Below are 51,370 nucleotides of genomic sequence, written 5' to 3'. Positions count from 1 at the left end.
CTTCCAAGGCTGTGGGCTCTTGTCCATCGCGATGTTGATCTCCAGCAGCTTTGGCGGCAGCCGCCAAAGCTTGCAGGGCCCGTTCTGGTATGCCCTTGAGTTGGTCAGCGTCATGCACCAAAAGGGTCCAGCCTTGGGTGGCATCGAGAACGTGATTGCTGAATCGGGTGGACAGGGATGCGAGTTGTTCGCTGGCTTCATTGAAGGACTTTTGGGCAGCTCCGTTCAAACCCACTCCTCGATGGCGCATCGACAGCAGCTCGGCATCAAGGATCCGGGTTTGGGTGGAGTCCAACGGATGACTGGGGTTCTGTTGAAGCCTTTCCAGTGCTTGGTGGATGACTTGGCTCTGCCCAGCGCGGTTGCTGAAACGCACGACATCGGGTTGCTGCGCCGCATGGGCTTCGCGCAGCTCAGGACTGTTGCAGACGCCGTTGAGATGGCTCACCACCCCCCAGCTCCAGCGCAAGCGTTCCCCAAGCAGGTGAAGGGGTGTCATCACCTCATCCCAGCTCAGCGGTGTGTTGTCAGACAAGCGTTGCTGAAGAGTGGATTCCAGCATGCTCAGCTGATCTTCCAATTCCTGGATCAGGGCTGGGATATGCGCTTTTACCTGGGATGCATCGATGGCCTCGAAGCGCGGTAAGCCATGTCCGCGCAAGAGTTCTGGTTTGGTCATCGCTGTCAGCCCGCCGGCAGCAGGGTCGTGAGTGCAATCAGGCTATGAGTGCCGAGATCACTGGCGAGAGCATCGGTGGCTGCTTCGTAGAAATCCATGGCGATACGGGGCCAAACGCCAATCACCAATGTGGGAACCATCAGGGTGAGCCCGATTACCAGTTCTCTAGGCCGCATGTCATCGATGAAGGCCAAAGCTGGGATTCGTGGCCCGAAGAACACGCGCCTGCACATGGAGAGCAGATACATCGGGGTGAGCACCAGACCAATCGCTGCAATGGCCACGGTGGTGACGCGGAACAAGGTGGTGAAATTTTCCTGATTGGTGACGCCCAAGAAGATGGTGATTTCACTGATGAATCCGCTCATGCCTGGAAGGGCAAGGGATGCCAGGGAGCTGGCGAGAAAAAAGGCAAAGGTGATTGGCAGCACCTTGGCAAGTCCGCCCATGTTGGGGATAGACAGGGTTTTGGTGCGTTCGTAAAAACAGCCGGTCACGAAGAACATGGCCGCTGCAATCAGTCCGTGACTGATCATTTGGAGCATGGCACCACTCAGACCGAGGGCATCCACGGCACCGATTCCAAGCAGCACAAAGCCCATATGGCTAACGGAGCTGCAGGCGATGCGCCGTTTGACATTGTCTTGAGCGAAGGCGTTCAACGCTCCATAAATGATGTTGACGATGCCGAGAACGATGAGTGCTGGCGCAAGAACAAGATGCGCTTCCGGAAGCATTTGAACGTTGAAGCGCAACAGGGCATATCCGCCCATTTTCAACAACACACCAGCGAGCAGCATCGATACAGGAGCATTGGCTTCTCCGTGGGCGTCAGGGAGCCAGGTGTGAAGAGGAAACATCGGTAACTTCACCCCGAAGCCAATCAAGAATCCGAGGTAACAGAGCAGTCCGAATGTTCCACCAGGGGAACGCGCAGCAAGTTCAGACAGGTTGAGCGTGAACGTGTCTCCGGAGAGGGCCAGGGCAAGACCGCTTATCAGGATCAGCAGGGACGCGACAGCGGTGTAGAGGATGAATTTTGTGGCTGCATATTGACGATTGCTTCCTCCCCAGATCGCAATCAGGAGATACACAGGGACGAGTTCCAGCTCCCAAGCGAGGAAGAACAGCAGGAAATCCTGCGAGAGGAAGACCAGTCCTTGGGCTGAGGCTTGGACGAGCAAAAGACCGAAGTACAACTTGGTCTTGTGTTGAACGTTCCAGCTGGCGGCTACGGATAAAAGCGTGACAAGTCCGCTGAGCACCACAAGTGGCGCTGAAAGTCCATCGGCTCCGAGGGACCATTCCAAACCGATCGATGGAACCCAGCTCACGCGTTCCACGAGTTGGAGACTGCTATCGCTGGGGTCGAAATGGCGGCTAAAGACCACCAGCATTAGGACGAGATCGACGAGGAGGACGCCGATGGCCAGATTTCGCGGCAAAGGAGATTGCTGCGAGTCGTCTCCTGGAAGCAATGGCATCAAGAGAGCCATCGCTGCAGGAAGCAAAACGATGAGTGAGAGCCAGGGGAACGCTGCCTGGGACGCAGCCGTCAGCGGCAAATTGGCGTCCATGGCATTCGCAAGATTGTGATTGAACTTATCAGCCCCAGGGGCTGTGCTGAGTAATTTTACCCAGCCTCTTTGGGCTGCCAGTGGCTCCCAGCCGTTTGAAGGTTAAGCAGTGGAGCGCGACTAGCGACGCCCGCCGCTTCCCAAGCCTTCACCATGGCATGACTCACGGCTGGTCCTCTCTCTTCTGCGCACAGCGCCAAGATGCTTGGCCCTGCGCCGCTGATGGCACATCCCCAGGCTCCAGCTGCTATGGCAGCTTCTTTGACTTCCTGCCCGCCTTTGATGAGCCTCCAGCGATAGGGCTCATGCAACCGATCATGCATTCCGTCTGAGATCAAATCGCCGTTTCCGGTCCTTAGACCTTGCAGCAGCAGGGTGAGGGCACCAAGGTTGACCACTGCATCTCCGATGGGGACCGATTTGGGCATGGCCCGTCTCGCTTCGCTGGTGCTGAGACGAATGGCGGGGATCGCAACGACTGCCTTGATGCTGTGCATCCATTCGCAACGCACCACGCGCCAGCGTTGAGACGCAGCCTTGGCTGTCATGCACAGTCCTCCCAGAAGCGAAGGCACAACGTTGTCTGGGTGTCCTTCGATATCAATGGCGAGCTCCAGCAGTTTTTCTCGACTGAGAGGTTCTCCAACCAAGGCATTGGCACCCACAAGTCCCGCCACGATGGCTGTGGCGCTGCTGCCTAGCCCCCTGGCTGGAGGAACGGCTAAACGCACGCGAGCCTCAATGGCGATGGGCTCCTGGCCGGCTGCTTTCCAGACCCGCTGAGCGGCTCGATACACGAGGTTGTCTGGTCCTCCCCGTAGATGAGACCCCTCCTGTCCCTCGATAATCAGTTCAAATCGCTCTCCATCGCCATCAATGCGGCGCATGGTGAAACGGTTGTTGAGATCCAGAGCAGCGCCTAGACAGTCGAATCCTGGGCCAATGTTGGCGGTGGTAGCGGGAACGTCCACCACCACTGTTTGGCCGATACGCGGCTGCGCCATCCCTGCGTTTCCACTCAAGTCAGTGTCCCACTCGACTCAGCCAGTTCTCGTGCTCTGCAGGCAGCACTAAACAGACCAGCGCCAGGATCAATGACAGCACGCACTGTCAAACCTTCCAAAAACGGCTTAAACCGCCCTTTCTGGCGCAGGGAATTTAAGAAATGAATGGACTTCAAACCAGCTTGGTTTTTTTCGGCTGTGCCCCCACCGATCCAGAGCCCACCCGTGCACAATTCTTGGAGCGCCAGGTCCCCGGCCGCTGCTCCGTAGGCACTGAGCCATAGCGTCATCGCCGCGTTCGCGATGCTGTCGCCGGCTTGGGCGTATTGGCATGTGGAAGCGGGGAGATCGTGATAGCCGGGTTGGTCTGGTGTGTTGTATCTCCACGCCTTGGCTTTCTCTTGAAGCGGGTGCGTTGCGTTCTCAGCCTGCTGGAGCATCCAGTTCATGACATGGCCCAAACCGGTTCCGCTGACAACTCTCTCCACGGAGATTCGCTCGAGGGAGAGATCGCGCTTGAGCCATTGCACAAGGGCCCATTCATCGTTGCAACGGGGAGCGAACTCTCTGTGTCCCCCCTCGCTGGGTAACGCAATCAAGCCTGTCTTGCTCGGAAGTCCCCGAGCCATCCCCAAGCCTGTTCCCGCTCCAAGAATGGCGACGGGACCTCGCTCGGCTTGGCTGCCTTCTGAATCCAATCCTGATCCGGCTTGAAGCGTGATCTGCTGACTGTCGCTGAAATGCGGCAGGCCGTAGATCAGAACGGCGAAATCGTTGACGAGCTCAACTCGCTCCAAACCCGCCGATTGTTGCAACGACTCCTGGCTGATGCTCCACCCCAAATTGGTGAGTTCAGCAGCGCGGTTTTTAACCGGACCTGCGACGGCAAAGCAACTGGTTTGAGGCGTGCCGTTGGTGTCTGGGCTCGTTTGCAGGAAGTGCTTGAGCATCGATTCGAGAGACGTCCATTCTGCCGACACGTAACGCTGGACATGCTCTTGTTTCAGCTTGCCGTTTTGATCGCTGTAGATCGCTAAGAGCGTTTTGGTGCCACCGAGATCCCCGGCCAGGTAGGTGGTTGCCTGCATTGGATCTGTCGGCGCATCTCAGCCCAAGGCTGATGGCTGTGCTCGAAATCGACAAGTCTTGATGCGTGTCTGGAACGCTCAGTCTCGAAAAAGGTCCAGAGGCAGCGGCCCCCAGGTCGGCCCTGACTGTGAGCCAACTTGTGCCAACTCGCTTTGATGTCCGCTGATCAAGACGCCTTCGCCCAGTCCCGCCTCCTCTCGGATGCGAATGAAACCGGTGGATTGGTTGGCTTTGAGAAAAACGCCGCTGTCAATGTCCGTTTCGTCTTCGAGTCGCATGGCAGGCCATCCCATCGCCAGTTCAAGGTCGCGAAGACAGCGCATGGCTTCCGTGGACGAGGAGGCCATGACGCCAACCGTGAACCAGGCGAAAGGCTGCATCGCAGCGATGAGTTCGCTTTTGAGATCCTTGCGCTCGCGCGCACTAAGCGCTGGGGCCGTGCGCAATCGATTGAGGTCGGCCAGAGCCGTGATGGCTGGATCGCTCATTCCCCGATGCTCCCACTGCCGGCAAAAGAGAGCGATGCCTGCCGATCTTGGTTTGCCGATTGTGCTGTTGAGATCAAACGCTCCTTGGTGATCACACCCAGGTCTCCATCGCGGCGGCTGCGCAGGCTGGCAGCGCCCTGTTCAGCTTCTTTGGCTCCAATCACAGCGAGCACTGGGATTTTCATCTGCTCACCCGTACGGATCAGCTTCCCGAGGCGGTCTCCACTGCGGTCAATGCTGGCGCGAATTCCAGCTGCTTTGAGCTGGGTTTGCAGTTCTTCCGCGTAACCCAGAACTTCATCAGTGACGGGAAGCAGCCGGATCTGTTCTGGAGCGAGCCAAAACGGGAAATCTCCCGCATAGTTTTCGGTCATGATTCCGAAAAACCGTTCCAGTGACCCGAAGATGGCCCGGTGAATCATGATCGGGCGCTGTTTGCTGCCATCAGCAGCTATGTAGTCAAGGGCGAAACGCTCAGGCAGGTTGAAATCGAGCTGAATGGTGGAGCACTGCCACATCCGCCCAATCGCATCCTCAATTTTCAGGTCGATTTTGGGTCCGTAAAAGGCTCCGCCACCCTCATCAATTTTGTAGTCCCAGCCCTTGCGCTCAAGAGCTTCGATCAGGCCTTTGGTGGCGAGTTCCCAGACAGCGTCATCGCCAATGGCTTTGTCTGGTTTGGTGGAAAGGTTGATCTCGTAGTTGCTGAAATCGAATGTCGACAGAATTCTTTCTGTGAGATTGAGGATGCGCAAAATCTCATCACTGATCTGTTCTGGTAGGCAGAAAACGTGTGCATCGTCTTGCGTGAAGCCACGCACTCGCATGAGCCCATGCATCACCCCAGGTCGCTCATAGCGGTAAACAGTTCCGAGTTCCGCCCATCGGATCGGGAGTTCTCGGTAGCTGCGCAGTTTGCTGGCGTAGGTCAAAACGTGGAACGGACAGTTCATCGGTTTGAGCTGGTACTGCCTCTCATCAACCTCCATGGGGCCAAACATGCTTTCCGCATAGAAGTCGAGGTGACCTGAGGTCTTCCAGAGACTGATGTCCGCGACGTGGGGCGTGTACAGCAGTTCGTAATCCCCTTCGAAATGCGCTTGCTTCCAGAAGTCTTCAATCAGCAGACGCATGCGTGCGCCCCGGGGATGCCAGAACACAAGTCCGGCTCCCGCTTCGTCTTCGATGGAGAACAGATCGAGATCTTTGCCGAGGCGGCGGTGATCCCGACGGAGTGCTTCTTCTTTGCGGCGTCTGTGCTCAGACAGTTGCTCGGCGGTTTCCCATGCAGTGCCGTAAATACGTTGGAGCTGAGCCTTGGTTTCGTCACCACGCCAGTAAGCACCCGCCACACTTTCGAGCTCAAAGGCTTTTGGATTCAGTTCGCTCGTGTTGGCCACATGCGGGCCAGCACAGAGATCCCACCACTGTTCCCCCAGGGTGTAGAGCGTGATTGGCTCGACCAGGCGCTCGAGAATTTCCAGTTTGTAGGGTTCGTTTTGGGCCTTGATGCGACGTTCTGCCTCATCGCGACTGACTTCAATGCGCTCTAACGGAAGCTTGCGGCCGATGATTTTTCCCATCTCCTTCTTGATCGCCTTGAGATCGGCTTCCGTGAAGGGTTCTGGATTATCGAAGTCGTAATAAAAGCCTGTTTCAGTCCAGGGACCAATGGTCACTTGGGCTTGGGGAAACAGCTTCTGAACCGCCATGGCCATCACATGGCTCATCGAGTGGCGAATCTTCAGCAGGTTCTCGCTGTCGCTGGTCTTGGGCAGAACCACAGGCGCGGTAGGGGCTGGAGTGGTTGCTGCGACGCTGCTCACCGTTTCCTGTTCAAGGCCCGCCATCCTATGGGGGTGCGTTGAACAAGCAATGAATCAGGACGCGGATGCTCTGCTCGAATCCTTGTTGGACTCTTTGCTCAACGACTTCAACCACTGGTTCAAGCGTGGCCAGGAGCTTCTAGCGTCATGCCCGGATTCCGTGATGACTCCGGACGAACGCGAAGTGATGGGGGTGCGCATTGATGAAGGGCTTCGGGCCATTACGGCCACTAGAGCCCTTGTGAATGCCACTCCGGCGGCGATGGCCATCTCGATGGAGTCGATGACTCCTTGGCATCAGCTCGTGATCGAGGTTTGGGCTCTCGCAGCCCGGGTTTCGGAGGCGAAGGCGAAGAACTCGCTCTAGGCGCCTTGACGAAGCTTCTGCAGATTTTTTGAATAGAAACTTGCTAGCTCAGCGTGAGTTTTGACGGGCTGACCGTAGGCACTGCGTCCCGAATGGGTGGGAAAGGAAGCCCATTCAGGAGCGAGGCTATTCATGGCTTCAGCTGTTAAGCCTTTCTGGTCCACCTCGTTGAGGGCTCCGCGTCTCTTGACCAGATGAAGAGCCGCTTGGTCTTGGTGTTCTGGAGAAAAACTAGGCAATTTCAAACGACCTGAAACCTCTTGCCAGGTGGTTGGCAAAAACTGATAGGCCCCTGCTGCGGCGCTGACATAACGCTTCACGACCACCTTCTCTGGATGTTTGGAGAGATCCTCAAACTGGCCGCCTCCATAGAGGGTGCGATAGCCAAGGTCTTTGCCGTCCTTCCAGGTCCCTTCCGCGTAGCGAATGGTGTTGAGCAGGGCACGTCGTTCCGGAGTGATCGAATAAGGAGTGGCTTTGTGATCCGTCTTGACGTCCTGTTGAAGTGCTGATGCCACTTCTTCTGCTTGTTCAACCCTTTCGCTGGAGCGTTCGGCATGAAGGCTGTGTCCGAGACCCAATAGCAACCCCACGCTGAGAACACCAACACCGCTGGCTTGGCGGACAGCAGGTAAGACGGCAAGAGGCAGCTTGTTGAAGGAGCTCAGCAAAAGGTGATGTTCCGTAATGGAACCGCCACCTTCGTCAGGATGGGAAGCCTTTGGCGAGGCGCTTGGGACCGGTCTTGACGAGTGAGTGCTGGTTGTGCATGAGCAGAAACACTTAATTAATCCCTGCTTGAGACTCGCGAGACACGCTGATTTGGCTGGTTATTGCTGGCATTTCTCGGGTTTGGCGTCAAGACTTCTCAGCAAGCTTTAAACATTAGATAATCTTTTCAAAGGTCCCTTCAATCATTAAGTCGCCAGGAAGCCCATGGCTTTGCGTACGCGATCCACGGTGGCTGTGGCCACGCCTTCAGCCCGGTCACGGCCTTGTTTCAGCACGTTCTCCAGCTCGGCGCGATCATTCATCAGTTCGTTGTATCGGCTTTGGATCGGCTCAAGAGCACTCACGGCGGCCTCTGCCAGGAGGGGCTTGAACGTGCCCCAGCCCATCTCTGCACATTCAGCGGCCGCGGCTGCCCGGCCTTTGCCACTCAGCAGCGCGTAGAGGCCTAGGAGGTTGTCGGTTTCCGGTCGATCAGGGTTGCTGAACTCAAGACCCATTTGAGGGTCCGTTTTGGCGCGTTTAATTTTTTTGGTGATCAGGGCAGGTGGATCAAGCAGGGTGATCCGACTGTTGTCGTTTGGATCGCTTTTGCTCATCTTGTTGCGGCCATCCGTGAGGCTCATCACCCTCGCCCCTTCGCGCATGATCAAGGGCTTGGGCACCTGTAGTAGCGGTTGATCCTCTGAGCCGAAGCGCGCGTTGATGCGTTGTTGGGCGATGTCGCGCGCCAATTCCAAATGTTGTTTCTGATCTTCGCCAACAGGCACAAGGTCTGCGTCATACAAAAGGATGTCGGCGGCCATCAGCACTGGGTAGTCAAGAAGGCCTACCGACACGTTGTCGCCTTGCTTCACGGCCTTTTCCTTGAACTGAATCATGCGCTCAAGCCAGTTGAGGGGCGTGACGCAGTTCAGAAGCCAGCACAGCTCGCTGTGAGCTTTGACATGACTTTGGACAAAGACGGTGGACTTAGCAGGATCAAGACCGCAGGCCAGGTAGAGGGCTGCAGTGCTGAGGGTGTCCCCCGCTAAGCGATCCGGTTGGTGTGGAACGGTGACGGCATGCAGATCAACGACACAAAAGAATGTGTCGTTGTCGTGCTGCAAATCCACCCAATTGCGAATGGCGCCCAACCAGTTGCCCAAATGAAGAGCCCCTGTTGGTTGAACGCCGGAGAGAACCCTCGGCCGCCCCATCGATCAGGCTCCTGTCTCAGGGTTGTCGTCAGTCGCTTGTGTGTCAGTCGCATCACTCGCGCTGGCGTCTGAAGAAGCGTCTTCTTCAGGAGCAGTCTCTGGTTCTGCTGCAGCTTCTGGCTCCGAAGCAGCTTCTGGCTCAGGTGCAGGCGGTTGGGGTTTTGCTGGTCGTGCAAAAGGATCAGGACGTGGTGTCCGATTCCGTTCCCCTCGATTGCCTTCTCCGCGTCCATCGTCGGATCGCCGTCCGCCGCCCTGGGCTTTCTGCTGAGCGACCAGCTCCGTGAGTTGTCCGTCCTCCAGCATTTGAGCAAGAGTGCGAACCGCAAACCCCAGCACCGCAACGGTTGAACGCAGATTGAAAGCCTCTTGTAGGGCTCTCACCGCACGCATTTCGTTGTCACTGAGTCGAATACGGAATCCGCCCCCTTCTCGGCTGCCGGAATTGCGGCCGCCACGGGAGCCCCCGCCGCCCTCACCTTGTCTGCCCTGTTGACGGGAATCGCGGTTGGAATCAGTCATGGCCCGAGGCCTGGAATCAGGCGCAAGTGTGACGCATCATTGAACTTCTAGAGGCCTCCTTTCTTGATCTCCTTGCTTATCCATGGGTTCCACGAAAGGTGATCACTTGCTCGGCGTAGTCCCGAGGTTCGAGATGAATGGTGCAGCGAACGGGGCCGAAGTGGGATTCCAGGCGCTCTTCGACCCGTTCCGTGATTTGATGCGCCGCAACCAGGTCATCGACATCCACCACCATGTGCATGTCAATAAAGACTTGTTGTCCCAGGATTCCTCTGCTGGCGATGTCATGGCAATTCAGGACTCCAGGGACACCCAACGCCTGCTCATTGATGGCTTCGGGTGCAATGGCTATGTGATCCACAAGCCAGGGGAGGTTGTCGCGTAAAACTTGCCAGCAGACACGGATCAGAAGCACGGCAAGTGGCATGGCAAGGGCGACGTCGAGCCAGCTGATCTTGAGCAGCCAGGCTCCTGTGAGTCCCACGAGCACAATCACAGTGGTCCAGATGTCACTCGTGGTGTGGTGGGCATCGGCTAAGAGCAATTGACTGTTTAATCGGCGTCCCTGACGTCGCTCGTAGCTTGCGAGCAGAAGGTTGAAGACGAGCACGAGCAGGAGCAGCAACAGCTCCGTTGCATTGATCCGCAGTTCGGGCAACCCCTCCGTGAGACGTTCGCCGGACGTGATCAGAATTTCGATCGCCGTGAAGAAGATGAAACCGGCCACCGCCAGAGCTCCAATTCCTTCATATTTGTGATGGCCATAGGGATGATCACGATCCGGTTTCGGATCCGAGAGCCCATTTGTGATCAGTCCGGTCAAACTTGAAAGGGCGTCGGTCGCGCTGTGCATCGCGTCTGCGATGACAGCGAGTGATCCGCTCGCTAGACCCACCACCATCTTGAGCAACGTCATGGTCACGTTGATGGTGAGGGCCACCATTAAGACCCGTTTGACCTCATGACGACGATCGCGGGCCATCGATGTCAGCTATAGACCCCCCAACCATATGAATTCCCAGCTCAGAGATCTCGCTGGAAGGGACGGAGTCGGGGCTGCCAGTTGTCATAGGTGCGCAAGTGCTGGTCCTGACTAGAAAGGTGAGCTAGGAAAGCTCAAGTTATGGATTTGCTGTGCTGATGCCGGTTCCATCAATCAGCACCATCAAGCTGATTCCATCCATCGCAGGGAAACTTGCTCTGGCTGGAGGGACCTTGGCCTTTGGTAGCTGGTTATTGAGCGACATAGTGCATCTTCCTGGAGGTGGCGCGGGATTTTTGGTGCTTGGTGCAGGCGCCTGGTGGCTGACCCGTCCTTCCAAACCCGCCTCTTTTTCAGAGCCTTCTTCCATCCCTGGCTGGATCCGTCGTTGTGAGTTGGTGCTCGCGCAGTTCAGCGAGCTTGAGTTGTCGCTGGGTCTTGAAGGTCTGCGATCACCTCGAGAACAGGAGCTTGATGGCTTGAAAGCTCAGCAGGCTCCCCTGAGTGTGGGAGTGGTGATCAGTGAGGGAGCCACCCACCCGAGCACTCCAGAGCTCCAAGCTGCTTTGCAAGGGGCCAATCCTCTTGACCTATGCATTGCCAAGCCTTTACCGGTGGTTGCCGACGCTTGGAGCTGGCCTCAGGAGCTTGAGCCGCTCGATGTGATTTTGTACGGACTTCCGATGCCCCTCCGGGCAGCTGATCTTCTGCGCTTGGAACAGTTGCCCACCGATCGCCCGGCTTGGTTGCTTATCCAGGATTCTCTTCAGGACTCGCGTGAAGCACGACAGGAAGCTTTGTCCTGTCAGTTACCCAAGCCATGGTGCGATCGACTGTTGTTCTGGAGCGGAGAGTCCGCTGATTTACGGCGGGGTTTGTCTCCAGTTCGACGTCATTTCGCTCAGCCGGCTCGGAGCCGCGAGATCACCAAGCAACGGTTGTTGACCTCTCTTCATCGCCGTTGGCAAGCAGAGCTGGAACAGTTGCGGCGTGCGCGATTCCGCTCCCTGCTTCAAAGGAGTCAGTGGATTGTGGCTGGTGTTGTGATTGCCTCCCCTGTCCCAAGCGTTGATCTTCTTGGTGTGGCTGTGGTGAACGGCTTGATGGTGAAGGAAATGGCTCAAATTTGGGGTTGCTCCTGGAGCTCTGAGGTGTTGCAGGTCGTGGCGCGCCAATTGGGGACCGCCGCTCTTGGGCAAGGGGTTGTGGAGTGGAGCGGTCAGGCGCTGCTTGGCATGGCCAAATTGGACGGTGGTACCTGGTTGGCGGCGGGGCTGCTTCAAGGCCTCAGCGCTGCCTATCTCACAAGGGTTGTTGGGGTATCCATGGCTGATTGGATGGCCCTGAATGCCGGAGTTGCCCAGCCTGATCTGGAAGAGCTCAAACGTCAGGCCCCGTTGTTGGTGGCCAAGGCGGCTGAGCGGGAACGCTTGGATCTCCCTGGTTTTGCTGATCAGGCAAAGGAATGGCTGAAGACGCAGACAGTGGCCAGTGCATGACACAACTTCATGAATGGTTCATGAAGTTGTCATGAAAAATGTTGTCGAGATGATGAGATCCGTTTGGTTTGCTTGAACTGTGGAGGCCTTTTCATCATCTTGACTTTGATCATGGATCCTTTTTTGAGGATTGTTTGATCGATCCCGTTCTTATTCTTTTCTCATGGCAACTGCCGTTCGCAGCGGTCGCTTAAGCAGCTGGCAAAACTTTTGTCAGTGGGTCACAGACACCAACAACCGCATTTATGTCGGTTGGTTTGGTGTGCTGATGATCCCTTGTCTGCTTGCCGCTACCACTTGCTTCATCGTCGCTTTTATCGCCGCCCCTCCGGTTGATATCGACGGCATTCGCGAGCCTGTCGCTGGCTCCTTGCTTTATGGCAACAACATCATCTCTGGTGCTGTTGTTCCTTCCAGCAACGCCATCGGCTTGCACTTCTACCCAATCTGGGAAGCTGCCTCACTCGACGAGTGGCTCTACAACGGCGGCACCTACCAGCTGGTTGTTTTCCACTTCCTGATCGGCATCTACGCCTACATGGGACGTGAGTGGGAACTTTCCTACCGCTTGGGCATGCGCCCTTGGATCTGTGTTGCATACAGCGCTCCGCTGTCTGCAGCCATGGCAGTTTTCCTGGTCTACCCCTTCGGTCAGGGTTCTTTCTCTGACGCCATGCCCCTGGGCATCTCTGGAACCTTCAACTACATGTTGGTCTTCCAGGCTGAGCACAACATCCTGATGCACCCCTTCCACATGCTTGGTGTGGCTGGTGTCTTCGGTGGTTCACTGTTCTCCGCCATGCACGGCTCACTGGTGACCTCTTCCTTGGTTCGTGAAACAACCGAGACCGAGTCCCAGAACTACGGCTACAAGTTCGGCCAAGAAGAAGAGACCTACAACATCGTTGCAGCTCACGGCTACTTCGGTCGCTTGATCTTCCAATACGCCTCCTTCAATAACAGCCGTAGCCTTCACTTCTTCCTGGGTGCTTGGCCTGTTGTCGGTATTTGGTTCACGTCCATGGGTGTTTCAACCATGGCCTTCAACCTGAACGGCTTCAACTTCAACCAGTCCATCCTTGATGGTCAGGGCCGCGTCCTGAACACCTGGGCCGATGTGTTGAACCGTGCCGGTCTCGGCATGGAAGTGATGCACGAGCGCAACGCTCATAACTTCCCCCTCGACCTGGCAGCTGCTGAGTCCACACCTGTGGCTCTCCAAGCACCTGCAATCGGTTGATCTGGAACCCCTTAAAAGTTCAGATCAACTGAACTAGAAAGCCCCCTCCCAAAAGGAGGGGGCTTTTTTGTGCCCGGTTTTTATGGCTGGTTTTTATGGCTGGTTTTTTAAGGAATGAGCTCAGCGCAAATCAAAGCGATCGAGCTCCATAACTTTCACCCAAGCGGCTACAAAATCTCCAATAAATCGCTTCTCACCATCGTTTTGGGCGTAAACCTCTGCAATGGCGCGCAGTTGACTGTGCGATCCAAACACCAAATCAACACGGCTTGCCGTCCAGCGTTGCTCACCAGTGCTGCGATCACAACCGATGTAGCTGTCTTGTTGGTGATTGGTTGGCGTCCAAACCGTACTCATGTCGAGCAGATTGGTGAAGAAATCTGTGCTCAAAACTCCAGGCCTGTCTGTGAAGACGCCTTGCTGGTTGCCGGCTGTGTTGGCGCCAAGCACGCGCAGGCCTGCCACCAGCACGGTCATCTCTGGGGCGCTGAGTGAGAGAAGTTGGGCTTTGTCTACCAACAGCTCCTCATCGCGCAGGGGTAAGTCGGCCCGTTTCCAATTTCTGAAGCCGTCAGCAAGAGGTTTCAGAGCATTAAACGAGGCACTGTCTGTCTCTTTTAAACCTGCATCGCTGCGGCCTGGTTGGAATGGCACCGTCACAAGGTGCACCCCATCGGCTGCTGCTTTCTCGATGGCTGTGCCCCCAGCAAGCACGATCAAGTCGGCGATGGAGACATGCTTGCCTTCAGAAGATGCACGATGGAACGAGTCCTGAAGGCTTTCGAGCTGGGTGATCACTCTCTTCAAGGTGTCTGGGTTGTTGACGTCCCAGCTGTTTTGTGGGGAGAGGCGAACGCGGCCGCCATTGGCACCTCCCCGTCGATCGGAACTCCGAAATGTGGAGGCAGAGGCCCATGCCGTTGCCACCAACTCTTGGACGCTCAGATTGGTCTCAAGGATTTGTTGCTTGAGTGAAGAGATCTCCGTGGCGTTGATCAGTGGGGCATCCACTGTTGGGATCGGGTCTTGCCAGATCAGGACCTCGGTGGGAACGTCGGGCCCTAAGTACAACGCACGCGGACCCAAGTCTCGATGGGTCAGCTTGAACCAGGCTCGGGAAAACGCATCGGCAAAGGCTTCCTGATCGTGGTGGAAGCGCCGAGCAATCGGCTCCATGATCGGGTCATGGCGTAGGGACAAATCGGCTGTCGTCATGATCGGAGCCGAAAACTTCCCGGCAACGTGTGCATCGGGAATCATGTGTTCTGGTTGGACGTCTTTTGCGACCCATTGCCAGGCACCAGCTGGACTTTTTGTGAGTTCCCATTCGTAGCTGAACATCATTTGGAAATAGCCCTGATCCCAGCGCGTGGGATGGGGTTTCCACGCCCCCTCAATTCCGCTGGTGATGGTGTGTTCCGCTTTACCTGTTTGGAAGCGATTGCTCCAGCCCAGGCCTTGGGCTTCGAGCTCGCTCCCCTCTGGTTCGACGCCCAGATGGTCGGCGGAGGCTGCTCCATGGCATTTCCCGAAGGTATGTCCGCCAGCGACGAGCGCCACGGTTTCTTCGGGATTCATCCCCATGCGTGAAAAGGTGTCGCGCACTTCTTTGCCCGATGCGATGGGATCGGGATGGCCATGTGGTCCTTCGGGATTCACATAGATCAAACCCATTTCCACAGCCGCAAGCGGCTGGTCGAGTGCCCCGGAGTCGTCGTGGCGTTCGTCGGCGAGCCACTGTGTTTCTTTCCCCCAGAACACGTCCTCTTCGGGTTCCCAAATGTCGGTGCGACCCCCTCCAAAACCAAAGGTGCGGAATCCCATCGATTCAAGAGCGATGGTCCCCGCGAGAATGATTAAATCGGCCCAAGAGATGCTGTTCCCGTACTTGCGTTTGAGCGGCCAGAGCAAACGTCGAGCTTTATCCAGGTTGGTGTTATCAGGCCAGCTGTTTAGCGGTGCAAAGCGTTGATTGCCATGGCCGGCACCGCCACGGCCGTCGCCAATGCGGTAGGTGCCTGCGCTGTGCCAAGCCATTCGGATGAATAAGGCGCCGTAGTGCCCCCAGTCGGCAGGCCACCACTCTTGGGAGTCCCTCATCAGGCTGTGGAGGTCAGCTTTCAGCGCTTCAAAATCCAATTTTGAAAACGCGGTGGCGTAGTCGAAGTCCTCTCCGAGTGGATTCGCAGATGGATGGTGTTGATGCAGGATCTTGAGATCGATCTGGTCAGGCCACCACTGTTGATTACCTGTGTGTCCAGCTGGAGTTGTAGCTCCTGTGTGGCCATGAAAGGGGCATCTCAGATCAGACATGGCAGTGGTCTTTGCTGGGTTCCTGTCTTCTGGAGACTATGCATAAATAAGGGCGTCGCCCACACCGCTCTGACGCAGCGTTTTGGGCTCAGGAGTAAGGCCCGAAGTGTGTTGCGCAGGTCGCTCCGCACTGGGCCCCAAGCTTGACGGCGTCCGTCGTTGACCATCCTGCGGCGAGTCCTGCTGTGACTCCAGCTGCAAAGCTATCGCCGCATCCGTAGGTTTCCGCAAGGGGGCCAGGCAGAGGTTCGGCTTCAAATCGTCCTCCTGGGAAAAGGAGCCCCCCCCTCTCTCCCTCCGTGGCGATCCGCAAGCATGGCGCTGGGGTGAGGGCACCCTCTTCGATGCACTCGCCTGGATCCAGATGGCTGCCGATCAAGGCATCGAGACTGACTTTCGCCTCTTGAAGAACCGGCAAGCGAAGGCGAGGGGTTGCCGTTAAAACCTTGGCGGCTCGTGCCAGCTTCAGGCCCTGCGGATCGGTCGCAGAGACGAAGACGCCAGCGCAATCGGCGAGATGCTCCCAGGGCAGTGGATCAGCAGCGATCGGCGTTAGCCGCTCTCCAATCACCGTGATCGCCCGATCGCTGCTGCGATCGACCAAGCTGATGCCTCGGCGGGTGGGTTGGTCACGCCAGGCAATGATTGGGGTGACACCCAACTCGCGCAGGCGTGCTTCGCTTCGCGCGCCGATTTCATCCTTGCCAAGGGCTGTAAAGAAGGCCACTTTTTGGCCCGTTAGCCTGGCTAATTGAACAGCGACGACAGCGCCAGCACCCGCTGGCTCCTCGAGAGAGCGATGGGCACGACTGATTTGTCCAGGCGAAGGGAGCTCATTGACGGCAAGAAAGGTGACCCATTCGAGGTGCCCTACAACAGCAAGCTTGAGATCAGCGGGCAGTGATCTCATTTAAGGAATCGGCAGGACTGATTTGGCTGCATCTCGGAGGCGCACATTGATTCGACCGCCCACCTGGGTGACGTCTACCGCTCCACCGATGGTCAGCTGATCTTCATCGGATGTCCCTACGAGGACTGGACCTTCATCCACACCTTGCACTTTGACCGGGGCGGTGACTTCGTCAACAGACACTTGTCCTTGCACCTCAAGTGATCGATTTGAGTCAATCAGGACGGGTTTAGTGACGGAAACTTGGCCTTGAACGGGAAGGGCTTCAGGAGCCTCAATGGGAAGATTTTTCGAAGCTTCAATGGCGATCGAACCTTCACTTTTCACGCTGACGGGTGCTTTGAGCTCATCAACCGTGACTCCACCGACCAGGCGGACTGGAAACGGCTGTCCGAGGGGCAGTCCGATGGGGATGGGTTGGCGGAGAATCTGAGTTGCAGCAAGAGCGACAGACCATGCCGCAATCACAACAGCGAGGGGCCATCGGCTCGCCATGGCTAGCGTGAACCAGCGCGGATCGTTGTTGTCTGGCATGCCAATCAATCTAAAAACCCATCTGGTTGTACCGGGTTTTTAAAAAAAAATTAGTGCTTGAGGTCCAGATTTTGAAAATGTCCTCGAGGTTCTATAGCTCGTAATCTTCTTCAAATTGATTGAGAAGACCTTTGTAGAGAACGAGAGTTCCTTCACTTTCTTCTGTGATGCCTTCGGCGTCATATAGCTGGGCGAGATGGGTGCATGCGGCATGCACTTGCACAAAAGCTTCCGCGTATTCGTTTTGGATGTCTTCTTCGCGAATGTCTCGAATGAGGGCGGAAATAAACTCGACTTTCTTATGGGCCGCTTTGATTTCGGCTTCCATGTCTTTGCTGAGTTTGCGCCGCTTCCGAGCCATTGGCCTGAACTGTCAGCTCCTGATCTTAGGGCCAGGGGCTGACAGACATTGGCCGATTTGATCAGAAACAGAAGGGAAGCATCTGAGCGCTACAAGTCGCGTAGCCATCCACGAGAGGGCCGAGGCCGATCTGATGGAGGATTCCCTGACCTGTGAGTCCTTCCGTGATCACTCCGATGACGAAACCGATCATGGCGGCGCGACCATTGAAGAGCTCAACCTTCTTGAGTTGATCTTCGTGAATGGAACGAGCTGCTTTTCCTTGGAACCAGGTGTCGTTTGCAGGGGTGCGATCCATGGTGATGCATCAATTGAAACGAACTGTAACAGAGGTTTGACGTGTGCTCGTGTAAGAGCTAGGGCCTTTTCCAAATCACCGGCTTTCGTCGCTTCGGATAGAGCTCGCGGCACATCGGGCAAACGGTGCCATCGCATCCACGCGCCGTGCAGTGTTCTCGCCCATAAAAAATGATTTGCAGGTGAAGCTTGTTCCAGTGTTCTGCTGGGAAGAGGGATTTCAAATCTTTTTCGGTGCGCTCCACGCTCTCTCCACTGCTGAGTCCCCAGCGCTGCGCCAAGCGATGAATGTGCGTGTCCACGGGGAAAGCCGGTACTCCGAAGGCTTGGGCCATCACCACGCTGGCGGTTTTGTGGCCGACTCCCGGTAGGGCTTCTAGTTCCTCAAAACTGCTGGGCACGGTCCCCCCGTGCACGGTGATCAAGAGCTGAGCGAGTTTGTGCACGTTGCGGGCCTTCGTTTTGGCGAGCCCGAGCTGGCGGATGTGTCCATAAATCTCTTCTTCGGTTAAGGCCGCCATGGCAGTGGGTGTGGGTCCAGCAGCAAACAGGGCTGGAGTCACTTCATTGACCTTTTTGTCAGTGCACTGTGCACTCAGGAGCACAGCGATCAACAGGCTGAAAGGGTCGCTGTGATCAAGAGGAATGGGTGGATTTGGATAGTGCTCATCCAGGCGGCAGAGCAGATGGGAAGCACGCTCTTTTCTGAGCAATGGTCATTGAGTTGCAGGACTGCCATCATGGCCGCACTGCTTTTGCGGCCATGACATCGGTTCGTCACGACGGTTCATCAGACGTCACGTCGGCCTATCAGCGTGCGATCGCTCGAGAAGAAAACGCCGTGATCCCCACTCAGCGGATCGCAGCGGTTGAGCCCCGCGTGAGCCAAGCGATCGCTGAGCCCGAAGCTGATGGAGATTCCGATCTCTACCGCCATCACAGTCGGCAGCAAACGCTCGAGGGAGCCTGAAGGCTGGGATCGTTGCCTCCATGCTGCCTGATCAAGACACGAGGGATTGGCTAGTCGGCAACCGGTTGAATCGCTTTTTTAAGGGTGTCCACTCCTTTCTGAATCGCTTCTTTGGGAGCTTCGATCATTCTTTTCTGTGTGTTTGACCAAATGGTGACGGCATACACAAGCGCACCTCCAAGAATTAACGCCGCTAAAACCAAGCCAATGCCCGTGCCGCCGCCTCCTTGCTTGATCACAACAGGTTGCTGCTGATTGCCTTCAGACATAGGAGGACCCTGCTGCTTCTATCAAAGTGATCACCCCAAGGTCTTAGCGAGGTGCAGGCTCAATGTCAGGTTGCTTCAAGAAGCTTTGAAAGAAACTCCTTGGCTGAACGAATTGAATGAACGGTTGGCCTAGCGTCGAATTGAACAAGCATTTTCATAAGGAGCTGCCGTGAACACCGCCGTGAGGGGGATTCTCTACGTTTCGGTTTGGGTTGTTGTGTGGGGTGTCGCCTCATCACTCGTGGATTGGGTGTTGTTAAGCGGAGAGGTCTACGAGATGGGGTCTTTCGGACAAGTGGCCACATTTATCGGCTACGGCGCCGCTTGTTCTGTTTTGGCTGTTCGTCTGTCTGGACGCTTTCTCAAATCAGCTGAGGATCAGGCTGACGGCTGATGGGGCTCGCGCGAAACAGCGCCTGCTGCCAAAAGGCCAGCAATGAATCCACTCGCGTGGCCAATCCAGCTCACTCCCGCGGGTGAGGCCCAGGGCAGCAATCCAGGGAGGGCGCTTCCGTAAAAAGCAACGGCAATAACGGTTAACGCAATGGCCAGCGGTCGTCGTTCGAGAAATCCGATGAGAACGAGGTAGCCAAGAAGTCCATAGACGACTCCAGACAATCCGTGGCTACCAACCGGCCAAAACAACCAGAGCGGAATTTCGAGAAGAATCACAGCAATCCAAACCGCCACGTAACCGCGCAGGCTTTTCAACAGCACCAGATAGCTGAGGGGCAAAAAAACGATGCTGTTGCCAATCAGGTGGCCAAGATCTCCATGGCTGAAGGGAGCGGTGAGCAGAGTCCACCAAGGCGTGCCAGGCCCCATCGCCAAATTCCAGCGTCCCCCCAGCAGGAGTTGGTCGATGCCTTCCTGTAGCCAGGACAGGCCTAAAAGGATCAAGGGAAGAGCAATCACTGCACTCTGAATGTCACTCCCATCACCGCAGTGATGTCTTTATCGATCGTGCTCGTGTCATAGGAGCCATAGCTCCCCATTTTGGTGGAGTTCGGAACGGTGATTTGGAAGGTTCCTGTGTCGGCATTGGTGATGGCTCCAATGCCGGAGCCAGCCTCACCTGCGATCGCAATCGCGCGTTCTCGAGCATCGGCGGTGGCTTTGGCCAACATATCGACGCGTTTTTCAGCCAGTTTTGTGTAGGTGTAAGCCGGTGGTTGAATCGCCAACGAGACACCATCGCCAATCAAGTTGCTGATGTTGTTGGATGCCTTTCGGATTAACGCCACATCTGAGCTGCCAACGTGAATGGACTGACGTGCCGTCCACTCTGTGTTGGTGAGCACGCCTGTCACACGGTTGCGAATTTCGTTGCGATCCGTTCTTAAAACAGTGAGTTGGGTGCTGCTTTCTGGAATGCCCGCATCGCGAAGGAAGGAAAGCGTGCGCTTCAAATCAGGTTGAAGATTTTGATAGGCCTGCTGTTGGCTAAGACCGCCACCACTCACCGTGACGGTCCAATCCGCATAGTCACTGCGCAGCCGTTCGGTGCTGGCACCGGTCACCGTCACGGTGTCTGTTGCGGTTCGAATTCCCTTTACCGCAACAGCTCCAGCCACAACAAGTCCGCCGCTGAGCACCAGCATTGGCAACACCAAGGGAGGTGTTCGACGCCATAGCGGCAGCTGGTTCTGGCCTGAGGACGAAGGGTCTGTCACGGACTTTGGGCTTTCAACCATTTCAACCGATTTTTGGATTGGGACGTGTTTTTCGCAATCACAGCTGTGACTGGCTATGACCCGAGCTGAGATCCCTGATAGGTGATGGATGCCAAAAAGCGCTGAGGTGATCGTGATTGGCAGCGGGATCGGTGGCTTGTGCTGTGCTGGTCTCACCGCACGGGCTGGAAAGGACGTTCTTGTTCTTGAAGCCCATCGCCAACCAGGCGGCGCTGCCCATGGCTTTGAACGTCAGGGCTATCACTTCGAATCGGGTCCCTCCCTCTGGAGTGGATTGTCACGTTGGCCAAGCAGCAACCCCCTCACTCAGATCCTGCGTGCTTTGGATCAGCCCTTGGATGTTGTGAGTTACAAGGACTGGGATGTTTTGTTCCCGGAAGGACATCTCCGCGTTGGGGTTGGAGGGGATGGGTTTGAACGCGTGGTGGAGAGACTGCGCGGACCGGAGGCTGTGGCTGAGTGGCAGCGCTTCACCGCCGTCTTGCAGCCGATTGCAGCTGCTGCAGATGCCCTGCCATTGCTGGCGTTACCCGCATCTGTGGATGGAATTGGTCCTCTTTTGAGGCGTAGTGGGCGACTGGTTCAGCATTTGCCAGCCATCCGCCATCTCAGTGGTGCTTTTGGACCTCTCGTGGACCGTCATCTACAGGATCCATTTCTGCGTCATTGGGTGGATTTGCTCTGTTTTTTGATCAGTGGCATGCCGATGGCTGATACCAATGCAGCAGCGATGGCCACTCTGTTTGGTGAGTGGTTTGACCCAGATTCGTGCCTCGACTTTCCGCGGGGAGGGAGTGCGGCTGTGGTTGATGCACTCGTGCGTGGCTTGGAGTCTCACGGCGGCAGTTTGCGGCTCGGAGCCAACGTGCGCCAGCTGCTACTCGATGGTGATCGTGTCATTGGCGTGGAGATCAGCAATGGCGAGACGCTTCACGCTGATGTTGTGGTGAGCAATGCGGATGCTTGGGGGACAGCGTCTCTGCTACCCGAGATGGCTGCGAAGGCTTGGGGTCAGGAACGGCTTTCGACTCCTGGTTGTCACTCTTTTCTGCACCTGCACTTGGGATTTGATGCGAGCGGCCTGGAGGATCTGCCGATCCATACCGTTTGGGTTGGTGACTGGGAACGGGGAATTGATGCTGAGCGCAATGCTGTGGTGGTGTCGATTCCATCGGTGCTCGATCCATCGATGGCGCCGGAGGGACATCACGTGCTGCATGCCTATACCCCGGCCAATGAACCCTGGTCAGAGTGGGCTGGTTTGCAGAGAGGAACAGCGGCCTATCAGGAGAAACGTGGACAACGCTGTCAGGTGTTTTGGGATGTGTTGGAACAACGCATTCCCGATCTCCGCAGTCGTTGCCAAGTGGTGATGGAGGGGACTCCCCTTACCCACCGTCATTACCTATCCACGCATCAAGGCAGTTATGGACCTGCGTTGTCAGCGGCGAAGGGTCTGTTCCCTGGGGTGACCACCCCCCTGCAGGGTCTGTTTCAGTGTGGTGCCAGTTGTTTTCCAGGAATTGGGATTCCACCCGTGGCTGCAAGTGGTGCGATGGCGGCCCACGCCATTACGGGACGCAAGGCTCAGAAGGAATTGCTTCGATTCCTCGAGCTGTAGGCGCTTCCGTTCTTCGATGTTCCTGAAGAGAGGTGGTTAGTCGATGCTTTTGCGCGCGACAACGGCAAAAAAGGGATCACCTTTTCCTCCTACCAGTCCCATCAAGCCACCGGCTTTGGTTTCCTCAGCAAAAACACGGATGTCGGTCCAGCCATTGGCTTGCAGCACCGTTCCGACATAGTCAAGGTGCTGCATGTCGTCGTTGTCAGTCCAAACCTGTGGCGCCTTCGTGAAAAACATCCGATTGGAAAAGGCAACGATGGCTGTGCCATTGGGCCTGGTAACGCGAAGCATTTCCGCAGCAACATTTTCTGGTTGCGTCCAGTACTGCCAAGCGGCCACAGCTAGGCAGGCATCAACCGATCCATCCTTTAACGGGATGGTTGGGTCCAAGTTCATGTCTTGGACGTAGTGGCTGTCGAGCCTTGGGTTGGCGACGAGTTCCGCCTCATTCATGCCGTGGCCAATCACGCGCTCGTAATGAATGTCCTCTGGCAAGTGACTCACCCATGACGAACCGAGATCAAGAACAATTGCCCCAGACGGAATGTGTTCTCGATAAAAACTGGTGAGGCGTGTTCTGAAGCCTTCGTCGAGGTGCTGGACGAAGCGTGGTTCAGAATAAAAGACCCGATCTGGCTCGCGGTCGAGCTTGAAACGCTGGTCTTCCGTTAAGACTTGAGTTGCCATTAACTCATTGTGGCGAAAGGAATGGCGTCGTTGCGAGTGCCGTTCATCGATACGAACATGTGACGCGCACTGGGAACAAGCAATCAGTGAAAGGGATCGTCTTGATCACTTATTCCGTCGGTGGAAGTTGTCTCCAACCGCTCGTCCAGACATCCTGATTTTTGAGCTCCGTCCAGGCGATGCGTCGTCGAATACTTGCGTCGAGGACAGCTTCGAGTTCAACCCAGCGATCCTGACCTTTTCCTCCCTGGAAAATCACCCGAAAGTGTCGATACCCTTCCTGAGGAAGCACGCTTGTCCAGGCTTTGGCTAGTTTCCAGGTCATCTTTTTGGAACAAATTCGAGGGTTGATTCGTTGGCGAATGTGAGAATATTTTAGGTGGGTTTGGTGCACCCTATGCCAAATAAAGGGGTTGCAATTTTTTGTGAATTGTGGATCAAGGCCGTAGAAGACTTAATTGATTGAGGCGCCAGCCGAAGTTGGCAGGATTGGAAAGAAACGGCATCGTTCGTTTGATATGGGGTTCATTATGCTTTCTTGTTTCATTCATTAGTCCCAAATGGACCGATTGGGGATGTTTAGACTGCCTCTTGATCAGATTTCTTGGCCTACGCCTTAAAAGAATCCTTGCAGTCTTAGCAGTCGTTTGGCGTTGTCGTTGGTTTCGATAGGTTTGCAATGTGTTTGATCATGCCCAGTTGATGCAGGTCTTTGAGCTTTTTGGGAATGATTTGTCTGGATGTGTATTTTACTTTTGTTAGTCGATAATTGTGAGTTTTCGGATTCCTGTTGCTTGGACCCAGTCCGCAAGGGTTTCAAGGTCTTTGCGATTGGGAAGGCATAGACATCCACTTCCTGGGTTGCAATTGTGAATTCCAAGGCCGCTTCGATCTGTTTCGAATTGGGGCTCTAAGTTAAGCCAAAGATCTGTTCCCCACGGTTCTGGTTGGCCCAGTGCATACGTGCCAATCGGTAGGGGTGCACCGTTGCCTGGACTCCAGAGACGGTCGGCTGTTTGCTTGCTGTTGTAACCGCTAACGGCTGGCCATTCAGCAAGCAGTTGTTCTCCTTTAAACAATTCAAGCGTCCAAGCGCCACTTGGCGTGAATCCTTTTGGGTCGTTGCGCCTTGCCTTGAGTGAAAAGCTTTCTCCTTGTTTCACTTGAAGCAAAGCTGGAGAGGGGCCCTGTTGGCCTGGAGCTTGTGTTGGTGGTGTTTGGAATGCGACGGATTCGATTGTTTCTACGACTGGAATTTGTTTGGCTGATTGTCCAGCTTCACAGCTCAGCATCAGCAGGGGGACTGTGATGCCTAGAGCTTGAAGAGGACGAATCATGGTGAGTATTTGTACTTTTTAAGGATTGAACGGCTTGATTCATCGCCTCAAGCTGGATGCTGAATCCTTTTCCCTTTCTTAGTGGGCAGACAAGAGTCTCTGGAATGCTTTTTGGGGATGTTTGCTGCGCTGGCTGTCATCCCTTCATCATAGAAGTCTTTCCCTGAGCACTCGATTAGGAGACCGGCAGTTGCTGATCTGAAGGGCTCTATCGAGTCAGAATGGATGATTGGCCCATCCGAGGGGCATGGGCAAGAGCGATGACGAGGCGTTTTGAAGCAGGTCGAGGTGGTGTTTTCGATCGACAGACCTTTTCGTCCGGCCTTTGCGATTCGCTGCCTTGCCTCCATGGATTCAAGCGGTTGTTGTCTTTGTATCAGCACGAACGACGCCTGGGATGACGGTTGGCTAGGTTTATGGAGTAGCAACCGCTACCTATTGCATCGTTCACCTCGGTTTTCCGAGGCGCAGACCGACCCAGGCCAAGGAACGGGGACCTGGGTTTTCTCGGAGAACATCATGACTACTCTTCTTTACAGAGGTCAGGCCTACGTAACGCCTAAGACGTCTGACGTCAAAGCATGCATTGAGCTGACTTATCGCCATGAGCACTACAACACGTGCCGTGAGCTTGTTAAGGCTGAGATGCAAGAGCATCCCACTTTGACCTATCGGGGAGTTTCTTACTCTAGATAAATTAGATTTTATCGATTTTAGATTGTAAATTCAATCCCTTGCCCCAGCAACCAATGGTTGTTGGGGTTTTGCATGGATTGATCGCAATGGATATTATTTGTCCCAGATGCTTTTGCACTTGGCTTTTTTATATTGTTCCTTTGCGTTTCTGTAGTTTTTAGTTTGTTCGGAGAGATCTCTGCTCGCTTGTTCGATTAGATCTTTGTCGTCTTTGCTCGAGATAACGTAGCGATTGATGCTCATTTTTGCCCCCAAATTATTCATGACTCGAGTGAGAAGTTCACACTCTGTCATCGCTTGGCTCTGCGGTGGATGCAAGCTGGAGATTGTCAGCAAGGCAATGGCTGTTAGGGATTTCATTGGTTGATCCGTTTGTCTCCCGAATGATGCTGTTTTTATGACCATTCATCTTAGTTCTCGTTTACGGTTGATTCATGCATTCTTGATTTCTGCTCGGAGAGTTGGATGAGTGACCGAACGATTGCGATTACTGGAGCTTCTGGAAAAACAGGCTTTCGTATCGCTGAAGAGTTGATGGTGCATGGAGATCGTCCGCGTTTGTTGGTGCGATCTTCGTCGGTGATTCCCGACACCCTCATGAATGCTGATCAAGTTCGACTCAGCTTGCAAGATCCAATCGCTTTGGACTCAGCCTTAAAGGGCGTAGATGCCCTTGTGATTGCAACGGGTGCGAGGCCTTCGATTGATTTGTTAGGGCCGATGCGGGTTGATGCATGGGGTGTGCGTGCTCAGGTGGAAAGCTGTCTGAGAGTTGGGGTGACCAGGGTGATTCTCGTGAGTTCTCTTTGTGCGGGGCGTTGGCGTCACCCCCTCAACCTGTTCGGTTTGATTCTTGTTTGGAAACGAATTGGGGAGCAGGCTCTGGAGAACAGCGGCTTGGATTGGACTGTGATCAGGCCAGGAGGTCTCAGTGAAAGAGAGGAAACCCTGGAGGAAGAGGGGGTGTATTGGTCAGGTCCCGATCAGCAGGAGAATGATTCCATCCCAAGGCGTCTGGTTGCTCGTTGTTGCTTAGAGGCCTTGAATACTCCTGCTTCGATCGGAAGGATCCTTGAGGTGACAAGCAGTGTGTCTCGACCAGTGATTAGTTTGCCCGATGCATTATTGAGTATTGATTCCTAGAGACCAGGTCTTGCTGATGTGCGATAAATCCACCATCGGGGTTTGATCTCTGGTCGTTGCAATCAAGTTGAAAAGATGGGCCGCCACCCATCTTTTTTAATGGCTGATGAGTCTTTCTGTTGATCCCATCCTCATCAAGCCCCCACAATACTTTTGCTGTTAATGAATTCATGGATGCCAAGCTTCCCCAGCTCTCTGCCATAGCCACTATCTTTAATTCCTCCAAAGGGAACCCGTGGATCACTTCTTACAAAATCATTGATCGCAACGCAGCCTGCTTCAATTTCTTTCACGGCAATTCTTTTGGCATTGGCGGTATTCGCTGAGAAAATGGCTGCTCCCAGTCCAAAGCGAGTATCTGAGGCAAGTTCAACCGCATGGTTGTCATTCTCAGCACGTACAAGGCTCAGCACAGGCCCAAAAATTTCGTCGTCAAATGCGGACATCCCTGGCTTTACATCTTCGAGAATCGTGATGGGATACCACCAGCCTTTTTGTTCTGGTATCATCCCTCCTTGTCGCAGGGTTGCTCCCTGTTCAACACTTTTTTGGACTTGAAGATGAACCTGTTGCCGTAGATCTAATCTTGCTAAAGGTCCAATATTGAAGGCGCGATTCATGGGATCTCCCATGACATAAGAATCCAGCTTTTTTTGTAAGAGTTTAAAGAATTCATCGTAGATATCGTTGACCACAATAAGGCGTTTGGCTGCAATACAAACTTGTCCGGTGCAAAGCATTCGACTTGCTGCACAGCGATCAGCCGCTAAATCAAGATCTGCATCGTGAAGGATCAGGTAAGGATCTTGTCCTCCAAGTTCTAAAACACATTTTTTTAAATTGGCGCCTGCAATGGATGCCACAGCTCGACCGGCCTCTTCGCTTCCTGTAAGGGTGACAGCGCGTACTTTTGGATGTGCAATAACAAGTTTTGCATCTGCCGATCGCATGGGCATATTTGTGAAGACACCTTCAGGGATGTCGCAGCTGTTAAAGATATTTTGAATGGCACTGCTACATCCCGGCACATTGGATGCACCTTTCAGAAGCAGGGTATTTCCTGCCATTAAGGTAGGGGCAATCGCCCTGAATGCTTGCCATAACGGGAAATTCCAAGGCATCACAGCAAACAGAATTCCAAGGGGTTGAGCCGTTACGGTTGCATTCCCTTCACCCAGGTCGATCGTTTCATTTTCAAGGAGTTTCTCTCCATTCTCCGCAAAATAGTTGCAAACCCAGGCACACTTTTCGACTTCTGCCTCTGATTGTTGAATGGGCTTTCCCATTTCTTGAGTAATGCCTTTTGCCAAGGCTGATTTGTTAGCTTCTAGAGCTTGGGAAACTTGATTGAGTGCTTTCTTTCTTAATGAAAACTCAGAGTTTCTCCATTGTTGGAAACCAGAATCTGCCTTCTCTATCGCTTCGATGATCTCCTCTTGTCTCATTAATGGATATGTGGCGATTTTTGATCCTGTGGCAGGATTTATCGATTCCAGGCCTTGCGCTTCTGACATCTTTCCTGTTGTACAGCACTCTCCAATTATGGCTTGTGAGTTCAGTTTTAACTATTTTATGTCCAGCGAACAGGGTCTTTGGAGAAATGGTGGAGACATGAATCGGTTTCATTCCCCAGTAAGTCCCGGCTAATCGTGAGGCAGATCGCATTGAGGGGGAGTGCAAATGTGCTTCCATCTCCATCAAATGGACCTTCAACGTAGGCGCCAATCCGTTCGGCCATTAAGAAGCCTAGGAACAGCACAACTCCCGTGATGTTGCCGACTAAAGATGCCCCATCCGTCTTGAAATTCAGCAGCAGTTGAAAACCGAAGACCCAGCTAAGCATGCGAACAAAGACGTCGTAACTAGCGGGCAATGGGGTGTTTCTAATCCTTTCCAGCCCGCCGATTGCATCGACTGTGGCGTTGGCGATATTCATTAATTGTTCCCTGCCGCGAGCATTAATTTTCTTGCTTTCGTAAAGGTTGCGAACTGCTGCTGCCCTGGCCTGCCCTAATTGCCTTAATGTTGTAGTTGGCTTCATCTCCAGATTTTCCAGGAGGTAGTCTTGGAAGCGCCTCAAATCTTGATGATAAAAGTTTCTCAACTGAAAATTCAGTTGCCAAACCATGGCCACTTGATAACGCACTAAGTTGCGTCCGTGTGCACTGACCAAATGTTCCTCTGGTAGGAGGCTTGTCAGGATGTCCGACCAATTGCGGCTGTGGTTAACAATGGCGCCCCATAGTTGCCGAGCTTCCTACCAGCGGCCAATCGCCTGCGTATTTCGAAAACCAATAAAGATGGAAACCGTGATTCCCATAATTGAAACGACGCTGCCACTTTGTTGCCAATTTGTAGGCACTGTGTCGCTTAATATCAGCGCCCCGATAACCGCTAATAACAGCAGGTCGTAGCGCATACGCCACAGCAATAACAGCAAAACAACGAAATAGTCCCGTCGCGCTGTACGCGGTGGATCTCCGTAGGGCCCAGACTTAATTGACATGGCGTTCCCTAAGAATCGCTTTGACATAAATCCGCGGCCTTTGGCGCTTCACACGCATGATCTTATTTGGTGATTCTCAGCAATCAGACGTTGATCTTGCTGTGATTGGAGCCGGTCTTGCCGGCACTGGGTTTGCTGCCTCGCTTCGCCAACGCGGTTTTGAGGGCACAATTCTGCTGTTTGAGGCCGGTCGGGGTCCGGGTGGCCGGGCGGCGACGCGGCGCCGACGTGATGATTTGCAATGGCGGCTTGACCATGGAGCCCCTTGTTTCAGCTTTAGCCAAGCACCGCAGGGGCCTCTTGCTGACCTATGGAATCCCCTTCTGGAGCAGGGGATTGTCCAGCCCGATTGTGGGCTTGTTGTTGGTTTGAACGAGACGGGTTGTCTTGTTGATCCACCGGATCATCCCCTTCTCCAGGGCCCATGCTTTCGAGGTGTTCCAACGATGGCCTCGGTGCCAGAGGCTTTGCTGAAGCTCGCAGGTGCGAACACGCGAGGGGTGTTCGGAGAACGAATCAGCAGCCTGCGCAGAGAGAACGGTTGGTGGTGTTTTTCAGGTCAGCTGCGGGCGCGCTCTTTAGTGGTCACGGGCAATCTTTTGGCCCATCCCCGTTCCCTGGCGATGTTGGGTTGGCACGATGTCCCGTTGCGCTCATCTGTTCCGCTGAATCTGGATCTCACCTTGGATGCTGCACTTGAGCGAATTCGTGAGATGCATGCATCGGTGCGCTGGAATTTAATGCTCGACTTTCATTGCTTTCCTGAAGAGCTTCCTAGGCAGATTTGGTTGACATCTGATGCTCAAGAAAAATTTGGGATTGAACGGATTGTTCTCCATCGTCAGCAGGACCGACGGCTGGGCTTAGTCGTGCACGGTTTGGACGACGGATCTCCCATCACGCCAGCCAGTCAGCCACGTTTGTTGTTGGAGCAGGAATCACGCCAACGGAAGGCTCTCGCTGAGCTCTTGCTGCCCTGGCCCGAGTTGGCTCAGGCACTCCCGATGGCCCGTTCTTTGGGGGTCATGCGCTGGGGAGCGTCTCAGCCCTTGGATGCTCCCCTGCCACCGTCCCTTCAATGGTGTCAACCCAGCGCTGTTGGTTTTTGTGGAGATTGGATCGCCGGCCCAGGTTTTGGGATGGCTGAAGGGGCTCTTCAAAGTGCGGTTGATCTGGCTGATCAATGGATCTGAGTGAAGACGGATGGGACTGAGGGTGAGTCGCCGAGGAATTAATAACAACAGTTTCAGAACCGATCACCAGAGCTGGTGATCGGTTCGTTCATGCGTCAAAACAGTCCAAAGAGGATCACGCATGCGCTCGGATTATCGCCCTGTTCAGCTCCATGCCAGCGTGCATGATGACGAGCCTTGTATGTGTTTAAGTTGCACTGATCTACTCGGTCGTTTGACATTGAATGCCACACGATCTCAATCACTGTTGCTTCATCAACGCAGTCTCCAGGCTTCGAAGACGTTGTTCGTTGACCCCAAGATCTGATTCTCCCAGTCTTGACACGGAGCGTGCCTGGAGAAGAGATCGCTCCGTATCGGCATAGAGCTCCAGATCGTCAACGAAGCCGAAGATCTCACTGCTGGCAGTTGCATGCAGGTAGTCCGTTCGCTGTTCAACGATTTCTGATCGTGGGGTTTGTTGGATGACGTCGGCGAGTTTGTTCAGGCTTGCGATCGGATCGTTACGCTCCCAATCGCTTCGAGCGCAGTGGGCGGGTGATTCGCAGGGACTGAGTTGACCTTGATGGATGCCGAGATCGGTGGGCATCGGCCCAACGAAATGAAATAGAGCCAGAAGAACGGAAAAAATGGTCAAGACCATAGGAAAGCTTTCTCAGCGTTGATCAAGGGTGTGCAGGAGCCGATGCTCCCGCACTGAACAGTCAATCTGCTCGGTACAGGGTGAATCCTCACGGTATGGATCCTGATCCGACGATCATGGCGTTAGTTGTGAAGCGTCTATGCACCCCAGCTGGAGTGAACAGTGGTGGCCAGTGGCCTATGTGCGCGATCTTGACCCAACCCGTCCCCAGCGATTCACCCTTCTCGAGCAAGATTTGGTGTTGTGGTGGGATGCTCCAGGTGAAAGCTGGAGGGCCTTTAAAGATGTGTGCCCTCATCGTTTAGTTCCTCTCAGTGAAGGGCGGATTAATAGTGCCGGTCAATTGGAATGCCCTTATCACGGTTGGAGTTTTGACGGGCAGGGCAGCTGTCGGGCCATCCCTCAATTGGGGGCAAGAGCTCGCTCGGAATCCCGGCGAACGGCCTGTGGGAGCTTGCCTACTGCCATAGGCCAGGGATTGTTGTTTGTGTGGAGTGGGACCCCTTCAGCCGCTGACTCTGCAGCGCTTCCCTTGGTGCCTGTGCTCCAGGAGCAGGGAGATGGCTGGGCGAATGGCTGGATTGTGCAGGATACCTTCCGAGATCTGCCAATGGATGCGCTCACCCTCCTTGAGAACGTCTTGGATGTGAGTCATGTCCCTTTTACCCATCACCGCACCGTGGGTAAAAGGGAGAATGCATCTCCCGTTGAGGCGGTGATCACCCGCGAGGACTCCCAAGGGTTTGAAGCGTTTTGGCAAGAAGGCCCTCGCAAGGGAAAGCTCGGTTCACAGAACACGCACTTTCGAGCTCCCCAGCTGATGTGGCATGACCTCACGGCGAAGGGTTTCGCGCGCATCTTGACGGTGGTTTACGCCGTACCGATCAGCCGGGGAAAATGTCGATTGTTTGCTCGGTTCCCCTTTCAGTTCAAGTCTGCCCTTCCCCGAGTCTTGGTGGGCTTGCGGCCCCGCTGGTTGCAGCACATTGGCAACCACAAGGTGTTGGAAGACGATCAGGTGTTTCTGCATTGGCAAGAAAGGGTCCTGGAAACAGCAGGTGGTAGTGCTGCTGCTGAACAAGCCTTTGTCCTCAAGACGTCTGCCGATGTGTATGTCAAGGCGCTGCATCGCTGGGTTAATGGCCAAGGAGGCGGCCCCTTCGCAGGCCGACCACTTCCGCCACGACAGGATGTGGAGGCCTTGATGGACCGATATCACAGTCATACCAAGCACTGTGCAAGTTGTTCGGTTGCTTTCCGGCGTATTCGCTCGCTACGGCCTTGGCTATGGGGTTCGCTGTGGTTGTCTGCGGTGTTGATTGGAGCGGGTCAGTTGAGTTGGCTGCTTTGGATGGGTGTAGGTCTCGCGGCCCTCAGCGGTCTTCTGCTCCGACAAACGTCGCGTTGGCAGCGTGGATTGCGCATCGGGGATGGCCAGCCGCCCCGAAATCAGCGAATCTGAAGGGGTCTGCTGGATTTGCATGATGATCAGCGTCACATCGCCTTGTCCTGAGAGCACGATCGTGGCGCTTGGGTTACGTGATTGGCCGATCTGGGGCTGCGACATCAGCACATTTCCCTGGACCTATGACCAGCGTGAAACCTGTTTGTTGTTAGAGGGGGATGTGACGGTGACGCCGGATGGTGGCGAGCCCGTCCGCTTTGGGGCGGGAGACCTCGTGGTGTTTCCAAGGGGGCTGAGCTGCACTTGGGAAGTTCACCAACCTGTCCGCAAGCATTATCAATTTGGCTAGGCGCTTCGAAAGAGAGATTCCGAAGCCAGCTTTGTTTGTTGTGGGAAGACACTCAGATGTCTGAATCTGCACTCCACTGAGGGGCGCAAGGTCTCCAGCCAACCCGGACGAGTTCTCGCCAAAGTTGATCAGCCGTTTGCTGGCTCAAATGGACACGTGTCTTTAAAAGGGGAGGTTCACCTGAAAGAGGTCGCCCTGAATCCACGAAGACGTGTGGATCACGGCCCCCACTTTTTTCGTCGGGGTGGAAGCGTTTCGTGTCAGTGGAGTTTGGGTCCTGGATCCAGGCCTGGCGTGGCATGTCTTTCGAGGGCTGATGACAGAGTCATGCATCCACGCTTCAGCCTGGAAGGGGGCGTAGGGCGAACTCGGAGCCAAGATTCTGTCGCTGGTACAGGTGTTCTAGTAGAGTTGTGTGTGGGCGTCAATGCCTTGCTGGTTGTTGCTGGCTACAGCTGAATCAGGCTTGCAGGATCAATCGTGGACATTTCGGTCTGGGAAGCGGGGAGTGCAACGGCATCTCTCCAAAAGGTCAAGCGAGTTCTGCTTGAGCCCGGTCAGGACGAACTAGTTTTAGAAGTCCTTCACTGCGGTCTTTGCCACAGCGACCTGTCGATGATCGACAACAGCTGGGGCATCAGCCAGTACCCGCTCGTTCCTGGGCATGAAGTTGTGGGCAGGGTCGTCTCTGTAGGACCGGGCGTGGACTCAGCCGTGATCGGGCAGATCCGTGGTTTGGGCTGGATCAGTGGCAGTTGTTTTCGCTGTAATCAATGTTTGGAGGGAACCAGCAATCTTTGTGGGTCGCTGGAGGCGACGATTGTTGGTCGCCAGGGCGGCTTTGCCAGCCACGTGAAAGCCCACCAGGATTGGACCGTGGTTCTTCCCGAAGGGTTGGATCCTGCGGTGGCAGGTCCGTTGTTTTGCGCTGGAATCACAGTTTTCGCACCGCTTGTGGATGAGCAGGTCTCGCCGATGGCCCATGTGGCGGTTGTTGGGATCGGTGGTCTCGGCCATCTGGCGCTGCAGTTCGCTAGAGCCTGGGGCTGTGAGGTCACCGCGCTCACCACTGACGGCACGAAGGCGGATGAGGCCAGGGGGTTTGGGGCTCACAATGTGATGCTTTTGGAAGAGCTCCCCGCATTGCTTGGACGCTTCGATCTCGTCATTAACACCGTGAATCAAGCGCTCGACTGGTCTGCCGTGATGGGATCTCTCGCCCCACGGGGCCGCTTGCATCAGCTTGGAGCCGTCTTGCAGCCAATCCAAGTGGGTGCTTTCGATTTGATCTCCTTCCGTCGGTCGATCACGGGTAGTCCCACGTCCTCACCAGGGAGTCTTCGGAAAATGATGGAGTTCTGCGTGAGGCACGACATCAAACCCCAGGTGGAGCATTTGCCCTTGGATCAAGTCAATGAAGCAATTGAGCGCTTGCATCGTGGTGATGTGCGCTACCGCTTCGTTCTTGATCAGGTGGCCTAAGGGATGGGTGAGCCAGCGCTTGGCTGTCTGGTAGATGTAGCGAAATCAATCATTCAGTACAACCGGAAGAGAGGCGTTCAGTTGTTAGTTTTTCTCGCTTGGCCTGCCAAGTCGCCGCTTCGACAGCCCATGTTTTTTTGAACTCTTCGCTATTACGGGCACTGAGTTTGCAATTTAAATATTCAAATCGCCTGGAGCCTGCCGCTCCTCCTATCCAAGATTGGCTTTGAGATCCGCATTTCTTTCTTACATGCTGTTTTCTAGCTTTTTTGAGGGACTCTTCCTCTGCAGCATTGATCCTGTTGAGGCTGGCTGAAAAGATCTCGCAATTGGCATGCACAGAGCTGGGGATTGTTAGCGCAAGCAACAGCAGCGGAAAGCACACATGTTGGGTTTTCATGCCGAATGCTGCATTCATGAATGAGGTCATCATCGCTCCGCGCCGCGGCACTCGAATCACAGTTCCCAATGGCTGCTCGCTAAGGCTTGTGATCGTGCGTGGGGGCTGGAAAGGCCAGCGTCTTTTGATGTGCTCTCCAGGACAAACCCTTGTGACTTCCTGCATGGTTCGATCAGATTAAAGTTGATGGAGACCTCTCGTTGATCGTGACCTCTAAAAAAAGGGTTGATCCCAGCCAGTACCTTGTGACTGATGGTCACATTTACAAACGTATTGACATCCCCAACGCCTCCTCCAAGCAGTGGAGATTAGAAGAATTAGACATTGAAGAAGCCATCCAGTCGATGATCTCGGATTTTGGTGGTCGCAGTGATGAGATCTAATGTCGCTCCCTTGATGGGTGCTGATGCGACAGGGGTGAAGGGATTGGAAAAAGCAAATTCAGCTGAAAAGAAGCGATAGCTCTTTGAACTATTCGATGGATGTATTTAGGGAAATCAGACGCTGATTGGTCGATCTCCACTCGATTGCACTGGAATCAATTTCCCTGGAATTCTCTTGGAACGGCCCTGAGATCGATTGGTGTGGGATCGGATTGTGTTGGGTTGTTGTTGATGTTGCAACCATGAATTGAAGGGATTTTGCTAAGGGCTTTCTCTCCTTTTCCCCGCGCATGAAATTTTAAAATCTGAAGACAAGCCTAGATTTTGATTAGGGTCTAGAGCCTCAGCTTCGCACTGCTCTGTTAAGGCTCAATCCAACATGAAAGCACCAGAAGCTTTACTCGCCTATCTCCAGCAAATCCCTGGTATGGAATCAGGCGCCAAGCGTTTGGTGCTGCTGTTCACTCAGCTTGGTGATTTCGACTCGATGGAATATGCCCAAGCCCTGGTGCCTGCGCTCTCTCGTTTGGAGCAGGTAGGCATCAAGACTTTGGCCATCGCAATCGGTGATCAAGCAGGTGCTGATCGTTTCTGCGTTTTCACTGGATTTCCAAGGTCTCAGCTTCGGGTGGTTTCCGATGCGGACTTGCATCGCAGTGTTGGTCTTTCACCCGGGCTTCAGGCTGCTGGCGGCCCTTGGTCATCTCTTTTGTTGATGTGTGCGGGGATTGGCTCACCGGGCACGCTTGCTGAAGTTCTAAGGGGATACACAGGGGATCGCAGCGCACCCGCCCGCTTTGATGATTCTTCCCTGTTTCGCCTGGCTGGGGGAAGCGGATTCCAGCGTCCGTTCGAGCTGGCCACGGTTCGTCTTCGCAATATGAACGAAGTGCTGACGAAGTGGAGTACCTACGTACCCAATAACGCCTACATCACGCAGCGAGGCGGCACCTTTCTGTTGGACGAGGATGATTCCGTTCTTTATGTCCACCGAGACCAGGGTATTTTGGGCTTCTCGGAAACCATGAACCAGCCCCTCGCTTTTCTTGACCCTTGGTTGAAAAGCGAGCACTGAAATGGAAGCAGCTCAGTCGCTTCCTCCTTGGAGACCTCTGTTGTCTGCGGCGCGCAAGCGGGAAGGCCGCTCACCGGGTGGTCGCTGGTTGCAGCTTGCAACTCTTGCTATGGATGGCTGCCCGCGGGTGCGAACGCTTGTTTTTCGCGATTGGAGTGCGTCGGCGACGCTGGATCTGCTCACGGATGCCCGCAGCGACAAGACCCTCGAAATTCAAAGAACGCCTGAGGTGGAGTTGTGCTGGCTGTTTCGTAAGGCCCGCGAGCAGTTTCGCCTTCGTGGAACGGCAAGACTGATCGCTCCCGGACAGGATCCTGTCGTACTGGATCAGTCTTGGAGGCAGCTCTCACCCTCTGGGCGATCGGTCTGGGCCTGGCCTCCTCCCGGTGATCCTTTCGATGTTCAAGGGCCATGGCCTCAGGAGGTGTCAGATGACTCAGCGATGCCAGAGCATTTGCGCCTGCTGCGGATTGCGTTGCATCAAGTTGAGCAGCTCGATCTCAAGCCACACCCCCACTTGCGACGCGTGTGGACATCGGCCACCGAATGGCAAGAACAAAGGCTCAATCCTTGAGGGTCCAGAGCGCGAGTCCGCCACCCCGTCCACGAGCTGCCATCCACCCTTCAGGGTTGCGTTCGATCAGAGCGAAAAATGGCGTGCGCCTTTGGTCTGGAGTGGGCAGTGTTTTCTTGAGCAAGACAAGGGCACCCATTCGCAGGGTGAGCGAGTTGAAATGAAAGCTCAGCAGCGGGCGTTTCCCTATCAACGACCCTGGACCTTGAAATTTGAGTTCAATAGGCCCCAAGTTGACGGCATTAGAGAGACGCAACTCTTTGCCGTTGTTCTTTAACCCTGTTTCGATCTCCAGGCGAGCACCCAGGCTTCGCAGCATCCAGCTGCTGAATGGATTTGATGTTTGTGCTCCCTTGGCCCAAACCGTTTGCAGATGCCAGCAGCCCAGGAGATCAGCGCCTTCGAGGCCAGTGCCTTTCAGGCGGACAGCCCTCTCCTTCGCGCTGAGAATGGCGAAATTCATGAAAGCAAGCTGGGGCAAGACAATCGTCGCATTGGAAATAAAAAGAATCTAAAGATGCATCTGTTTTTGTGTTGAGCTAGACAATTTTTATTGGATTTCCAGGGGATGTTCCTGCATCAGCTGATGGAATTCTTCGATGGGTGAGTGTTGTTATCGGAACGATTCATCAAAAATGGTAATCCTCAAATGTATCGGCGAGAGTCAATTTTTTTGTGAAAAAGTTTTGATGCCGTCTGAGGTTTACTTTTTTGAGGCCCCAGATGAGGCTCGCCTTGAAATCTGGTTGCTGAATGGCGGCGAGCCAATGCTGCACATCACAGCCGAGGCTCGGGAGTATGCCTTGATCAGCCACCGCAGGCTGGCTGATCCTTGATCATGAATCAATCTGAACATGGGCTATGGCCGACCTGCTCGCTGACGCTGTTGCTCTGAACTGGGAGCAGTTGGAAGCTTTGGCTCCCGCCCCTGCGGAGCGATGTGAAGGCCCTGCGAATGCCCAATCCACATTGCGCCTGTTTGGACAGCCGGAGTCAGATGTGCGGGTCACGTTGTTTCGTGATCATCACGCTTGGTGCCCCTATTGCCAGAAAGTATGGCTATGGCTTGAGTTTCGTCGAGTTCCCTATCGGATTCGTAAGGTCACCATGCGCTGCTACGGGCCAAAAGAGCCCTGGTTTACCGCCAAGGTGCCTTCAGGCATGCTTCCGGCCCTTGAGTTGGATGGACAACTCATCACAGAAAGTGATCGCATCCTTGAAGCGTTGGAGCATGCCTTTGGCGCCTTGGGCGCAGGGATGCACGACAAACGTGTGCGCCGGTTGCGCGAGCTTGAACGCCTTTTGTTTCGCGCTTGGTGTCTTTGGCTCTGCACACCGAGGCTGAACAATCGGCAGGAGGATCAAGCGCGTGAACAGTTTCAGGCGGTGGCCCGTCAAATGGAGGCGGCTCTAGCAGAAGGCGGTGGCCATTGGCTTGATCCTGATCATCCGGGTGGAGCTCATCCAGGAACGGCAGATCTGGTGTTCGTTCCTTACGTCGAGCGGATGAATGCCTCCTTGGCTTATTTCAAGGGCTTTGCCTTACGTGACGAGCATCCAGGAATCGATCGATGGTTCAACGCACTGGAGCAGCTTGCGACGTATCGCGGTACCCAGAGTGATGTTCATACCCATGCCCACGACTTACCTCCACAAATGGGTGGTTGTTGGAGCAATGGACGTCCAGAACAGCAAGCGATGGCGCTGGCGGTGGATCAAGGTGCTGGTCTTGCTGCACTCGAAACCAGCTGGACTGCTCAGATAGGCGACGACGATGTGCGGGCTTCAGACAGGGCACTGGAGAGAGTGTTGCGCCATCGTTCAGCGCTGGTAGCAAGGAATCCCCTCGGTGCTGCCTTTGATCAGCCCCTGCGGGCTGCACTGACCCATTTGATCTCTGGCAAGCTTTGCCAGCCAAATGCTGATACTGCAATCGGGCTGCGCTATTTGAGAGATCGCATTTCGGTGCCGAGAGATATGCCTTTGCAGAGTGCTCGCTTGTTAAGGAAGGCCCTTGAAGCAACTGCCGCTCTGGATGGCGAGGCGCAGCCAGCCCCGCCACCTTTTGAGCATCGTTTCGATCAAGACCCCAGGCCATTTTTGAATCCGTGAGGACTTGCTTGGCCTTTGGTGATCGCGATCCGGCAGGCTGGCACGTCAAGGGAGATCACCATGTCAAGCGCTCAAGAGGCCCCAGGGGGCTCAGGTTTCGGAACTGGTAACGCTGGAGGGAGCAAGCGCAACCGAAATAGCAAGCGCAAACCAGGTCACTCCAACCATGGTCGTGAGCGTCAGCCCCTGGGTCGCGATCCAGATTTTGAAGCGATTTGTGCAAGGCAGACCTTGGGATTGGCTCTCTCCGGTCGGTTAACGGAACAGGCCGTTAAGCGGGTGCATAAAGCGTTGGCCGTGCAGCATCACCCTGATAAGGGTGGCGATCCAGATGTAATGACGCGTCTAAACAATGCTCGAGACGTTTTGCTTCAGCCTGAGGTGTCAGACACCCTGGCGTCGTGACGCAGTGGTTGTTTTGCTTGATTTGCAGGCTGCTCAGTGCCAATCCAAGTCATGTTAAGGAGTAGAAATGATGGCCTCAAGGTCAACTGGAGAGGGGTTTATTTATACATTTAAGAGTGAACTTTCTGGTTCTCAGCTCAATGACTTTAAAAAGATCCAGGAGAGAATGAACCATGCGGCTATGAAGTTTGAAGGCTATCTCGGGCAGGAGCTTAGTTTTTCTCCCCATCCGTTACGAGATGGGTATCGTTGTACTGCAAGAGTGAAGTTCATGAGCCTTCAATTTTGTTTGGCTTGGTTGGACAGCACTGAACGGCGTAAGCTGTTGAATGAGGCAGAAACTTCACTTGACTATAAATATCATTCGCTGTTAGAGCCCCATTCTTTTGATCAGTGGCTTGATTCTCGCAAAGGTATCCAAACTCCAGTTTGGAAGATCAATCTCTTGGTTTGGTTGGCTCTTTATCCTTCCGTCATGGTTTTGATCGTGAGTGGTCAGAGCGTACTTGGGGTTTTACGTTTACCACTCAATATGTTGAACAGTAATGCCATTACTGTTGCGGTAACAGGTTGGTGGTTCGTGCCGTGGTTGAGCCGATTGTATAGCGGATAGTTGCAATCAAATAGCCGTCGCTTGAATATATTTTATACGTCCTCTGTTATTGGATTTTTTTGCTATTTTTACTGTTTTTTACTGTTTTGTCTGATGCGTTGCAGTGATCCTTGATAGTGCTCAAAGCGAACTCTGATTCGTGTGATTTTGAGATGGCAGGAGGAGCTCCGCTGATCGATTAGGCCAACCTGATGTCTAGAGCTCATGATGATTGCTGGGTCTTGCCAGCTCTCCTGTGATCCGGATTGTGTTTTTAAACAACGCAGTTCCTAGGTTGAATGGGTTGATTGGATCGGTGGCTGTTAATTATTTGCTAGAGATTAGAATGAACAAACTCTTCAGTGTTGCTGTTGATGGTGTCTGGAAAATATAGAATAATGATCTCGCCCAAGCGCTTCAATGATTTCTGCTGACGATTAAAAGCGACCTCTAGCTTTGTATTGTTTTTAACAATATTTTGTGTAAATCAAGCTCTCTTGAAATGGGAAAGAAGTCTCTGGAACGGGCCTTACAGGGATAAGTACCAGCGGATAACGGCTGCAACTTGGCCTGCAGGTCCATGACCGCTGATCAATTCACCAATGATCGCAGCCATAAAACCCAACATCGCCACACGCCCGTTGAGACGCTCAACAAAACCCAGAGATCCTTGATTCCATGGGCGTTTCGTGGTCAGACCCTCGCCGAAAGCTTCCAAAGGTTCGTACTGGAAATTTTGGCGTGACAAAGGGGCTCTATCAATTCGAAATTGAGTTTATGCAGAGATTCAGCTTCGTTTCATAGGCTTAGGACACCCTTAAGCCTGAACCCATGGATTCCGACCGTTTAAAAGCACTGTTTACGAAACCATATGGAAAACCAGCCCCAACGGAGTCTCAATGGAGAGAGTTGTATGACGAACAAGTTTGTTTTCAAGATCCAACGCAGGAGCGTCATGGCATTGATGCCTATATCGCAGCACAAGATGGGTTAATGAAGCGTTGCGATGACATCTATCTTGTGCCTGGTGCCATCGCCATCAATGAAAATATTGCTTTTATTGAGTGGGAAATGGGATTGAAAATTAAGGGCATTGAGTTTATTTATCCCGGTGCTTCTCGGTTAGAACTAAACTCTGACGGAAAAGTTATCAGTCATAGAGATTACTTTGATTTCGTTGGCCCCACCTTTGGTCCTGTACCTGTACTTGGAGGGTTTGTACGCTGGCTTTACAAGCGATTTGTGGACTAATTAATCAGAACAGTAAGGAAGAGAGCTTGATCAGCCCTGCTTCAGCGAGGTGAGGAACTATCGGATGTCTGGGCTTGGCTCAGCTTCCAAAAGGTGAGACTTGTGACGGCGGCGCCAAATCCAAGGAAAACGGTAATCAAAGCTTCGCTTGACATGTCAACAGACTGATACAAATTTCATTATGGCGTATTCGCTCGCTGGCTTGCAAGTGAGTATTTATTCCTATAGCGGGCCGTTTCTGGGCTTCTTTTCGCAAGAGGCCCTACTTTTCATTACGGTATGTGGAGAAACGTAAACTCCAGTGCTGAGAATTCTCGCGACAAAACCGTTCCTCTCCGATTTTGGAATTTTGATTCTGAGAGTCTTCACTGGAACACTTCTCATCCATCATGGATATGAGAAGTTGGCAAATATCGAAAATTTTGCTGACGCATTCGTGCGTCCTCTCCACCTTCCTTTCCCCATTCTCCTTTCTTACATCGCAGCGTTTTCCGAGGTTATTGGGAGCTGGTTGTTGATTACGGGATTTCTGACGCGCTTTGGTGCCCTTGCGATCATGGGCACGATTTCGGTCGCCATCTATCACGCCATCATTACTGCCGGTTTCAATATCTATCTCTTGGAATTATTAGGTCTTTACTTTGCTTCGGCCGTTGCAATTCTGGCCATGGGTCCTGGACGCTTAGCCATCGATGAATTGATTGTTCGTCGCTTTAGTCCAGAGCTAGAACGTGAGCAATCCGGTCCAATCGATACAGTGATTTCCGACGGCGTCGCTTAAATTTTAGGTCCTTAAGGAAGGGTAAATCCTGACTGAAGGTGTTTGACATCGAGCATTACCCAGCTCAACCAGATCACAACGCCGATCACCCCTGAAACGGCCGCAAACTTTCCGACGTTGCGGAGTAACAGCTCGGCCACACTCATTTCGCGCAAGGTTCTGTCCCAATCAGACTCCATCCTGCTTGATCAGTGTCACTTTGATGAACGTTCCTCTCGATTCCCCCACGGTCAGCCTGCTGATTGTGGGGTTTTTCTTCGCAGTTCTTCAAATCTGGTGGATTCGCTCCTTGCTGTTTAGAAACTCAGCGCGTCAAAAAGCTCTGCCCCTGAGCTCCCAACAGTTTCGAAAAGACTTGGAGCGAATATTCAAGAATGAATTCTGAGTGCTTGGGCGTGTTGTTCCCCATGATTGAGGGCGTGCCTCGTTTTGGCTGGTTTGATGGGGTGTCTTGATATTCGCGAATTGGAGTCAGATCAGATTCCAATCGTGACCGACTGGTCTCGTCGTGAGGGATTTGCTCCAGGTCTTGGAGATATAGAGATTTATCGGCACACGGATCGTCAAGGCTTGTGGATTGCCTGGCTTGATCATGAGCCGATTGGATGCATTGCAGGCGTCCGGTATAACCCAGATTACGGATTTATTGGCCTGTATCTCGTCGTGCCCCATCAGAGAGGTCACGGGTATGGCCAACAGCTTTGGAAGCATGCTCTCGATCACCTTTCCGATCTCACCTGCATTGGATTGGAGGCAGCGCCTGCTCGAATCTTGGACTATGCGGGATGGGGATTTGAATCATCTTCGTTAACCACCCGTTGGCGTTGCTTCAACGAGGGCCACGCCGTCGACTTGAGGGGGGAACTTCCAACCGGTTTGCATGTGGTGGAGGGCAGCCATATTCCCTCAGAGGCTGTTCAGCTGTACGACGCCCAACGAGAGCCCAGTCCTAGGCCTCATTTCCTTGCTGATTGGCTTGGACATCCGTCGGGTCAAGTTCTTGCTCTCCTGGATGAGAACGGAAACTGTCATGGTTTTGGTCGCATTCGCCCATGCCTTTTGCAAGACGGTGAAGGCTGGCGCATCGGTCCCCTGCTCGCCGATTCCCCTGGGTTAGCCGTGTATCTGATTCAAAAACTTCAGCAACGCCATCCAGGGGTGCTGTTGATCGATACCCCTGGTTTCAACGTTGCTGCGAAGGGGCTCATGGCAGATCTGGGTTTTAAGACTGAGTCAGAAACCATGCGGATGTATCGAGGTGATCTGCCGAAACAGGCTTTAGATGATGTGTTTGCTCTTGCCTGTTTGGAATTGGGTTGATTGGTACGGCACTTTGGCCTGTTCATCTTCGAACAGGCTTCATCCAAGGGTTATTTCTTTGCTGCGTAGACGACGGCTCCACCTGCAACAAGCGTCAGCACGCCAGTGGTGAGCAGGAAGCCAACCAACAGAGTGAAACCAATCAAGGAGCCAAGAAGCGACATCTTCACGCGCAGAAGCTTGGACTTCATCAACATCATCATCAAGATCACGATGGTGGCTTTAAGACCAGCCACCTGGCCTGCACGGATCAGGCAAAACGGATTAAGAAGCAGCATTCCTTCGGTTACATACATTCTTCGATTCTGACGAGTTTGATCTCTCATCCGTGAGAGCTTTGATCGATGTCTTCCCCCACCCATGCCATCAGCCCTAGATGATGGGTGTTATGTGTGGTCGTTTTGCCCTTACTGCCGATGCTCTTCAGCTCCCGGAGGTTCTACGGGAGCGGATGTCTGATGTGCATCTCGCGCGCTACGCGCCCCGGCAGCTCATACGCCCTTCTGAACCCGTGTTGGGATTGCGTCGAGAGGAGTGCAAAACCGAAGCGGCGCTCATGCTTTGGGGGTTGATCCCTTCCTGGGCGAAAGACCCCTCTAGTGGACCTAGACCCATCAATGCTCGCTCTGAGACTGTTGCTGACAAAACAAGCTTCAGAGCGGCTTGGCGCCATCGGCGATGTTTAATCCCAGCCACTGGATTTTTCGAGAAAAATTATTTTGTAAGCCGTCTTGATCAACGTTCCTTTTGGATCGCTGGATTGTGGGAACGCTGGCTTGGTTCGGATGGGAGTGAACTTGATACCTGCACGATTCTCACCACTGCGCCGAATGCTCTCATTCAACCCCTGCATGATCGAATGCCTGTGTTAATTCCGGATGGTCTGGAAGAGGCGTGGTTAGCCGTCGCTGATGGGCATGACCTAAGGGCTTTAGAACCACTCCTGATGGGTTGGGATCCTCAAGGTTGGAAGGTGGACCCCATTCAACGGCGCAGGAATGAGCCCTCTCCATCGTCCATTCAGGGCTCGCTCTTTGAGATCAACTGAACTGGGATCAATAAATTAATGCTTAATAATTAAGGCTAGTTTCCTTCAATGATTTGCCACTCAGTCTCGAATCCGTTGTTCCCTGAGGCGTCGAATGCTGTTGCGGGGCATCATTCGATTGTCCTTCAGGGAACGCAGAGGGGCGTCTCGATTCACGGTTCTTGGGTTCGAGCTGATGAGCAACATCAAGGCGATTAAGCCCAGCAACGTGATCCCAGACCTGATCGGTGTGAGCATTTTTCAATCCTGCGCAGCCGTCACCACAGTCTGTTCGAGTGGTAGCAATTCATCGTCGTCGTTCGCACGACTACGGACAGGAGCATTGAATCCCCGTGCTCTTGGGTTTTTGACATCAAAGGGGCCTGGAGTGCCTTTGGGAACGGCGAGGCGGAGGGCAAACGCTTGCGACCCTGGCTCAACGTCTCCAATAGACCCAACCCTTGTGCGGTTTTGAAGCACTGGCTCACCGCTTCGATCAAGAATGCGTGCATAAACATCCGTATCCACGACAGCGCGTTTGCTGGGATTCACGACTGTTCCGCTCAGCACGTAGCAGCTAGCCCCCTCTGGACTTGTGATGTTGTTGCGGGTATTTCCAATCGCCTGTCCTGGTTGTGCCCCTGGATCATTGGCATCGCAGGGAGCTAAGGCCACGTCACTCAACCGCAACTCTGCGGCCAGCACGGGCGTCCCGATCAGCAAACACACTGCGATCAGGATGGACATCAAAGAGCGCCGAAGCATGGCATGGAGTGGGGGCAGACCTTCACCATGCCGCAGTGAGGGGCTTCTTTGAGCCTTTGCTCTTGAGGTTGTCAGTCAATGTCGTGGCATGAGGCACCGTCAGAAGAGCTTTCTGGTGAAGGTTGATTGATTTTTTTGGGAACAACGTGTCCTGGTATTGATGTCTAGGTGAGTCAATGGAAATGGCATTGCTCTTCTTGATGACTTTGTTTTTGCTGCCAAGTTAATACTTGAATTCCTAATAATTGCTTCTTGCTGAATTGTGTGCTTGGCTTTTGTCCTTCGTATGCCTACTTGTAGGCGGAAAGATTTGTTTTTGCTGTTTTAAGCGCCTCTTCGCAAGCAGATCGATCTTCGGAGTCGATATCCCCTTGGCTTCCATTCAGTCTCGCTTCCAGGAAGGCGATTTCATCGATCCAATACTCTTTGTTTTTGTCTGACTCGTTGCTCATTTGTCGTTGACGGCTATCTTTAGATTCTCTCTTCATTGAGAGAAATTTGCAAGATGCTGCCCCGTTTCCTTAGTCCATTCGATTACCACAGTTGAAAAGTCTTCGTCTCTGTCGGTGAAGGTGACAGCTTTTGGCTAAGAGAAACTACCGTCAGGACTGGTGCAATTACTCCGATCACAATGGTGTGTGCAAGGAGCTGGCGAAGCTGATTATGTTCAGTATGGCCATAATGAAACCCCTTAAGAGCGCTTGTCATGAATCGGATGTGTTCTTCTAGAAATAATATTGAGCCGAATCTTGTTGTTCTTAGAGTTTTCTGAAGGATCAGTTAAATATGAATGAAATCTGAGACTTCTGGAGTTGGACTCATTCCTTTGGTCTGTCTCTTAGTGCATGAACAAGTGGGGTTGACTCAGGACAAGTTGAATGGCTCGTCGGCTGCTATCGACGGCCAAGACGATGGCCAGTCCTCGTAGACAACGAACCAACACAGCCGAATCAAAAAGATCGAGGCGCCTTGCTGTCCATTGGGCCGCCAGTGCTGCCACACTTCCCAGCGTGAGCCCCATCCAAGGAATGCCCCGGCCCTCATGCAGAAATTGCAGGGATGCTGCGCTCGCTGAGCACAACACGGCGACTGTGCTGAGTCGAATGGCTTGATGGATCGGGACTGAAAAAGGCCCACTCATCAGTGGGACGAGCACGAGTCCTCCACCAAGGCCAAGCATGCCCGCTGTCCAGCCGGCGATGCAGCCCACACCAGCCAGCAGGGGCGCGGAGGTTTCTTCCGTTTCCAAGCAGAGTGGCTCTTTTTCCTCTTCATTTTCCTTGTTCTCTTCCTCCCCAGCTTCTTCCTCAGCTTGAGGCGGCTCTTTGATAGAAAAAGCCAACAACACATAGACCGCTGTTTGCATTGCCAACAGCACCCATCCAGCGGCAAGGCCACCAAGCCCTCCAAATAAAAATGCTGATCCGAATCCTGCTAAGCCGATGGCTAGGGCTGATCGTGTTGGCAGGCTTCCACTTTGAAGATGCACGATTGTCCCTGCTAGAGCTGTGGGGACAATGGCAAAGCTGCTAGTGGCGAGCGCTTGATGAGGAGGCAGGTTGAGCCAGAGCAAAACCGGTGCAAAAATGAGACCACCGCCGATTCCTAACAATCCAGCCAACCCTCCTGCCAAGAGTCCGAGGCTGATCAAGAGCGGAATATCCCACCAAGGCACCACGGCATCTCTTTGCTTGCTGTTTCAGCATGCTTTGAAAGGCCGTCGCAATGTGGCTTCTCAGCTCAGATGGTTACTGATGTTGTTGGCTAACCCCGATATGAACCACACAGTTGCCACTGCGGCTCAGAGAATGTTAAAAAGGTATATGGGTAGGTAAAGGATGAACCCCGCTAAGCAGCATCGAAAGCTCCATAAGCTTCAGTCTCGGGCAGAGGAGTGCCTCACACGAGGAGAGGCACAAAAAATCTTGAAGAAAGCTGCAAAGGCACAGAGGAAACTTGAGCAGGGTCCTTCAAGTGAAAATGCGACTGAATCAGAAGTTCATTGACGTATTTGTTTCGGGCTTTACGAAGTAATATCCGTGCGTATCTGTATGAAACTGTTCTAAGTTAAAAATGTTGAAATATCGAGCTTGTTTATTGTTGAAAATTAACTCTAGCTTTTATTCAGAATAGAGACATCGCTTTGATCTTCGACACCTTTTTGGGGTCTAAGCCTTGTAGGTCTGTTGCTTCAATGAGATTCCTTTTCATCATTTCTGCGAGAGAGAAAAGGATCGTGTCGTAGTTGAATTCCATTCTCCCTTCGATCTCGTACCTTTCAGTGCTGAGATAATCGTGTAGTGAGCAAACTGATTCCAGCGAGTTCAGGGATTGACTCTTAGTTTGGATCACACCAATTAAAACAGTCACCGCGCGCTCATTGCCTTTGTGGAAAGCTTTACGAGCGATTTCTGTTTCTGTGGAAGGCCAGTCAACTTGCGTCATGACGTGAATCAAAAGGGATGGTGTTAGCCGGAGGTTCAGGCCGTCTGACTCAATGGGGATCGTTGACGCAAACGCGGAAGATCAAACCAGGGGGTGGACGGTGATAGGTGATGTTCGCGATGATATCCAAAGTGATAGCAAGCTGCGAACGAGAGCAATGGGTGGATCGTCAAACTCCTTGGTGTCTGACGGTTGGGGTTGTTTTTATTGAGGTGATGGGGAAACCAGGTTCCAACGAAAAAGAGTTGCAGAGCGCTCAGGATTAAAGGGAGGGCACAGAACACAGAAACGGATAAAACGGCTTGTTGATCCGTTGAAGGGTTGAGAATGGTGAGTGCCATCCAAAACAAAGCCAAAATCGTGAGGGCTCCGGCATTCATATACCGACTCATGAAATCCCAAAACCATCTCAAAACGGAATGATCTGGGTGGCTTTGGTAATCAGGATCGCGCTCTGTTTCCGCCTTTAAGTGATGGAGAGCATGATTGCTTTTGCAACGTCGATAACTGAGACCCGCATAAAGAATGAGTGCTACAGCTCCAATGCAATGATTGAGTTTTAATCTTTTGGGCGCAAGAATTCCATGCATGGCATCGTGGCCAATAATGAACAAACCTGTTTGAACAAAAGTTCTCAACAAAACCAGTGGAATGAGTGTTGCAAGCGGCAAAGATTCAAGATTTAATGACAGGCAAACCACAAGTGTGATGAGCCAAATCGCCGCAATTATTGCGGCGAAAATTAAACCGAGATCACGCTGCTGAACTGATTCAGCTACCACCAAGTTTCAGAAGTTCAGCTGGTGATGCCAAGAGGTCGATGGCAACAAAGTAGATCTTGTCGTTCTCATCTAGTAGGAAGCGCCAAGCAACATTCATACCAACTTCACCTCCAAACCAAGGTGTTTGAACTTGTCCAGTAACCTTGATTTGATTGAAACCGCCATCGGTAGGTTCTCCATAACCACCTTTAGGAAGCAGCTTTAGATTCTGACAATCCCGCTTAAAGAATTTCAGAATCGCATCAGTGCCCACAATGGGTCTTTGGAAGGGAGGTTGGAGCGCTCCGTCCGACAAGAACAGCTTAATCAGTGCATCAAAATCATTGGAGTTAAGCAGTTCCATGTAGTCCAAAACCGTTTGGTTCAGGACCCCAGGGATAAAGACCTTTTCGCGAGCCTCTGAAGGAGTTGGATCGACGATTGGTTCAGAAACAATGGCTGAATCATCGTTGTCAGGGTCGAAACCCATATCGACAACGAAATTACGCAGAATACTGATTTGCTGTCCTTGCTCAACTTTCTTGACTGATTCAAGAACGGCGTTGGCATTGGAAGACAACTTGTAGCCATCGGGAATTGGTGCAACTTTCCCTTGACGCATCAGTTCGCCAAGTTCGTACCAAAATCCCAATTTCACATTGATCGACCAGAAGGCATAACGCTTTGAAATTGGAGCATCAACTTTTCCAGCTAAGTCGCACATCACGCGACTTTGCTCACTGAAGCTCATCCCTGTAATTTCATCCAAGGTTGGCTGGGCGATTGCCATTCGAGCAGCGCCAGGAGCGGCCACGGTGATCGTGCGCCCCATCTCTAAGTAGGCAAACCAGATCAAAGCGAGTTGATCTTCTGCACTCAACAGCTTGTAGCGAGCAGTAATCGCTGGAACGGCATCTGCTGTGCGTGTATCTGGAAATATTTGCGCGGCCTTATCGATCGTGAACATGGAATTACCGCACCTGAAGGTGCCGGTACTGTAACACTCTGTATCGAAAACGTCGCGCTTTGGGCGTTGATTTGGTAGCTCCTACGTCATTTGCCAGCGAACGATGCCGTCCCACAGATTAGTGGGCAACAGTCTTTGTATGACTGCAGACTCGGCTCGGTGTCCGCAGAGGTATCGCGCTTTTGGAGTGCGAGCATCCAAGGCCTTTTGGATGGTTGCCGCCACAACGTCTGCTGGAGATGCCCTTTTGAACCCCTCCTGCCAATTTTCTTCCACTTTCCTCATCATGGGAGCCCAAGCGGGGTCTTTTTGGGCTTCGGCCATGGATTTCCTCGTGAGAGTTTCGAAGCGAGTTGCAATTAAGCCGGGTTCGATGACGACGACGTTGATTCCGAATTGGTGAAGCTCGAGACGTAAGGCATCGCTGAGCGCCTCTAAAGCAAATTTGCTTGCTCCATACCACCCGGCTCCAGGGGTAACAAATCGGCCCGCGATCGAGGAAAGATTGATGACCGTGCCTTTTCCACGCTTTCTCATTTCAGGTAAAACCAACTGAGTGAGGCCGATGAGACCGAAGACATTGACCTGAAACAGGTTTTCAGCGGTCTGAATTGGCATGGTTTCGATGGGACCAACATCTCCAAATCCAGCGTTGTTCACAAGGGCATCAAGAGCACCAAATTGTTGATGGATATGCGTCACAACGGCTTGCCTTGATTGGATGTCCGTGATGTCAAGAGTCAGCACTTCGGCCCCTAACTCACGAAGATCATTCATCGCTTCAGTTTTTCGTGCCGCAGCGATCACCTTCCAGCCTTGAAGAAGGAGCCGTTGAGCGGTTGCTTTGCCAATTCCGCTGGAAGCCCCAGTGATCAAGACAGTGCGTTGTGGCTTGGTCATCCGGGGCTGATATGGAAGAGTGCGCTCAGGCTGACAGCGATGCCATGAAACAGCTTCCAGGTCGATCGCGTCCTCGATGGCAGCAACAACTTATTTCTGGTCTTGTTTTTGGTTTGGGATTGGTGCTGATGGCGGCGTTGCTACCCGTCGTCTTGCCGATTCTTTTGATTGCTGGCTTGTTGGCCGGGCTCGCCCTGATCCCGATCCTCCGTCAATTGCGCAACGAACTAGAGCAACTTGACCAGGTTCAGAAGACGTCATCTGAGCGCATCCCCATGGATGTGACCCCTTGGCAGCAAAAATTGTGGGACAGATGGAAAGCGTCGCTGAATCGACGTTCATAGGTCGCTGTCATCGTCAGGAGTACGAACCACGGAGATGGTGCGAGCTCCGAATTCGTCGAGTGCAGCGGCCCATGCTGCCGCGTGGTCCGAGGCAAACACGGTGATCGAGCTGACACTCTCACCCGTGAGTTTGAAGAAAACTGTGAATCGCTGGGACATCGCTCTCCAGTCGATACCAAGATCACTGTGGCATTTTGAGCACGATCATCGCCTCAATCCCGGTCATCTTCGCTAGAGAAGGTGCATCAAAGCTCTAGCGGACAACATTCCCCATGCAGACCCCATCTCAGATGCGTTCGGTGACCCCAGGAGGGCCTGAAGGAGGGCTGGTCGCGATCCTTGGTCTCGTCTTAGCCGCTTTGTTGTTGCTTGCTCAGGCCTTGTTTGTGGTGCCAGCTGGTGAAGTTGCTGTTGTGACAACCCTTGGCAAAGTCAGTGGTGCCCCACGTCAGCCTGGCTTGAATGTCAAAATTCCCCTCGTTCAGCAGGTATGGCCTTTCAGTATCCGAACGCAAGTACGGCCTGAAAACTTTGCCACTCTTACGAAGGATTTGCAGGTAATTGAGGCCACGGCCACCATCAAATACGCGTTACGGGCGGATCAAGCTGGTCGTGCTTACAGCACGATTGCAAGCAGTGATCGCGATGTGTATCCGAGAATTATTCAGCCGTCCTTGTTGAAAGCACTCAAGTCTGTGTTTTCTCAATATGAGTTGGTCACCATCGCCTCTGAATGGAATGACATCTCAACGCTCGTTGCAGAGACAGTTGCCGACGAACTTGATCAATTTGATTATGTAAAGGTGCTGGGTCTTGACCTCACGGGACTGGAAATTGCCGAAGAATATCGTGCCGCGATTGAGCAGAAACAGATTGCTGAACAGCAACTTCTCAGGGCCCAAACCGAGGTGAAAATTGCTGAGCAGGAGGCTTTGCGTTACGACACCTTGAACAAAGGCCTTAACGAACGCGTTTTGTACAAACTTTTCCTTGATAAGTGGGACGGAATGACTCAGGTTGTCCCAGGTCTGCCTGGAACCAATGGTGCTATGCCTTCTGTGATCGTTGGATCGAAGAAGTAAATGGCTTTGATTTAAGAGGCTCTTCGGCTGAATTTTGTCCTTTTCTGGCACTTTTAGCCGAATTGCTTTGGTTGAATCACTCTTGTCTTAACGGTTGTAGTAGGTTTTTTCGCTGCAGGAACGCTCTCCCGGTCTTGTTCAGAGTGGGCGTTCTTGAGTGCAGTGCTCATGGCAATGGAAAAGTGGGTACGATGAAAGCAATGAACTGGTGAAGGTTTTATCAATGTTCCCAGGCAGAATTTTTGGGCTTGCATTGCTGATCTTCCAACCAGCGACCACGAGGTGAAAGCGTGAATCACCATGTTGTTCGTGGGCTCTTAGTTGTGGTTCTTTTGGGTGTGCTTACCCACTGCGCATCCAAGACCCAAGTTCGCGTTCGCTACAGGGTCGTGCCTCAAGGTTCGCCTGAGCTGTTTCAGCTTCCAAAACAGAAACCTTCCACGCGTGGCCTCTTGCTCTGAATCGCGTGATCGATGTGGTTAGAACCAAGGTTTGTTTGTTGCTGTTAGGAAATATTTGATGCTGCCTATTCGGAAAATTTGCTAGCTGAAAGCATCGTTTAATGAGTGTTT

66 protein-coding genes and 1 pseudogene (1 of these 67 only partly in view) are annotated in these 51,370 nt (G+C 53.4%); 26 read left to right on the top strand and 41 right to left on the bottom strand.

All coding sequences use genetic code 11. The annotated features are described in order from the left end of the window. From SYN8016DRAFT_RS04995 to thrS, 6 genes are all read right to left on the bottom strand, one after another. Window positions 1-679: the start of a M3 family metallopeptidase gene (locus SYN8016DRAFT_RS04995; RefSeq protein WP_006853220.1), read on the bottom strand. It extends 1,439 nt beyond the left edge of the window; the window shows 679 of its 2,118 coding nt (coding positions 1-679); the start codon lies at window positions 677-679; its stop codon lies beyond the left edge, outside the window. Window positions 680-684: 5 nt separating this feature from the next. Continuing rightward, window positions 685-2,256, bottom strand: coding sequence for an NAD(P)H-quinone oxidoreductase subunit 4 (locus SYN8016DRAFT_RS04990; RefSeq protein WP_006853219.1), 1,572 nt, complete (start codon window positions 2,254-2,256; stop codon window positions 685-687). Between the two features lie 56 nt (window positions 2,257-2,312). Then, on the bottom strand, window positions 2,313-3,260 hold the full coding sequence (gene thrB, locus SYN8016DRAFT_RS04985) for a homoserine kinase (RefSeq protein ID WP_006853218.1): 948 nt from the start codon (window positions 3,258-3,260) through the stop codon (window positions 2,313-2,315). A 14-nt stretch (window positions 3,261-3,274) separates the two neighbouring features. Beyond that, a complete protein-coding gene (locus tag SYN8016DRAFT_RS04980) occupies window positions 3,275-4,348 on the bottom strand; it encodes a glucokinase (RefSeq protein ID WP_006853217.1) in 1,074 nt (357 codons plus the stop codon). A gap of 78 nt (window positions 4,349-4,426) precedes the next feature. After that, entirely contained in the window at window positions 4,427-4,837 is a 411-nt protein-coding gene (locus SYN8016DRAFT_RS04975) for a DUF1824 family protein (RefSeq protein ID WP_006853216.1), read from the bottom strand. Next, entirely contained in the window at window positions 4,834-6,687 is a 1,854-nt protein-coding gene (gene thrS / locus SYN8016DRAFT_RS04970) for a threonine--tRNA ligase (protein ID WP_006853215.1), read from the bottom strand. Before thrS ends, SYN8016DRAFT_RS04975 begins: the two co-directional genes overlap by 4 nt. Before the next feature lie 25 nt (window positions 6,688-6,712). Here thrS and SYN8016DRAFT_RS04965 point away from each other — a divergent pair, with 25 nt between their 5' ends. After that, on the top strand, window positions 6,713-7,030 hold the full coding sequence (locus tag SYN8016DRAFT_RS04965) for a DUF2605 domain-containing protein (protein ID WP_006853214.1): 318 nt from the start codon (window positions 6,713-6,715) through the stop codon (window positions 7,028-7,030). Here SYN8016DRAFT_RS04965 and SYN8016DRAFT_RS04960 read toward each other — a convergent pair. The 4 genes from SYN8016DRAFT_RS04960 to SYN8016DRAFT_RS04945 form a co-directional block, all read right to left on the bottom strand. After that, window positions 7,027-7,701, bottom strand: coding sequence for a glycoside hydrolase family 104 protein (locus SYN8016DRAFT_RS04960; RefSeq protein ID WP_006853213.1), 675 nt, complete (start codon window positions 7,699-7,701; stop codon window positions 7,027-7,029). The two genes, SYN8016DRAFT_RS04965 and SYN8016DRAFT_RS04960, sit on opposite strands and share 4 nt — an antisense overlap. A 246-nt stretch (window positions 7,702-7,947) precedes the next feature. Beyond that, entirely contained in the window at window positions 7,948-8,958 is a 1,011-nt protein-coding gene (gene trpS / locus SYN8016DRAFT_RS04955) for a tryptophan--tRNA ligase (RefSeq protein ID WP_006853212.1), read from the bottom strand. A 3-nt stretch (window positions 8,959-8,961) separates the two neighbouring features. Next, window positions 8,962-9,480 carry a hypothetical protein gene (locus SYN8016DRAFT_RS04950; protein ID WP_006853211.1) on the bottom strand — a complete coding sequence of 173 codons (519 nt, stop codon included), beginning with the start codon at window positions 9,478-9,480 and terminating at the stop codon, window positions 8,962-8,964. A 76-nt stretch (window positions 9,481-9,556) separates the two neighbouring features. Continuing rightward, window positions 9,557-10,462 (bottom strand): cation diffusion facilitator family transporter, encoded by a 906-nt coding sequence (locus SYN8016DRAFT_RS04945; protein WP_006853210.1) that lies wholly within the window; start codon window positions 10,460-10,462, stop codon window positions 9,557-9,559. Window positions 10,463-10,620: 158 nt separating this feature from the next. On the opposite strand from SYN8016DRAFT_RS04945, the gene SYN8016DRAFT_RS04940 reads away from it, so the two are divergent. Together SYN8016DRAFT_RS04940 and psbA are read left to right on the top strand one after the other, a co-directional pair. Next, window positions 10,621-11,961: a YcjF family protein gene (locus SYN8016DRAFT_RS04940; protein WP_006853209.1), complete on the top strand. Its 1,341-nt coding sequence runs from the start codon at window positions 10,621-10,623 to the stop codon at window positions 11,959-11,961. Between the two features lie 163 nt (window positions 11,962-12,124). Then, on the top strand, window positions 12,125-13,201 hold the full coding sequence (gene psbA, locus SYN8016DRAFT_RS04935) for a photosystem II q(b) protein (RefSeq protein ID WP_006853208.1): 1,077 nt from the start codon (window positions 12,125-12,127) through the stop codon (window positions 13,199-13,201). A gap of 120 nt (window positions 13,202-13,321) precedes the next feature. Here psbA and katG read toward each other — a convergent pair whose 3' ends face one another. The 6 genes from katG to nth form a co-directional block, all read right to left on the bottom strand. Beyond that, a complete protein-coding gene (gene katG / locus SYN8016DRAFT_RS04930; protein WP_006853207.1) occupies window positions 13,322-15,514 on the bottom strand; it encodes a catalase/peroxidase HPI in 2,193 nt (730 codons plus the stop codon). A gap of 88 nt (window positions 15,515-15,602) precedes the next feature. Then, window positions 15,603-16,424: a PfkB family carbohydrate kinase gene (locus tag SYN8016DRAFT_RS04925; RefSeq protein ID WP_006853206.1), complete on the bottom strand. Its 822-nt coding sequence runs from the start codon at window positions 16,422-16,424 to the stop codon at window positions 15,603-15,605. Next, window positions 16,425-16,919, bottom strand: a complete 495-nt coding sequence (locus SYN8016DRAFT_RS04920) for a hypothetical protein (protein WP_173362173.1) — start codon at window positions 16,917-16,919, stop codon at window positions 16,425-16,427. A 130-nt stretch (window positions 16,920-17,049) separates the two neighbouring features. Beyond that, a complete protein-coding gene (locus tag SYN8016DRAFT_RS04915; protein ID WP_006853204.1) occupies window positions 17,050-17,319 on the bottom strand; it encodes a hypothetical protein in 270 nt (89 codons plus the stop codon). Window positions 17,320-17,380: 61 nt separating this feature from the next. Continuing rightward, window positions 17,381-17,617, bottom strand: coding sequence for a high light inducible protein (locus SYN8016DRAFT_RS04910; RefSeq protein WP_006853203.1), 237 nt, complete (start codon window positions 17,615-17,617; stop codon window positions 17,381-17,383). Between the two features lie 58 nt (window positions 17,618-17,675). Next, window positions 17,676-18,329 carry an endonuclease III gene (gene nth, locus SYN8016DRAFT_RS04905; RefSeq protein ID WP_006853202.1) on the bottom strand — a complete coding sequence of 218 codons (654 nt, stop codon included), beginning with the start codon at window positions 18,327-18,329 and terminating at the stop codon, window positions 17,676-17,678. Window positions 18,330-18,379: 50 nt separating this feature from the next. Between nth and SYN8016DRAFT_RS04900 the strand changes: the two genes are divergently transcribed. Next, window positions 18,380-18,586, top strand: a complete 207-nt coding sequence (locus tag SYN8016DRAFT_RS04900; protein WP_006853201.1) for a hypothetical protein — start codon at window positions 18,380-18,382, stop codon at window positions 18,584-18,586. Between the two features lie 50 nt (window positions 18,587-18,636). On the opposite strand, the gene SYN8016DRAFT_RS04895 is transcribed toward SYN8016DRAFT_RS04900, so the two are convergent. Then, the gene (locus SYN8016DRAFT_RS04895) at window positions 18,637-18,855 is read right to left on the bottom strand and encodes a hypothetical protein (RefSeq protein WP_006853200.1); all 219 of its coding nucleotides are present in this window, start codon (window positions 18,853-18,855) and stop codon (window positions 18,637-18,639) included. Between the two features lie 169 nt (window positions 18,856-19,024). Here SYN8016DRAFT_RS04895 and SYN8016DRAFT_RS04890 point away from each other — a divergent pair, with 169 nt between their 5' ends. Beyond that, window positions 19,025-19,249, top strand: a complete 225-nt coding sequence (locus tag SYN8016DRAFT_RS04890; RefSeq protein WP_006853199.1) for a hypothetical protein — start codon at window positions 19,025-19,027, stop codon at window positions 19,247-19,249. Here SYN8016DRAFT_RS04890 and SYN8016DRAFT_RS04885 read toward each other — a convergent pair. Next, complete coding sequence (locus SYN8016DRAFT_RS04885) at window positions 19,234-19,770, bottom strand: rhomboid family intramembrane serine protease (RefSeq protein ID WP_006853198.1); 537 nt, start codon at window positions 19,768-19,770, stop codon at window positions 19,234-19,236. The two genes, SYN8016DRAFT_RS04890 and SYN8016DRAFT_RS04885, sit on opposite strands and share 16 nt — an antisense overlap. Then, window positions 19,767-20,456, bottom strand: coding sequence for an SIMPL domain-containing protein (locus tag SYN8016DRAFT_RS04880; RefSeq protein ID WP_006853197.1), 690 nt, complete (start codon window positions 20,454-20,456; stop codon window positions 19,767-19,769). The genes SYN8016DRAFT_RS04885 and SYN8016DRAFT_RS04880 overlap by 4 nt, the downstream gene beginning before the upstream one ends. Before the next feature lie 181 nt (window positions 20,457-20,637). Here SYN8016DRAFT_RS04880 and SYN8016DRAFT_RS04875 point away from each other — a divergent pair, with 181 nt between their 5' ends. Then, window positions 20,638-22,170 (top strand): NAD(P)/FAD-dependent oxidoreductase, encoded by a 1,533-nt coding sequence (locus tag SYN8016DRAFT_RS04875; protein WP_006853196.1) that lies wholly within the window; start codon window positions 20,638-20,640, stop codon window positions 22,168-22,170. Window positions 22,171-22,206: 36 nt separating this feature from the next. Here SYN8016DRAFT_RS04875 and SYN8016DRAFT_RS04870 read toward each other — a convergent pair whose 3' ends face one another. The 3 genes from SYN8016DRAFT_RS04870 to SYN8016DRAFT_RS04860 form a co-directional block, all read right to left on the bottom strand. After that, on the bottom strand, window positions 22,207-22,860 hold the full coding sequence (locus SYN8016DRAFT_RS04870) for a class I SAM-dependent methyltransferase (protein WP_006853195.1): 654 nt from the start codon (window positions 22,858-22,860) through the stop codon (window positions 22,207-22,209). Between the two features lie 109 nt (window positions 22,861-22,969). Next, window positions 22,970-23,185: a TIGR02450 family Trp-rich protein gene (locus SYN8016DRAFT_RS04865; protein ID WP_006853194.1), complete on the bottom strand. Its 216-nt coding sequence runs from the start codon at window positions 23,183-23,185 to the stop codon at window positions 22,970-22,972. 433 nt (window positions 23,186-23,618) lie between these two features. Further along, complete coding sequence (locus SYN8016DRAFT_RS04860; RefSeq protein WP_006853193.1) at window positions 23,619-24,197, bottom strand: L,D-transpeptidase; 579 nt, start codon at window positions 24,195-24,197, stop codon at window positions 23,619-23,621. A gap of 273 nt (window positions 24,198-24,470) precedes the next feature. Here SYN8016DRAFT_RS04860 and SYN8016DRAFT_RS15715 point away from each other — a divergent pair, with 273 nt between their 5' ends. Then, window positions 24,471-24,893: a DUF4278 domain-containing protein gene (locus SYN8016DRAFT_RS15715; RefSeq protein ID WP_253909781.1), complete on the top strand. Its 423-nt coding sequence runs from the start codon at window positions 24,471-24,473 to the stop codon at window positions 24,891-24,893. 93 nt (window positions 24,894-24,986) lie between these two features. Here the strand turns inward: SYN8016DRAFT_RS15715 and SYN8016DRAFT_RS04850 are convergent, their stop codons facing one another. After that, window positions 24,987-25,253: a hypothetical protein gene (locus SYN8016DRAFT_RS04850; RefSeq protein WP_006853191.1), complete on the bottom strand. Its 267-nt coding sequence runs from the start codon at window positions 25,251-25,253 to the stop codon at window positions 24,987-24,989. 105 nt (window positions 25,254-25,358) lie between these two features. Here SYN8016DRAFT_RS04850 and SYN8016DRAFT_RS04845 point away from each other — a divergent pair, with 105 nt between their 5' ends. Beyond that, on the top strand, window positions 25,359-26,036 hold the full coding sequence (locus SYN8016DRAFT_RS04845) for an SDR family oxidoreductase (RefSeq protein ID WP_006853190.1): 678 nt from the start codon (window positions 25,359-25,361) through the stop codon (window positions 26,034-26,036). A gap of 134 nt (window positions 26,037-26,170) precedes the next feature. Here SYN8016DRAFT_RS04845 and SYN8016DRAFT_RS04840 read toward each other — a convergent pair whose 3' ends face one another. The 3 genes and pseudogenes from SYN8016DRAFT_RS04840 to SYN8016DRAFT_RS15710 form a co-directional block, all read right to left on the bottom strand. Further along, the gene (locus tag SYN8016DRAFT_RS04840) at window positions 26,171-27,550 is read right to left on the bottom strand and encodes an NAD-dependent succinate-semialdehyde dehydrogenase (RefSeq protein WP_006853189.1); all 1,380 of its coding nucleotides are present in this window, start codon (window positions 27,548-27,550) and stop codon (window positions 26,171-26,173) included. A gap of 56 nt (window positions 27,551-27,606) precedes the next feature. Further along, a pseudogene (locus tag SYN8016DRAFT_RS04835) lies at window positions 27,607-28,281 on the bottom strand (bestrophin family ion channel); the annotation flags it as partial. 12 nt (window positions 28,282-28,293) lie between these two features. Beyond that, complete coding sequence (locus SYN8016DRAFT_RS15710; RefSeq protein WP_006853187.1) at window positions 28,294-28,542, bottom strand: hypothetical protein; 249 nt, start codon at window positions 28,540-28,542, stop codon at window positions 28,294-28,296. A 56-nt stretch (window positions 28,543-28,598) separates the two neighbouring features. Between SYN8016DRAFT_RS15710 and SYN8016DRAFT_RS04830 the strand changes: the two genes are divergently transcribed. After that, window positions 28,599-29,735, top strand: a complete 1,137-nt coding sequence (locus SYN8016DRAFT_RS04830; RefSeq protein ID WP_006853186.1) for an NAD(P)-binding protein — start codon at window positions 28,599-28,601, stop codon at window positions 29,733-29,735. A gap of 241 nt (window positions 29,736-29,976) precedes the next feature. Here the strand turns inward: SYN8016DRAFT_RS04830 and SYN8016DRAFT_RS04825 are convergent, their stop codons facing one another. After that, window positions 29,977-30,378, bottom strand: a complete 402-nt coding sequence (locus SYN8016DRAFT_RS04825) for a DUF1499 domain-containing protein (RefSeq protein WP_006853184.1) — start codon at window positions 30,376-30,378, stop codon at window positions 29,977-29,979. 139 nt (window positions 30,379-30,517) lie between these two features. Between SYN8016DRAFT_RS04825 and SYN8016DRAFT_RS04820 the strand changes: the two genes are divergently transcribed. Together SYN8016DRAFT_RS04820 and SYN8016DRAFT_RS04815 are read left to right on the top strand one after the other, a co-directional pair. Beyond that, on the top strand, window positions 30,518-31,840 hold the full coding sequence (locus SYN8016DRAFT_RS04820; RefSeq protein ID WP_006853183.1) for a Rieske 2Fe-2S domain-containing protein: 1,323 nt from the start codon (window positions 30,518-30,520) through the stop codon (window positions 31,838-31,840). Then, a complete protein-coding gene (locus SYN8016DRAFT_RS04815) occupies window positions 31,809-32,132 on the top strand; it encodes a cupin domain-containing protein (protein WP_006853182.1) in 324 nt (107 codons plus the stop codon). The genes SYN8016DRAFT_RS04820 and SYN8016DRAFT_RS04815 overlap by 32 nt, the downstream gene beginning before the upstream one ends. A 52-nt stretch (window positions 32,133-32,184) precedes the next feature. Here SYN8016DRAFT_RS04815 and SYN8016DRAFT_RS04810 read toward each other — a convergent pair whose 3' ends face one another. Continuing rightward, on the bottom strand, window positions 32,185-32,433 hold the full coding sequence (locus SYN8016DRAFT_RS04810) for a DUF1651 domain-containing protein (RefSeq protein WP_006853181.1): 249 nt from the start codon (window positions 32,431-32,433) through the stop codon (window positions 32,185-32,187). 179 nt (window positions 32,434-32,612) lie between these two features. Between SYN8016DRAFT_RS04810 and SYN8016DRAFT_RS04805 the strand changes: the two genes are divergently transcribed. Then, window positions 32,613-33,614, top strand: a complete 1,002-nt coding sequence (locus SYN8016DRAFT_RS04805; protein WP_006853179.1) for an NAD(P)-dependent alcohol dehydrogenase — start codon at window positions 32,613-32,615, stop codon at window positions 33,612-33,614. A 49-nt stretch (window positions 33,615-33,663) separates the two neighbouring features. Here SYN8016DRAFT_RS04805 and SYN8016DRAFT_RS04800 read toward each other — a convergent pair whose 3' ends face one another. After that, a complete protein-coding gene (locus SYN8016DRAFT_RS04800; protein ID WP_159098302.1) occupies window positions 33,664-34,032 on the bottom strand; it encodes a hypothetical protein in 369 nt (122 codons plus the stop codon). Here SYN8016DRAFT_RS04800 and SYN8016DRAFT_RS15295 point away from each other — a divergent pair. The 4 genes from SYN8016DRAFT_RS15295 (at window position 34,031) to SYN8016DRAFT_RS04785 (ending at window position 36,046) form a co-directional block, all read left to right on the top strand. Further along, window positions 34,031-34,195: a hypothetical protein gene (locus SYN8016DRAFT_RS15295; protein ID WP_159098301.1), complete on the top strand. Its 165-nt coding sequence runs from the start codon at window positions 34,031-34,033 to the stop codon at window positions 34,193-34,195. The genes SYN8016DRAFT_RS04800 and SYN8016DRAFT_RS15295 overlap by 2 nt on opposite strands. 19 nt (window positions 34,196-34,214) lie before the next feature. After that, window positions 34,215-34,397 (top strand): hypothetical protein, encoded by a 183-nt coding sequence (locus SYN8016DRAFT_RS04795; RefSeq protein WP_038013376.1) that lies wholly within the window; start codon window positions 34,215-34,217, stop codon window positions 34,395-34,397. A gap of 379 nt (window positions 34,398-34,776) precedes the next feature. Further along, window positions 34,777-35,472, top strand: coding sequence for an AhpC/TSA family protein (locus tag SYN8016DRAFT_RS04790; protein ID WP_006853176.1), 696 nt, complete (start codon window positions 34,777-34,779; stop codon window positions 35,470-35,472). Between the two features lies 1 nt (window position 35,473). Continuing rightward, a complete protein-coding gene (locus tag SYN8016DRAFT_RS04785; protein ID WP_006853175.1) occupies window positions 35,474-36,046 on the top strand; it encodes a pyridoxamine 5'-phosphate oxidase family protein in 573 nt (190 codons plus the stop codon). Here the strand turns inward: SYN8016DRAFT_RS04785 and SYN8016DRAFT_RS04780 are convergent. Continuing rightward, a complete protein-coding gene (locus SYN8016DRAFT_RS04780) occupies window positions 36,036-36,509 on the bottom strand; it encodes a hypothetical protein (RefSeq protein ID WP_006853174.1) in 474 nt (157 codons plus the stop codon). The genes SYN8016DRAFT_RS04785 and SYN8016DRAFT_RS04780 overlap by 11 nt on opposite strands. 136 nt (window positions 36,510-36,645) lie before the next feature. Between SYN8016DRAFT_RS04780 and SYN8016DRAFT_RS04775 the strand changes: the two genes are divergently transcribed. The 4 genes from SYN8016DRAFT_RS04775 to SYN8016DRAFT_RS04760 all read left to right on the top strand — a co-directional run bounded on the left by SYN8016DRAFT_RS04775 (window position 36,646) and on the right by SYN8016DRAFT_RS04760 (window position 39,176). Then, entirely contained in the window at window positions 36,646-36,882 is a 237-nt protein-coding gene (locus SYN8016DRAFT_RS04775; RefSeq protein ID WP_006853173.1) for a DUF1830 domain-containing protein, read from the top strand. A 25-nt stretch (window positions 36,883-36,907) separates the two neighbouring features. Continuing rightward, window positions 36,908-38,158 carry a glutathione S-transferase family protein gene (locus SYN8016DRAFT_RS04770; RefSeq protein WP_006853172.1) on the top strand — a complete coding sequence of 417 codons (1,251 nt, stop codon included), beginning with the start codon at window positions 36,908-36,910 and terminating at the stop codon, window positions 38,156-38,158. A gap of 60 nt (window positions 38,159-38,218) precedes the next feature. Beyond that, entirely contained in the window at window positions 38,219-38,563 is a 345-nt protein-coding gene (locus SYN8016DRAFT_RS04765) for a hypothetical protein (protein WP_006853171.1), read from the top strand. Between the two features lie 70 nt (window positions 38,564-38,633). After that, complete coding sequence (locus tag SYN8016DRAFT_RS04760) at window positions 38,634-39,176, top strand: hypothetical protein (protein ID WP_006853170.1); 543 nt, start codon at window positions 38,634-38,636, stop codon at window positions 39,174-39,176. A gap of 508 nt (window positions 39,177-39,684) precedes the next feature. Here the strand turns inward: SYN8016DRAFT_RS04760 and SYN8016DRAFT_RS04755 are convergent. Then, window positions 39,685-39,903, bottom strand: a complete 219-nt coding sequence (locus SYN8016DRAFT_RS04755) for a chlorophyll a/b-binding protein (protein WP_038013374.1) — start codon at window positions 39,901-39,903, stop codon at window positions 39,685-39,687. Between the two features lie 83 nt (window positions 39,904-39,986). Between SYN8016DRAFT_RS04755 and SYN8016DRAFT_RS04750 the strand changes: the two genes are divergently transcribed. Together SYN8016DRAFT_RS04750 and SYN8016DRAFT_RS04745 are read left to right on the top strand one after the other, a co-directional pair. Then, complete coding sequence (locus tag SYN8016DRAFT_RS04750) at window positions 39,987-40,406, top strand: nuclear transport factor 2 family protein (RefSeq protein WP_006853168.1); 420 nt, start codon at window positions 39,987-39,989, stop codon at window positions 40,404-40,406. Window positions 40,407-40,707: 301 nt separating this feature from the next. Continuing rightward, window positions 40,708-41,187 carry a DoxX family protein gene (locus SYN8016DRAFT_RS04745; protein WP_006853167.1) on the top strand — a complete coding sequence of 160 codons (480 nt, stop codon included), beginning with the start codon at window positions 40,708-40,710 and terminating at the stop codon, window positions 41,185-41,187. Between the two features lie 11 nt (window positions 41,188-41,198). Here the strand turns inward: SYN8016DRAFT_RS04745 and SYN8016DRAFT_RS15505 are convergent, their stop codons facing one another. After that, window positions 41,199-41,366 carry a hypothetical protein gene (locus SYN8016DRAFT_RS15505; protein WP_006853166.1) on the bottom strand — a complete coding sequence of 56 codons (168 nt, stop codon included), beginning with the start codon at window positions 41,364-41,366 and terminating at the stop codon, window positions 41,199-41,201. Between the two features lie 262 nt (window positions 41,367-41,628). Here SYN8016DRAFT_RS15505 and SYN8016DRAFT_RS04735 point away from each other — a divergent pair, with 262 nt between their 5' ends. Beyond that, on the top strand, window positions 41,629-42,507 hold the full coding sequence (locus SYN8016DRAFT_RS04735) for a GNAT family N-acetyltransferase (protein ID WP_006853164.1): 879 nt from the start codon (window positions 41,629-41,631) through the stop codon (window positions 42,505-42,507). 50 nt (window positions 42,508-42,557) lie between these two features. Here the strand turns inward: SYN8016DRAFT_RS04735 and SYN8016DRAFT_RS04730 are convergent, their stop codons facing one another. Then, the gene (locus tag SYN8016DRAFT_RS04730) at window positions 42,558-42,785 is read right to left on the bottom strand and encodes a hypothetical protein (protein WP_038013373.1); all 228 of its coding nucleotides are present in this window, start codon (window positions 42,783-42,785) and stop codon (window positions 42,558-42,560) included. 110 nt (window positions 42,786-42,895) lie between these two features. Between SYN8016DRAFT_RS04730 and SYN8016DRAFT_RS04725 the strand changes: the two genes are divergently transcribed. After that, window positions 42,896-43,555, top strand: a complete 660-nt coding sequence (locus tag SYN8016DRAFT_RS04725; protein WP_038013813.1) for an SOS response-associated peptidase — start codon at window positions 42,896-42,898, stop codon at window positions 43,553-43,555. A 60-nt stretch (window positions 43,556-43,615) separates the two neighbouring features. Here SYN8016DRAFT_RS04725 and SYN8016DRAFT_RS15290 read toward each other — a convergent pair whose 3' ends face one another. The 7 genes from SYN8016DRAFT_RS15290 to SYN8016DRAFT_RS04690 all read right to left on the bottom strand — a co-directional run bounded on the left by SYN8016DRAFT_RS15290 (window position 43,616) and on the right by SYN8016DRAFT_RS04690 (window position 49,372). Then, window positions 43,616-43,792 carry a hypothetical protein gene (locus SYN8016DRAFT_RS15290; RefSeq protein WP_159098300.1) on the bottom strand — a complete coding sequence of 59 codons (177 nt, stop codon included), beginning with the start codon at window positions 43,790-43,792 and terminating at the stop codon, window positions 43,616-43,618. A gap of 3 nt (window positions 43,793-43,795) precedes the next feature. Then, a complete protein-coding gene (locus SYN8016DRAFT_RS04720; protein ID WP_006853161.1) occupies window positions 43,796-44,299 on the bottom strand; it encodes a hypothetical protein in 504 nt (167 codons plus the stop codon). Between the two features lie 838 nt (window positions 44,300-45,137). After that, window positions 45,138-45,977: a sulfite exporter TauE/SafE family protein gene (locus tag SYN8016DRAFT_RS04710; RefSeq protein WP_006853159.1), complete on the bottom strand. Its 840-nt coding sequence runs from the start codon at window positions 45,975-45,977 to the stop codon at window positions 45,138-45,140. 446 nt (window positions 45,978-46,423) lie between these two features. Beyond that, window positions 46,424-46,744: a hypothetical protein gene (locus SYN8016DRAFT_RS04705; RefSeq protein ID WP_006853158.1), complete on the bottom strand. Its 321-nt coding sequence runs from the start codon at window positions 46,742-46,744 to the stop codon at window positions 46,424-46,426. A 35-nt stretch (window positions 46,745-46,779) separates the two neighbouring features. After that, window positions 46,780-47,445: a fatty acid desaturase gene (locus SYN8016DRAFT_RS04700; RefSeq protein ID WP_253909816.1), complete on the bottom strand. Its 666-nt coding sequence runs from the start codon at window positions 47,443-47,445 to the stop codon at window positions 46,780-46,782. Between the two features lie 70 nt (window positions 47,446-47,515). Continuing rightward, on the bottom strand, window positions 47,516-48,472 hold the full coding sequence (locus SYN8016DRAFT_RS04695; protein ID WP_006853156.1) for an orange carotenoid protein N-terminal domain-containing protein: 957 nt from the start codon (window positions 48,470-48,472) through the stop codon (window positions 47,516-47,518). Window positions 48,473-48,553: 81 nt separating this feature from the next. Next, window positions 48,554-49,372, bottom strand: a complete 819-nt coding sequence (locus tag SYN8016DRAFT_RS04690; protein WP_006853155.1) for an SDR family NAD(P)-dependent oxidoreductase — start codon at window positions 49,370-49,372, stop codon at window positions 48,554-48,556. A gap of 44 nt (window positions 49,373-49,416) precedes the next feature. On the opposite strand from SYN8016DRAFT_RS04690, the gene SYN8016DRAFT_RS04685 reads away from it, so the two are divergent. Continuing rightward, window positions 49,417-49,716: a hypothetical protein gene (locus SYN8016DRAFT_RS04685; RefSeq protein WP_253909779.1), complete on the top strand. Its 300-nt coding sequence runs from the start codon at window positions 49,417-49,419 to the stop codon at window positions 49,714-49,716. Here SYN8016DRAFT_RS04685 and SYN8016DRAFT_RS15285 read toward each other — a convergent pair. After that, window positions 49,711-49,875, bottom strand: a complete 165-nt coding sequence (locus SYN8016DRAFT_RS15285; RefSeq protein ID WP_006853153.1) for a hypothetical protein — start codon at window positions 49,873-49,875, stop codon at window positions 49,711-49,713. The two genes, SYN8016DRAFT_RS04685 and SYN8016DRAFT_RS15285, sit on opposite strands and share 6 nt — an antisense overlap. A gap of 113 nt (window positions 49,876-49,988) precedes the next feature. Here SYN8016DRAFT_RS15285 and SYN8016DRAFT_RS04680 point away from each other — a divergent pair, with 113 nt between their 5' ends. After that, window positions 49,989-50,798: a prohibitin family protein gene (locus SYN8016DRAFT_RS04680; RefSeq protein ID WP_006853152.1), complete on the top strand. Its 810-nt coding sequence runs from the start codon at window positions 49,989-49,991 to the stop codon at window positions 50,796-50,798. The last annotated feature ends 572 nt before the right edge of the window (window positions 50,799-51,370 follow it).

This window comes from Synechococcus sp. WH 8016 (assembly GCF_000230675.1).
Classification (GTDB): domain Bacteria; phylum Cyanobacteriota; class Cyanobacteriia; order PCC-6307; family Cyanobiaceae; genus Synechococcus_C.
The sequence above is the reverse complement of the archived record's forward strand: the minus strand, read 5'-3'. Positions and strand labels throughout refer to the sequence as shown.

Excerpts from the sequence above, each read along its gene's own strand:
- SYN8016DRAFT_RS04850 (WP_006853191.1), bottom strand. The coding sequence starts at position 25,253 with ATGAAATCCCTAACAGCCATTGCCTTGCTGACAATCTCCAGCTTGCAT.
- SYN8016DRAFT_RS04940 (WP_006853209.1), top strand. The coding sequence starts at position 10,621 with ATGCCGGTTCCATCAATCAGCACCATCAAGCTGATTCCATCCATCGCA.
- SYN8016DRAFT_RS04680 (WP_006853152.1), top strand. The coding sequence starts at position 49,989 with ATGCAGACCCCATCTCAGATGCGTTCGGTGACCCCAGGAGGGCCTGAA.
- thrS (WP_006853215.1), bottom strand. The coding sequence starts at position 6,687 with ATGGCGGGCCTTGAACAGGAAACGGTGAGCAGCGTCGCAGCAACCACT.
- SYN8016DRAFT_RS04720 (WP_006853161.1), bottom strand. The coding sequence starts at position 44,299 with ATGCTTCGGCGCTCTTTGATGTCCATCCTGATCGCAGTGTGTTTGCTG.
- SYN8016DRAFT_RS04705 (WP_006853158.1), bottom strand. The coding sequence starts at position 46,744 with ATGACGCAAGTTGACTGGCCTTCCACAGAAACAGAAATCGCTCGTAAA.
- SYN8016DRAFT_RS04950 (WP_006853211.1), bottom strand. The coding sequence starts at position 9,480 with ATGACTGATTCCAACCGCGATTCCCGTCAACAGGGCAGACAAGGTGAG.
- thrB (WP_006853218.1), bottom strand. The coding sequence starts at position 3,260 with ATGGCGCAGCCGCGTATCGGCCAAACAGTGGTGGTGGACGTTCCCGCT.
- SYN8016DRAFT_RS15505 (WP_006853166.1), bottom strand. The coding sequence starts at position 41,366 with ATGGAGTCTGATTGGGACAGAACCTTGCGCGAAATGAGTGTGGCCGAG.
- SYN8016DRAFT_RS04860 (WP_006853193.1), bottom strand. The coding sequence starts at position 24,197 with ATGATTCGTCCTCTTCAAGCTCTAGGCATCACAGTCCCCCTGCTGATG.
- SYN8016DRAFT_RS04725 (WP_038013813.1), top strand. The coding sequence starts at position 42,896 with ATGTGTGGTCGTTTTGCCCTTACTGCCGATGCTCTTCAGCTCCCGGAG.
- SYN8016DRAFT_RS04915 (WP_006853204.1), bottom strand. The coding sequence starts at position 17,319 with ATGGCTCGGAAGCGGCGCAAACTCAGCAAAGACATGGAAGCCGAAATC.
- SYN8016DRAFT_RS04845 (WP_006853190.1), top strand. The coding sequence starts at position 25,359 with ATGAGTGACCGAACGATTGCGATTACTGGAGCTTCTGGAAAAACAGGC.
- katG (WP_006853207.1), bottom strand. The coding sequence starts at position 15,514 with ATGTCTGATCTGAGATGCCCCTTTCATGGCCACACAGGAGCTACAACT.
- SYN8016DRAFT_RS04775 (WP_006853173.1), top strand. The coding sequence starts at position 36,646 with ATGGGTGAGTGTTGTTATCGGAACGATTCATCAAAAATGGTAATCCTC.
- SYN8016DRAFT_RS04840 (WP_006853189.1), bottom strand. The coding sequence starts at position 27,550 with ATGTCAGAAGCGCAAGGCCTGGAATCGATAAATCCTGCCACAGGATCA.
- SYN8016DRAFT_RS04695 (WP_006853156.1), bottom strand. The coding sequence starts at position 48,472 with ATGTTCACGATCGATAAGGCCGCGCAAATATTTCCAGATACACGCACA.
- trpS (WP_006853212.1), bottom strand. The coding sequence starts at position 8,958 with ATGGGGCGGCCGAGGGTTCTCTCCGGCGTTCAACCAACAGGGGCTCTT.
- SYN8016DRAFT_RS04730 (WP_038013373.1), bottom strand. The coding sequence starts at position 42,785 with ATGCTGCTTCTTAATCCGTTTTGCCTGATCCGTGCAGGCCAGGTGGCT.
- SYN8016DRAFT_RS04945 (WP_006853210.1), bottom strand. The coding sequence starts at position 10,462 with ATGGCCCGCGATCGTCGTCATGAGGTCAAACGGGTCTTAATGGTGGCC.
- SYN8016DRAFT_RS04780 (WP_006853174.1), bottom strand. The coding sequence starts at position 36,509 with ATGAATTTCGCCATTCTCAGCGCGAAGGAGAGGGCTGTCCGCCTGAAA.
- SYN8016DRAFT_RS15295 (WP_159098301.1), top strand. The coding sequence starts at position 34,031 with ATGAATGAGGTCATCATCGCTCCGCGCCGCGGCACTCGAATCACAGTT.
- SYN8016DRAFT_RS04800 (WP_159098302.1), bottom strand. The coding sequence starts at position 34,032 with ATGAATGCAGCATTCGGCATGAAAACCCAACATGTGTGCTTTCCGCTG.
- SYN8016DRAFT_RS04825 (WP_006853184.1), bottom strand. The coding sequence starts at position 30,378 with ATGGTCTTGACCATTTTTTCCGTTCTTCTGGCTCTATTTCATTTCGTT.
- SYN8016DRAFT_RS04770 (WP_006853172.1), top strand. The coding sequence starts at position 36,908 with ATGGCCGACCTGCTCGCTGACGCTGTTGCTCTGAACTGGGAGCAGTTG.
- SYN8016DRAFT_RS15710 (WP_006853187.1), bottom strand. The coding sequence starts at position 28,542 with ATGTCAATTAAGTCTGGGCCCTACGGAGATCCACCGCGTACAGCGCGA.
- SYN8016DRAFT_RS04870 (WP_006853195.1), bottom strand. The coding sequence starts at position 22,860 with ATGGCAACTCAAGTCTTAACGGAAGACCAGCGTTTCAAGCTCGACCGC.
- SYN8016DRAFT_RS04810 (WP_006853181.1), bottom strand. The coding sequence starts at position 32,433 with ATGCCACGCCAGGCCTGGATCCAGGACCCAAACTCCACTGACACGAAA.
- SYN8016DRAFT_RS04735 (WP_006853164.1), top strand. The coding sequence starts at position 41,629 with ATGGGGTGTCTTGATATTCGCGAATTGGAGTCAGATCAGATTCCAATC.
- psbA (WP_006853208.1), top strand. The coding sequence starts at position 12,125 with ATGGCAACTGCCGTTCGCAGCGGTCGCTTAAGCAGCTGGCAAAACTTT.
- SYN8016DRAFT_RS04900 (WP_006853201.1), top strand. The coding sequence starts at position 18,380 with ATGACATCGGTTCGTCACGACGGTTCATCAGACGTCACGTCGGCCTAT.
- SYN8016DRAFT_RS04760 (WP_006853170.1), top strand. The coding sequence starts at position 38,634 with ATGGCCTCAAGGTCAACTGGAGAGGGGTTTATTTATACATTTAAGAGT.
- SYN8016DRAFT_RS04965 (WP_006853214.1), top strand. The coding sequence starts at position 6,713 with ATGAATCAGGACGCGGATGCTCTGCTCGAATCCTTGTTGGACTCTTTG.
- SYN8016DRAFT_RS04980 (WP_006853217.1), bottom strand. The coding sequence starts at position 4,348 with ATGCAGGCAACCACCTACCTGGCCGGGGATCTCGGTGGCACCAAAACG.
- SYN8016DRAFT_RS04830 (WP_006853186.1), top strand. The coding sequence starts at position 28,599 with ATGATCTTATTTGGTGATTCTCAGCAATCAGACGTTGATCTTGCTGTG.
- SYN8016DRAFT_RS04895 (WP_006853200.1), bottom strand. The coding sequence starts at position 18,855 with ATGTCTGAAGGCAATCAGCAGCAACCTGTTGTGATCAAGCAAGGAGGC.
- SYN8016DRAFT_RS04875 (WP_006853196.1), top strand. The coding sequence starts at position 20,638 with ATGCCAAAAAGCGCTGAGGTGATCGTGATTGGCAGCGGGATCGGTGGC.
- SYN8016DRAFT_RS04785 (WP_006853175.1), top strand. The coding sequence starts at position 35,474 with ATGGAAGCAGCTCAGTCGCTTCCTCCTTGGAGACCTCTGTTGTCTGCG.
- SYN8016DRAFT_RS04820 (WP_006853183.1), top strand. The coding sequence starts at position 30,518 with ATGCACCCCAGCTGGAGTGAACAGTGGTGGCCAGTGGCCTATGTGCGC.
- SYN8016DRAFT_RS04750 (WP_006853168.1), top strand. The coding sequence starts at position 39,987 with ATGGATTCCGACCGTTTAAAAGCACTGTTTACGAAACCATATGGAAAA.
- SYN8016DRAFT_RS04975 (WP_006853216.1), bottom strand. The coding sequence starts at position 4,837 with ATGAGCGATCCAGCCATCACGGCTCTGGCCGACCTCAATCGATTGCGC.
- SYN8016DRAFT_RS04910 (WP_006853203.1), bottom strand. The coding sequence starts at position 17,617 with ATGGATCGCACCCCTGCAAACGACACCTGGTTCCAAGGAAAAGCAGCT.
- SYN8016DRAFT_RS04815 (WP_006853182.1), top strand. The coding sequence starts at position 31,809 with ATGGCCAGCCGCCCCGAAATCAGCGAATCTGAAGGGGTCTGCTGGATT.
- SYN8016DRAFT_RS04865 (WP_006853194.1), bottom strand. The coding sequence starts at position 23,185 with ATGACCTGGAAACTAGCCAAAGCCTGGACAAGCGTGCTTCCTCAGGAA.
- SYN8016DRAFT_RS04990 (WP_006853219.1), bottom strand. The coding sequence starts at position 2,256 with ATGGACGCCAATTTGCCGCTGACGGCTGCGTCCCAGGCAGCGTTCCCC.
- SYN8016DRAFT_RS04765 (WP_006853171.1), top strand. The coding sequence starts at position 38,219 with ATGTCAAGCGCTCAAGAGGCCCCAGGGGGCTCAGGTTTCGGAACTGGT.
- SYN8016DRAFT_RS04880 (WP_006853197.1), bottom strand. The coding sequence starts at position 20,456 with ATGCTGGTGCTCAGCGGCGGACTTGTTGTGGCTGGAGCTGTTGCGGTA.
- SYN8016DRAFT_RS04790 (WP_006853176.1), top strand. The coding sequence starts at position 34,777 with ATGAAAGCACCAGAAGCTTTACTCGCCTATCTCCAGCAAATCCCTGGT.
- SYN8016DRAFT_RS04920 (WP_173362173.1), bottom strand. The coding sequence starts at position 16,919 with ATGGCGAGCCGATGGCCCCTCGCTGTTGTGATTGCGGCATGGTCTGTC.
- SYN8016DRAFT_RS04925 (WP_006853206.1), bottom strand. The coding sequence starts at position 16,424 with ATGAGATCACTGCCCGCTGATCTCAAGCTTGCTGTTGTAGGGCACCTC.
- SYN8016DRAFT_RS15290 (WP_159098300.1), bottom strand. The coding sequence starts at position 43,792 with ATGCTCACACCGATCAGGTCTGGGATCACGTTGCTGGGCTTAATCGCC.
- SYN8016DRAFT_RS15285 (WP_006853153.1), bottom strand. The coding sequence starts at position 49,875 with ATGTCCCAGCGATTCACAGTTTTCTTCAAACTCACGGGTGAGAGTGTC.
- SYN8016DRAFT_RS04690 (WP_006853155.1), bottom strand. The coding sequence starts at position 49,372 with ATGACCAAGCCACAACGCACTGTCTTGATCACTGGGGCTTCCAGCGGA.
- SYN8016DRAFT_RS04685 (WP_253909779.1), top strand. The coding sequence starts at position 49,417 with ATGAAACAGCTTCCAGGTCGATCGCGTCCTCGATGGCAGCAACAACTT.